Raw genomic sequence first — 56,865 nt, forward strand, 5'->3', positions numbered from 1 at the left:
GGTGACAAACCAGCAAGACATACCGATGCCAATGCCGCTAAACAGTACGGCCAGTACCGGGTGGCGACGCTGACGGCATTTCACATGGAAGGTGCTGGCAAAAAACATCATTACGGCGCTGAATAGCTCCCAACGCATCATCAGCATACTGGCTGTGAGGGTGCCCATGGTTCTCCTCGTTTGCGGACCTGACCGTTAATGTGGCCGCGCCGGGGCGTGCACAGCGCCCGGCGTGGCGTAAAAGTGTGATGCTCGTCACATTATATCACGATGGACGCCCCGGTGAACACGATTTACACCGGGCGTAATGCCCGCCGCTTCCCGTGAGTGGCGAGGCCACCGGGAGACAATTGAGAGCATGCCTGGCGGGGGATGTATTGTTGCCAGGCGCGTCGCGGATGATTATCCCCGGCTATTTTTATCGCCATCCACCTTCGGCTGGTGGTGGCGTTGCCGTGGGCGAACAGTGTGGCGTGCCCCCCGGTTATCCTCCGTAAGGAATAGTGTCCTGCCGCACAACGTGTGACTGGAGATCTGTCCATGAGGTTGCAACATCCTGATGCCGGTGTGGCCGCGGCGGCGGACGTACTCGAGCGCCCGACGCGGCGGCAGACGCTTAATCGTATTCATCTCATCATCATCGCGATCGCCTTTTTGCTGACCAGCGGCTCGCTTGCGCTGCTCTCACTGCTGGCGTTGAAGCAGTATGCTGCCAGTAACCTGCAGCTGGTGGCCGAGAGCCTGAGCGTCTCGGCGCGCAGCGAACTGCTGCGGCACGATGCCGGTTCGCTGCAGGAGCTGCTGGCCAGCCTCGGGCAGCGTGGTCTGTATGCTGAAGCGCGCATTTCCGCCGTGAATGGCGCGGTTATCGCGTGGCGAAAGCCGGTTACCGGGTCCAGCGGCCCGATCGAACGCTGCCTCAGCCACTGGCTGTTTCCCGCGCCGGTCACCGTGGCGGTGCGGCAGCACCAGCGCTGGCTGGGCGAAGTCTGGGTGCGGGGTGATGCCAGGGCAATTTGCGGCTATCTGTGGATCGCCGGCGTATGGCTGCTGGGCTGCCTGCTGATCGTGGGGGCGATCGCCGGCTGGCTGTCGGCACGGATGCACCGCGGCATCGTGCTGACCCTGCGGCACGTTGCCGCGGTGGCTCACGATGTTCGGGTTCGTCGCGCCTTCTCGCGGCGGATACCGTCGGCAAACATCGCCGAACTGCACAAGCTGAGCTGTGATTTCAACGGCCTGCTTGACGAGCTGCACGGCTGGCAGCAGCACTGGCAGCAGGAGAACGCCGCGCGCTCCTGGCAGGCCCGTCATGATGCCATGACCGGGCTGCCCAACCGCATCGCCTTTGAGCAGGCGCTGAATAAATGCTTTGTTCCGCCACGGCAGCTGGACCGGCTGGCGCTACTGTTTATTGATGTTGACCGCTTCAAGCGGATCAACGATACCTGGGGCCACGCCGCAGGCGATAGCGTGCTGGTCGAGACGGCGCGGCGTCTGCGCCAGGCGGTGGGGGGGCGCGGCAGCGTCGCGCGGCTCGGTGGCGACGAATTTGCCGTGTTACTGGAGGGGGAAGGAGGAGAGACGTTGATTGCCGACACCGCGCGCAGGATCCTGCGCGCGATGGCCGCCCCGATGCGGCTGCTAAACGGCGACGGTTACCCGCAGACCTTGAGTATTGGCGCTGCGCTGGCGCGGGATCACGCCTCGCCCGGCGCCCTGCTGATGCAGGCCGATGTGGCAATGTACCATATTAAAGAATTGGGTGGCGGATGGTACCTCTCCCCCGCGCTGTGGGAGCGCGCAGCCAGCGGCGCCTGCTAACGGATATGAGGACGGGTAACGACGCGCGCGCTGCCGGGTTCCCACGGACGCTGGCGCTGCAAATATTCCCGACGCATGGTTTGACGCCAGGCCGTGGGGGTTTTATCAAACTGGCGGCGGAACACCCGCGAGAAAGTTTGCTGAGAGTCGTAACCGTACTGCATGGCGATATCAAATACCGGGCGCTGGGTGGTGCAAAGCGCCTCTGCGGCCAGCGTCAGGCGCCGTTCGCGAATGTAGTTACCCAGCGTTTGCTGGGTGACGCTGCGGAACATGCGCTGCAGATGCCACTTCGAATAGCCCGATCGCGCGGCCACCTCATCAATGGACAGCGGCTTGTCCAGGTTGGCGTCAATCCACTCGGTCAGCGTATGAATGATCTCGTCATGCATCCTGTCTTTTCCTTATCAGCCAGGGTCGATACGGCGCTGTACGCCATCCGACGTGAACAAAGTGCGGGGCACGGCCCTCGCAGAACTGCTGGATGCTGAGTATAATTCCTCAAGTTAACTTGAGGTAAAGTGTGCAAATGAAAAAAGTTCGCAATAGCACCATGAAGAGCGTGCTGACGCCGGGAGAGGTGGCAAAGCGCAGCGGCGTAGCGGTATCAGCACTGCATTTTTATGAACAGAAGGGGTTAATCGCCAGCAGCCGCAATGAAGGCAATCAGCGGCGCTACGGGCGCGATGTGCTGCGGCGGGTAGCCATTATTAAAGTGGCGCAGCGCATCGGTATTCCCCTCGGTACGGTCGCCGAAAGCCTGCGCGATGTGCCGGTGGGCAAGCGCATTTCAGAAAAGGAGTGGGCCACGCTGACCGCACACTGGCGCGAGGAGCTCGACAAACGCATCGCGACCCTGGCGCGGCTGCGTAACGATCTGGATGGCTGCATCGGCTGCGGCTGCTTGTCTATGCGCGACTGCCCGCTGCGCAATCCCGGCGATAAGCTGGCCGAGCAGGGAACCGGTGCAATTTTGCTGGCCCCGCCGGAAACAGAAGAAGGGAAGTGACTATACTGTTGGCAGACCTGACCAATAAGGAAAGCGCATGATCACCGTGCATCATCTGGAAAAATCCCGATCCCATCGCATTCTATGGCTGCTGGAAGAGCTGGAGGTGCCGTACCAGCTGAAGGTGTATCAGCGTGAAGGATCGATGCTGGCGCCCGAGTCATTAAAAAAAATACACCCCCTCGGCAAATCTCCGGTAATAACCGATGACAATCGGGTGGTTGCCGAATCCGGAGCGATTCTGGAGTATCTGGCGCAGTACCATGACGCCGATGACCGGCTGACGCTTGCCGATCCCGATGCGCAGCTGCAGTGTCGCTACTGGCTGCACTACGCTGAAGGATCGCTGATGCCGCTGTTGGTGATGAAACTGGTGTTTAGTCGCCTGAGCAAGCCGCCGGTACCGCTGGTGATGCGGCCGATTGGCAAGCTGTTTGCAACCGGAATCAATAAAGGCTTCCTGCATAAGCAGCTGGCCACGCACCAGCGGTTCATCGAAGCACACCTTAGCCGCCATCCGTGGTTTGCCGGCGAGCACTTCAGTATTGCCGATGTGCAGATGAGTTTTCCGCTGCTGGCGCTGACGCAGCGCGGCCCGGCGGACAGCCTGCCGGCAATCCGCGCGTGGCTGAAGAAGGTCGAAGCGCGTCCGGCCTGGCAGCGGGCGCTGGATAAGGGCGGTCCGCCGCTGGCCGCCCTGGATTGATTCTCTCCCCCCACGCGCCGCGGGTTTCATCCGCGCGGCGCGCAATAAGAAAAAACGATGAGATCCCGTCTACCTTCAGCCTGTAGGCTGCTGTGGTCAGGGCGCTGCGCGTTATTCGCCATTATCTGAAAATTTTGCCGTGAACAGTGTTGAAACAGGCGGCATAAAGTGAGGATAATCGTTTGCTTTTTTGATTACGCCGTCTGGCTATTTTTTATACGTGGCAAAGTAAACGTTTGCTTTTTCCGGTGCGAATGTGACCGGAAAGTCGTTTCCAGGGATGCAGACGCTGAACGCACGTGCCGTTCACTTTATTGCGTAGACCCATAACAGAGAACACTTCGGGGAAGTATCACTATGTCAACTCCTGTAACGCAAGCCAGCGGCCTCGATCGCTGGTTTAAGATTTCTGCGCGCGGCAGCACTGTCCGTCAGGAAATGCTGGCCGGCCTGACCACGTTTCTGGCGATGGTCTATTCGGTCATTGTGGTGCCCGGTATGCTGGGTAAAGCCGGCTTTCCGCCGACGGCGGTGTTTGTTGCCACCTGCCTGGTGGCCGGTTTTGGCTCGATTCTGATGGGGCTGTGGGCCAATCTGCCGCTGGCGATCGGCTGCGCCATTTCCCTGACCGCCTTTACCGCGTTTAGCCTGGTGCTCGGCCAGCAGATCAGCGTGCCGGTGGCGCTGGGGGCGGTGTTCCTGATGGGCATACTGTTTACCTTGATTTCCGCGACCGGGATCCGGGCCTGGATTCTGCGTAATTTGCCGATGGGCGTCGCGCACGGCACCGGCGTCGGTATTGGCCTGTTTCTGCTGCTGATCGCCGCCGACGGCGTGGGGCTGGTGGTGAAGAATCCCGCGCCGGGTCTGCCGGTGGCGCTGGGGAATTTTACCTCCTTCCCGGTATTGATGTCGCTGGCCGGTCTGGCGGTGATCTTTGGCCTGGAGAAGCGCCGCCTGCCGGGTGGGATCTTGCTGACCATCATTGCGATTTCGGCGATCGGCCTGATTGTCGATCCGGCGGTCACCTGGCAGGGGCTGTTTGCCATGCCCAGCCTGAAGGATCCGGCGGGCCATTCGCTGGTATTCAGCCTGGATATTCTGGGGGCGCTGCAGCCGGTCGTGCTGCCGAGCGTGCTGGCGCTGGTCATGACCGCGGTGTTTGACGCGACCGGTACCATTCGCGCGGTGGCCGGCCAGGCTAATCTGCTCGACAAGAATCATCAGATCATTGACGGCGGTAAGGCACTGACCACCGACTCGGTCAGCTCGATCTTCTCTGGCCTGGTGGGCGCCTCTCCGGCGGCGGTGTACATTGAATCGGCCGCCGGTACGGCAGCGGGGGGCAAAACCGGCCTGACGGCGCTGGTGGTGGGCGTGCTGTTTCTGCTGATTCTGTTCCTGTCACCGCTGGCCTATCTGGTACCGGGCTACGCCACCGCCCCGGCGCTGATGTACGTTGGCCTGCTGATGCTGAGCAACGTGTCCAAAATTGACTTCGATGATTTTGTTGATGCGATGTCCGGACTGCTGACCGCGGTGTTTATTGTGCTGACCTGTAACATTGTGACCGGCATTATGCTCGGTTTCACGGCGCTGGTGATTGGCCGGCTGGTCGCCGGTGAGTGGCGTAAACTGAATGTGGGCACGCTGGTGATTGCCGCCGCGCTGCTGACGTTTTATCTCGGCGGCTGGGCTATCTGATCCGGCTGTTTTCCCGCCGGACCGCGCTGCAGGCGTTCGGCGGGGCGATTTTTTTCACACTTCTGATTTCGTCCCCCCGCTTTTTTCTGTTTTACTATTCAGGGTCTGCATGACGTTCGCCTGCGCGCTGCGGCGCGCACCGCGATCCGCTTGATTAACCTGTCACTATTGGAAAGGGCCTTCAGGGAACGCATGGAAATCTTCTTTACGATCTTAATTCTGACGCTGGTGGTGTCGCTCTCCGGCGTCCTCGCGCGGCTCATCCCGTTTCAAATTCCCCTGCCGCTGGTACAGATTGCACTGGGCGCGCTGCTGGCCTGGCCCACTTTTGGCCTGCACGTCGACTTTGATCCGGAGCTGTTTTTAGTGCTGTTTATTCCGCCGCTGCTGTTCGCCGACGGCTGGAAAACGCCAACCAGTGAGTTTCTCAATCACGGTCGGGAGATCATTGGCCTGGCGCTGGTGCTGGTGCTGATCACCGTGGTGGGGATAGGCTACCTGATTTACTGGCTGGTGCCGGGAATCCCGCTGATTCCGGCCTTTGCGCTGGCGGCCGTTCTGTCACCGACCGACGCCGTGGCGCTGTCGGGCATCGTGGGTGAAGGGCGCATCCCGAAAAAAATCATGTCGATTTTGCAGGGGGAGGCGCTGATGAACGACGCTTCCGGCCTGGTGTCGCTGAAGTTTGCCATCGCCGTGGCGATGGGCACGATGGTGTTTACCGTCAGTGGGGCATCGCTTGAGTTTGCGAAAGTGGCGATCGGCGGGCTGCTGGCCGGGATTGCGATTTGCTGGCTGTATGGCCGTTCGCTGCGGCTATTCAGCCGCCTGAGCGGTGACGATCCGGCCACCCAAACCGTGCTGCTGCTGCTGCTGCCCTTCGCCTCCTATCTGATTGCTGAGCATATTGGCGTGTCCGGTATTCTGGCGGCGGTGGCCGCCGGGATGACCATTACCCGCTCCGGCATCATTCGTCAGGCGCCGCTGGCCATGCGGCTGCGCGCCAACAGCGTCTGGCAGATGCTGGAGTTTATTTTCAACGGCATGGTGTTCCTGATGCTGGGCCTGCAGCTGCCGGGCATCATGGAAATTTCCGTGACGCAGGCGAATGCCGATCCGAACGTTGAGCTGTGGATGCTGTTTGCCGACGTCGTGTTGATTTACGCTGCGCTGCTGATTGTCCGCTTTGGCTGGCTGTGGGGGATGAAAAATATCAGCCTGCGCCTGCTGAAAAAGCGTCCGATGGAGTTCAGCGGCTATTCAACCCGCGAGCTGTTCATCGCCTCTTTTGCCGGCGTACGCGGCGCGATTACTCTGGCCGGTGTCCTCTCTATTCCGCTGTTTTTACCCAACGGTGACCCTTTCCCGGCGCGCTATGAGCTGGTATTTCTCGCTACCGGCGTGATTCTGTTTTCACTGTTTGTGGGCGTGATATTGCTGCCGCTGCTGCTGCGTGGATTTGACGGCGTAGACAAGGGGGGACATCGTCGGGAGATCCAGCAGGCGAGAGTGGTGATGGCGGGCGTGGCGATTGAGAGCCTGTACAAGATGGAAGAGCGGCTGATGAAGGATACGGAGGAGAACCTCGATCCGGAGATGCTAAAAGAGGTCAGTTCGCGGGTGATTGGCAATCTGCGCCGCCGGGTAGATGGCAAAGAGGATATGGAACGCGCGCTGGTGGCGGAAGATCTGGAGCGTCGCTTCCGCCTCAATGCGCTGCGCGCGGAGCGGGCCGAGGTGTACCACCTGCGGGCCACCAAGGCAATCAGCAACGAGACCACCCAGCGTTTGCTGCACGATCTCGATTTACTGGAAGCGTTACTGATAGAGAAAGAGGAGTAACGCAACAGGGCGCCCCGCGGGGCGCCCTGTTATCATTTCTGCGACGGTGAGCCTATCAGGAGGCCAGCGACAGCGCCGGTTTTTTCGCGTGTTTAGCCAGCCAGCTGGCAACGCGCTGCTGCTGCGGCTGATCCAGCCACATACCGAGCTTGGTCCGGCGCCAGATAGCATCGTCGCATTCACGCACCCACTCATGCTCCACCAGGTAACGCAGTTCTGCCTCGTAAAAGTGGTGGCCAAAACACTCGCCGAGATCGTCCAGTGACGTGGCACCCTGCAGAATCTGCTCGCTGTTGCTGCCGTAGGTGCGAGCATAGTGGCGCGCCATCCCTTCGCTGATAAAGCGATACTGGCGACGCAGATGCGCGGCGTAATCTTCGCTGCTGCCGCCAATCTGACCGCCGCTCAGCACCGCATTACGGGTCCACGCGCCTTTGGCGTGGGGATAGTATTTGCTCAGCTTCTCCATCGCGTGCTCAGCCAGTTTGCGGTAGGTGGTTAGCTTACCGCCAAACACCGACAGCAGCGGAGCCTGGCCATTATCGTCATGCACATCCAGCGTGTAATCGCGGGTGATAGCCTGCGGCGAGTCGGATTCGTCATCGCACAGCGGGCGCACGCCGGAGTAGGTCCAGACGATATCGTCGCGGCTCAGCGTCTTTTTAAAGTGCGCATTGTAGACCTTCAGCAGATAGTCGGTCTCATTGTCGTCAATGTGTACCGCTTTCGGATCGCCGTTGTACTCCACGTCGGTGGTGCCAATGATGGAAAACTCATCCATCCACGGGATAACAAAGACGATGCGGTTGTCTTCATTTTGCAGGATGTAGGCCTGTTTTTCAGGGTGCGCGCGCGGCACCACGATATGGCTGCCTTTGATCAGGCGAATACCGTACGGAGATTTCAGCTGCAGCCCGTCGTCGAAGAACTGCTTAACCCACGGTCCGGCGGCGTTGACCAGCCCTTTGGCACGCCAGGTGGTGGTGTCGCCGCTGTCGACGTCCTGCGCTTCCACCATCCACAGCCCGTCTTCGCGCCAGGCGCGGGTGACTTTGGTGCGGGTGCGTACTTCGCCGCCCTGTTTGACCACTTCCTGGGCATTCAGCACAACCAGGCGTGCGTCATCGACCCAGCAGTCGGAATATTCGAAACCGCGCACAATTTCAGGTTTTAATACCGAGTCCGCGCCAAAACGCAAGCCCTTACTGGCCGGCAGGCTGGTGCGTTTGCCGAGGTGGTCATAGAGGAACAGTCCGGCGCGGATCATCCATGCCGGACGCAGGTGCGGGCGGTGTGGCAGGCGAAAGCGCATGGGAAAGGCGATATGCGGCGCCATTTTTAATAACACTTCACGCTCGGCCAGCGCCTCTCCCACCAGACGAAACTCGTAGTGCTCAAGGTAGCGCAGGCCGCCGTGGATCAGTTTCGAGCTGGCGGAGGAGGTTGCGCAGGCCAGATCCTGTGCCTCCAGCATCAGCACCGACAGCCCACGACCCGCGGCGTCGGCCGCGATGCCTGCGCCGTTAATGCCACCGCCGATTACGATCAGATCTTTGGTTTCCACGTTGTCTCCTCCGATGTTCGGAATAGTTCAATAATGTTCGTTTTCGCTCATGATTGTAATCACAAAGCAACATTTCCGCCAGCAGTAACACAACAAAAACAACTTTGCGTGATGCAGATAACAGAATTGCGATGAGTAACCAATATGCCTTACATTCTTTCAGGTTATTGTTCGGCGCGAACGGGGTACAATACCGGCGATTTTCAGGCCCGGTGCCTGAGCGATAGTGTTTTCCGGGGAGCGTCATGGAACAGTTTGAGTGTATTGATGTACAGCAGGCCCAGCGGCTGCTGAATGAAAAGCAGGCGCGACTGGTGGATATTCGCGATCCGCAAAGTTTTGAGCAGGGTCATGCCTGCGGCGCGTTTCACCTGACTAACGGCACGCTGAATGCCTTTATGTCCGAAGCCGACTTTGATACGCCGGTGCTGGTGATGTGCTATCACGGTAACAGCAGCAAAGGCGCGGCTCAGTACCTGCTACAGCAGGGCTTCGAGGCGGTCTACAGCATTGACGGCGGCTTTGATGCCTGGCGCGCGGCCTGGCCGCAGTTGGTAGAGGCGGATGCCTCCTGAGAATGGGCGAAGGGCTTGCTCTTCGCTTTTGCTCACCTGAAACAGGATGACCCGATGCGCATAACCGAATTCTCCCACCCTCGCCTGGCCCAGGCGTTTGTCGATTATATGGCGACGCAGGGGATACGCCTGCGCCTGCAGGCGGAAGCGAGCAGGGTATCATTGTGGCTGGATGACGTCAGTCAGCAGTCGCGCGTTGAACAGGAGCTACAGCTTTTTGTGGCCAACCCGGATCACCCCCGCTATCAGGCGGCCAGCTGGCAATCGGGTACGACCCGCAGCGGCCTGCAGTATGCCGGTTCGGCGTCGATCCTCGCGAATCTGCGGGCCCGCGCCGGCGGACTGACCGTCAGCGTGATCGCGGCCTGCGTGCTGGTATTTATCTGGCAGCAGGTGGCCGGGGATGGCGCGGTGATGATGTGGCTGGCGTGGCCGGCCGATCCCGCACAGTACATGGAGGTCTGGCGCTGGTTTACGCCGGCGCTGCTGCATTTTTCCCTGCTGCATATTTTGTTCAACCTGCTGTGGTGGTGGTATCTCGGCGGCGCGGTGGAGAAGCGGCTCGGTAGCGGTAAGCTGCTGGTGATCGCGCTGATTTCTGCGCTGCTCAGCGGCTGGATGCAGGCCAAATTCAGCGGCATCAGCTTTGGCGGATTGTCCGGCGTGGTATATGCGCTGATGGGCTACTGCTGGCTGCGCGGCGAGCGCGATCCGCACAGCGGCGTTTTTCTGGAGCGGGGGCTGATGGCCTTTGCCCTTGTGTGGCTGGTGATTGGCTGGCTGGGCATGTTTGGCCTGTCGATTGCCAACGCGGCGCACCTTACCGGGCTGCTGGTAGGGCTGGCCATGGCGCTGGCGGATACCACGCGGCTGTCTGACAGGAGAAACAGGTGAAACAAACGCAACGGCACGACGCCATTATCGACCTGGTGCGTCGGCAAGGCTACGTCAGTACCGAAGAGCTGGTGGAGCATTTTGCCGTCAGCCCGCAAACCATCCGCCGCGATCTGAACGATCTGGCCGAGCAGAATAAGATCCACCGCCACCACGGCGGCGCGGCGCTGCCCTCCAGTTCGGAAAATACCGCCTGGCAGGATCGCAAAATGATGTGGTCGGTGGAGAAAGCGCGCATTGCCCAGCGGGTGGCCAGTCAGATCCCCGACGGGGCTACGCTGTTTATCGATATCGGTACCACGCCCGAAGCGGTGGCGCATGCGCTGATGAATCACAGTAACCTGCGGGTGGTGACCAATAACCTGAATGTCGCGACGCTGCTGATGTCGAAGCCTGACTTCCGGCTGATTCTCGCCGGGGGAGAAGTGCGCACGCGGGATGGCGGCATCATGGGAGAGGCGACGCTGGATTTTATCTCTCAGTTCCGCCTCGACTACGGCATCCTCGGCATCAGCGGTATCGATCTCGACGGCTCACTGCTGGAGTTTGACTACCACGAAGTGCGCACCAAGCGGGCAATCATTGAGAACTCGCGCAGCGTGATGCTGGTGTGTGACCACTCGAAATTTGGCCGTAACGCGATGGTCAATCTCGGCAGCATGCGTCTGGTGGACTACCTGTTTACCGACGCGCTGCCGCCGGCATCGGTGATGAAAGTGATCGAACAGCACGAGGTCCATCTCGAGCTGTGCTGAGTTGGCGGCGCGCGCCAGCGCGCGCCGCCAACTCAGTGAATCACCTGCGACAGAAATGCGCGGGTGCGTGCAGACTGCGGATGGGCAAAGAACGCCTGCGGCGGTGCTTCCTCGACGATTTCTCCGCGATCCATAAAAATCACCCGATCCGCCACGGTGCGGGCAAAGCCCATTTCGTGAGTCACGCAGAGCATGGTCATGCCATCCTCGGCCAGGCCAATCATCGTATCCAGCACCTCTTTCACCATCTCCGGATCCAGCGCGGACGTGGGCTCATCAAACAGCATGATTTTCGGCTTCATGCACAGCGAGCGGGCAATCGCCACCCGCTGCTGCTGACCGCCGGAGAGCTGACCGGGAAACTTGTGCGCGTGCTCGGCGATGCGCACGCGCTGCAGGTAGTGCATCGCCAGATCTTCCGCCTCTTTTCTGGCGGTCTTGCGCACCCACATCGGCGCCAGCGTGCAGTTCTGCAGCACGGTCAGGTGCGGGAACAGGTTAAAGTGCTGAAACACCATCCCCACCTCGGTACGCACCCGCTCAATATTGCGCACGTCGTGATTGAGGGGGATGCCGTCGACCACAATCCGCCCCTGCTGGTGCTCCTCCAGGTGGTTAATGCAGCGAATGGTGGTTGATTTTCCGGATCCTGAAGGGCCGCACAGCACGATGCGCTCGCGCGGTTTGACCTGCAAATTAATGTTCTTCAGCACGTGAAATTGCCCGTACCACTTGTTGACGTTTTCCAGTGTGATCATCATCGCGTCGGCGGCATGTCGTGGTATTGTCTTGGTCATGATCATCCTCAGTGCGGCGTACGCCCGGTGTGAAAACGCTTCTCCAGATGCTGGCTATAGCGCGACAGGCTAAAACAGAATATCCAGTAAACCAGTGCGGCAAAGACATAGCCTTCGGTCGACATGCCCAGCCAGGCGGGATCAACGGTCGCCTGCTGCACGCTGCTAAACAGATCGAACAGGCCAATAATGATCACCAGGCTGGTGTCTTTAAACAGCGCGATGATGGTGTTAACCAGTCCGGGGATGGTCAGCTTCAGCGCCTGCGGCAGAATCACCAGCAGCTGGGTTTTCCAGTAGCCCAGCGCCAGCGACTGCGCCGCCTCATACTGCCCTTTGGGCAGCGCCTGCAGGCCGCCGCGTACCACTTCGGCCACGTAGGCCGACTGGAACAAAATCACTCCGACCAGCGCGCGCACCAGCTTGTCAATGCTGGTGCCCTCGGCCATAAACAGCGGCAGCATTACCGAGGCCATAAACAGCACGGTTATCAGCGGCACGCCGCGCCAGAATTCGATAAATATCACGCACAATGAGCGCACGATGGGCAGGCTGGAGCGCCGCCCCAGCGCCAACAGGATCCCCAGCGGCAGGGCCCCGGCGATGCCCACCGCGGCGATGATCAGCGTCAGCGTCAGGCCGCCCCACTGGCGGGTTTCTACCCGCTCCAGTCCCAGATAGCCCCCGTACAGTAGCAGCCATACCAGCAGCGGACAGGCCAGCGCCCAACAGGCGATGTAGCGACCGCGGCGCGGCATTGCACGGAAAAACAGCGGTAGCAGGCTCAGCAGGGTAATCGCCAGCGCCAGATTAATCCGCCAGCGCTGTTCGTGCGGATAGAGGCCATACATAAACTGGCCAAACCGGGCGTGAATAAACACCCAGCAGGCGCCCTCTTTAGTGCAGTCAGCGCGGGTAGTCCCTACCCAGTTGGCCTGCACAATCAGCCAGTTTACCGCCGGGGGGATCAGCGTCCACATCAGCCACAGGCAGCCCAGCGTCAGCAGCGAGTTGCTCCAGCTGGAGAACAGATTTTTGCGTGCCCAGGCGGCTCCCTTACCCAGCGGCGTAGAGGGAATCGGCGGTGCGTCATGGGAGGTGATGGTCATGATTTTTCTCCGGTTACCGCTCGACCAGCGCGATTTTTCGGTTGTACAGGTTCATCAGCAGCGAAATGCTCAGGCTGATTAGCAGATAGACGCCCATGGTAATGGCGATGGTTTCAATCGCCTGGCCGGTCTGGTTGAGTACCGTACCGGCGAACAGCGACACCATATCGGGGTAGCCGATCGCCGCGGCCAGCGACGAGTTTTTGACGATATTCAGGTACTGGCTGGTCAGGGGCGGAATGATTACCCGCATCGCCTGCGGAATAATCACCTGACGCAGGGTGACCGGATGGGGCAGACCCAGCGATCGCGCCGCCTCGTGTTGGCCCAGCGGCACCGACTGAATACCCGAGCGGATCACTTCCGCGATAAACGCCGAGGTATAGATAGACAGCGCCAGGGTCAATGCTGCCAGCTCCGGAATCAGCACCAGACCGCCGCGGAAATTAAAACCGCGCAGCTGCGGGATGTCCCAGTGCAGACCGGCGCCAAACAGCAGCTGTGCCAGCAGCGGAAAGCCGATCAGCATCAGCAGCGCCCACGGCCAGCTGCGGCGGAACTGCCCGGTTTTCACCTGGCGGTTGCGGTGATAGCGCGCCAGCCCGATGCTACCGCCGATGGCCAGCGCCAACGCCAGCAGCAGCGGCAGGGTACCCGCCGCCCACAGCGGGGCGGGAATGTAGAGGCCGCGGTTACTGATAAAGCTCAGATCAAACGCGCTCAGCGCCTGGCGCGGACCCGGCAGGTTGCGCAGCACTGCGAAGTACCAGAAGAAGATCTGCAGCAGCGGTGGGATGTTGCGGAAGGTCTCGACCCAGATGTTGGCGATGTTGCGCAGCAGCCAGTTGTCTGACAGGCGCGCCAGACCAATGATCACGCCGAGCACGGAGGCCAAAACAATACAGAGCGCTGAGACCAGCAGGGTGTTGGTCAACCCCACCAGAAAGACGCGGGCATAGGTGTCCCCTTCGGTGTAATCAATCAGGTGCTGCACGATGCCGAAACCGGCACTGCGTTCCAGAAAGCCAAAGCCAGAGGTAATCCCGCGGTTGGCTAAATTAACTATCGTGTTGTGCATCAAATAGCCGGCCACCGCCAGCACGGCGAGGATCGCGGCTATCTGATAGACCCATGCGCGCACCGCTGGATTGGCAAAGGAGACATCCTTTTTCACGGTTGGGCGTTGAGACATAGTCACACCTCAGCAACGGAGAGTCCGGGAGCGGGCGCGATCGCGGATCGCGCCCGGGGGGCAGGGGATCAGCGCACCGGTGGGGCGTACTGAATACCGCCGTCTTTCCACAGGGCATTCTGACCGCGGGCAATCTTCAGTGCGCTGTCTTTGCCGACGTTGCGATCAAAGCTCTCCTGATAGTTCCCGACCTGCTTGATAATGTTAAAAGCCCACTTATTGTCGAGCTTCAGATCTTTGCCGAAATCCCCCTCAGAGCCGAGCAGGTGTGCCATATCCGGCGTGGCAGGTTTAGCGGCCATCTGCTCAACGTTTTTCGAGTTGATGCCCATCTCCTCTGCGTTGAGCATGGCGTTAAACGACCACTTCACGATAGTGAACCAGTCATCATCACCGCGGCGCACCAGCGGGCCCAGCGGCTCTTTCGAAATCACTTCGGGCAGCACGATAAATTCATCCGGTTTACCCAGCTTGATGCGCAGCGCATACAGCTGCGACTGGTCGGAGGCGAGGGTGTCGCAGCGACCGCTGTCCAGCGCTTTGGCGGATTCATCCGAGCGATCAAAGGTGACCGGAGTGTACTGCATCTTATTGGCTTTAAAGTAGTCCGCGACGTTCAGCTCGGTGTCGGTGCCGGCCTGAATACAGACGGTGGCGCCGTCCAGCTCTTTGGCGCTGGAGAGCCCGGCCTTTTTATGGGTCAGAAAGCCAATACCGTCGTAGTAGTTAACGCCGGCAAACATAAAGCCCATGCCGCCGTCGCGCGCCGAAGTCCAGGTGGTGTTGCGCGACAGAATATCGACCTCACCGGACTGCAGCGCGGTGAAACGCTCTTTCGCGGTGAGCGGGGTATATTTCACTTTGTTGGCGTCGCCAAAGATCGCCGCGGCGGTGGCCCGGCAAATGTCGACGTCCAGCCCGGTAAACGAGCCGCTGGCGTCGGCGTAGGAGAAACCGGGTAAGCCATCACTAATCCCGCACTGCACAAACCCTTTCTTTTTAATGGCATCCAGCGTCGCACCGGCATGAGCCTGATGGGCAACCGTAAACAGGCCGGCAGCAGCGACCAGGGTGGAGAGCATCATTTTATTCATAAAGCATCCTGTGTGGCGTGTGTGCATTATTTTCATTAGCGCATATCGCGATGCGTTTTACCTGTCTGTGGCGATCAGCCATTCACGACTTTGCAAGGGCGATGCCAACGTTGCAAAACCACGAATTCATTGGAAAGGATTATTAATACTCTGAGGCAGGCTGAAAGTTTCGTTAATATGACGCACTATGAAGAAGCAAAAAAAGACGGGGCGATCACAATTGGTGCATTTGGATTATCAGTTTTTTCGTAAAGTGAGGAAAGATGCATCCTATTGAAATAAAAAGAAGTTGTGGGGGAAATTATTGCTGATGTCACTATTAACATGAGAATAATCTGTAGTGTCTTTTACGGTACAGCTGGCGGGAAAGCGCCGTACCGTGATCAGAGCGGTGCAGAAAAAATAATTACATCAGCTCCCGTTGACGAATATGAGCGCAGTCTACCAAATCAAGTGGGTTATGCGAGGCCATATTGCGGCATTTTTCTGAGTCATTAGTCAATATTTCAATCAGATACATAATGCCGATATCCATCAGCAAAGCCGCAATCACCAACGCGACAATCCAGGTATATTTACGAATCATAGCATGACCTTTATTCGGTATTACCGAACCGGATAAAAAAAAAGCGCCTTGCCGGTGAGAGCAAAAGCGCTTTATTACGTCAGCATGAACGCTTAGTTCATGCCGTATTTTTTCAGTTTTTTACGCAGAGTACCGCGGTTGATGCCCATCATCAGGGCCGCACGGGTCTGGTTGCCACGGGTATACTGCATCACCATGTCCAACAGTGGCTGTTCAACTTCAGCCAGTACCAGCTCATACAGGTCGTTAACATCCTGACCGTTCAGTTGAGCAAAATAGTTCTTCAGTGCCTGTTTGACCGAATCACGAAGCGGCTTTTGAGTCACCTGATCCTGTGAGTTTACGGTGGAAACGGTTAGTACGTCAGAATTTACGCGTTGTTCGAACATAGTTCTGTCAGCTCTTTATTTCGTTTACGCAAGATTTTCGAAGTATGCCTCCAACGCCTCCAGCTGTTCGCTGGCATCCTCAATGGCGTTGAATGTGCGCCGAAACTGGTCGTTCGGGGCGTGCTCCTGGAGATACCAGGAGACGTGCTTTCGCGCAATACGGTATCCTTTGCCTGGACCATAAAAGTCGTGCAACTCACGTATGTGCGAGACTAGCAAGCGCTTGACCTCTGCCAGCGGCAGCGGGGCAAGCAGCTCCCCGGTGTCCAGATAATGCTGGATTTCCCGGAAGATCCACGGTCTTCCCTGAGCAGCGCGGCCTATCATCAGGGCATCGGCCCCCGTATAGTCAAGCACTGCTCTGGCTTTGTGCGGGTCAGTTATGTCGCCATTCGCGATAACCGGAATGGAAACACTCTGCTTAACTGTCCGAATGCTGTCGTACTCGGCTTCCCCGTTGAACAAACAGGCGCGCGTGCGTCCATGTATCGTCAGGGCCTGAATACCACTGCGTTCAGCCAATTGGGCAATCTCGACACAGTTCCGATGTTCTGGATCCCAGCCTGTGCGAATCTTCAGCGTGACCGGCACGTCCACTGCATTCACTACCGCAGAGAGGATGGATTGCACCAGCTCCGGGTACTGCAGCAGCGCCGAGCCTGCCATCTTCCGATTCACTTTTTTCGCCGGACACCCCATATTAATGTCGATCAGCTGTGCACCTGCCTCAACATTAACCCGGGCGGCCTGGGCCATATCATCGGGATCGCAACCGGCAATCTGCACGGCGCGAATGCCTGGCTCATCACTGTGCACCATGCGCAGGCGGGATTTGTCGCTGGCCCACACTTCCGGGTTCGACGACAGCATCTCCGAGACCGCCATGCCAGCGCCCATCTCATGACACAACGCCCGAAAAGGCCTGTCGGTAATACCGGCCATGGGGGCTGCAATCAGTCGATTTTTTAGCTGGTGGTGTCCAATACGCATGAAGTTGGGATGGCCATACTCTGTCTGCAAGGCGGCGTATATTACGCATTTTTTACCGAAGATGAAAGGCCAAACTTTGAACAATCCGCGGTAAAAGCACGCCGCGATCGGCGATAATCAGTACAGAGATATTTTTTCTTCTTTTATTACAGTGGGTTGAAAAAAAATACCCAGCGGTTGAGCAAAAATTTTTCTTTAATGTGAGCCAGTTAACACTATAAAAAACGTCACAAGGCGCTTTCGGCGCTACATGTGACGTCCTTTGTGGCGGCTAAACGGGTGAGATTTTCGCCAGTTTAGCCGCCGGCGCGGCGCGATCAGGCCCGCTTCACGCCGGTGATGCGCACCCACTCCTCTTTCACCGCGACCGGATCCAGCGCAAAGTCGTTGCCATAGGCTTCGCATACGCCCTCCGCCTGACTCTCCAGCACGCCGGAGAGGCCCAAATGACCGCCGGCCTTCGGCAATACGCTAATCAGCGGCGCCAGTTCCCGCAGCGGGCCGGCGAGGATGTTAGCCACCACCACATCGGCCTGCAGCCCTTCCGGCTGCTGATGCGGCAGAAACAGCGTCAGGCGGTCGGCGACACCGTTACGGGTGGCGTTGTCGCGGCTGGCCTGAATCGCCTGCGGATCGATATCAATGCCGATCGCCTGCGCGGCGCCCAGCTTCAGCGCGGCGATGGCCAGAATGCCGGACCCGCAGCCAAAATCGATCACCGTCTTACCCTGTAAATCCAGCCCGTCGAGCCAGGCAAGGCACAGCGCGGTGGTCGGGTGTGTACCGGTGCCAAACGCCAGACCGGGGTCGAGCATCACGTTAACCGCCTCCGGGTCCGGTACGTCGCGCCAGCTCGGACAGATCCACAGCCGCTCCCCAAAGCGCATCGGGTGGAAGTTGGCCATCCACTCGCGCTCCCAGTCTTTGTCTTCCAGCTGCTCAATTTTGTGGTGGAAATCCGGTCCCGGTATTGGCTGCCCGGCCAGCATCGCCACCACGGCCGCCATGTCGGTTTCCGCATCAAACAGGCCGATCACGTCGGTGTCGCCCCACAGGCGCGTTTCGCCCGGCAGCGGCTCAAATACCGGCGTATCGTGGGTATCTTCGAAGGTGACGGAGACGGCGTCGCACGCCATCAGCGCATCACCCAGCGCTTCGGCGAGGGCGCCGGTGGTATTAATCTTCAGTTGAATCCAGGGCATAGCGAGTCTCTTTATTTCACCGTTCCGGCCGCCGCGCGGTCGGTCGGTTGACCAAACGGGTTGCCGATTATAAAGGCCAGCAGGCTGAGCGCCAGCGCCGGTACAATCGGATGAAAGCCCCACGGCTGTAAACCGAGGGCCGCAAGCGAGGTATAGACGCCGGCGCCGATCACCATGGCGCTGAGCGCGCCGTGCGCATTGGCCTGCTGCCAGTAGAGTCCGAGCAGCAGCGGCCACAGGAACACTGCTTCCAGGCCACCAAACGCCAGCAGATTAAGCCAGATAATCATCTCCGGCGGTCGCCACGCCGCCAGCAGCAGCAGCAGGCCGAGCAGCAGGGTGACCAGCCCGGAGAGGCGTTTTAACCGGCGCTCGTTGTGGATCTGCTGCGGGCGAACGCGCAGGTAGAGATCTTTTACCAGCGTGGCGGACGACTGCAGCAGTTGGGCATTGATGGTCGACATGATGGCGGCCATGGGCGCCGCGAGGAAGATCCCGGCGGCAAAAGGGGGCAGCACGGTGATCATCAGTGAAGGGATCACCTGATCAGGTACCGCCAGGTCCGGCAACACCGCGCGTCCCAGCACGCCGGCCAGATGCATCCCCAGCATCAGCACCGTGACGACCACGGTGCCGATCAGGATACCACGGTGGACCGCCTTGCTGTCTTTGTAGGAGATACAGCGCACCGCGGTGTGCGGCAGCCCTACTACGCCAAAGCAGACCAGCACGGAAAACGAAGCCAGAAAGGTCGGGGTAATGATGCCGTCCACGCCGGAGACGCTCAGCAGGCGTGGATCGATAGCCTCCAGCCTGGCGACCGCACTGTGCATTCCCCCGGCCGCATGGATCACCGCGAACAGCAGCAAAAAGGTACCCGCCAGCATCACCAGCCCCTGCATCGCATCGTTCAGCACGCTGGCGCGAAAGCCGCCGAAGGCGGTATAGAGCGCGATCGTGGCGCCAAAAATAAGCAGTCCGGTGTCATACGGGATGCCCGCGGCGGTTTCCAGCAGGCGGGCGCCGCCGATAAACTGTACGGTCATTGCGCCGATAAAGGCGACCAGCAGGCTGAGGCTGGCCAGCCAGACCAGCAGTGCGCTGCCGTAGCGGGCGTAGAGCATATCGTTAAGGGTAACCGCCTGATAGCGGCGGGCGAGAATGGCGAATTTTTTTCCCAGCAGGCCGAGCGACAGCCACACCGCCGGCACCTGAATCATCGCCAGCAACACCCAGCCGAGGCCATATTTATAGGCCGCGCCGGGGCCGCCAATGAACGAGCTGGCGCTGATGTAGGTGGTGGTCAGCGTCATCGCCAGCACGAAGCCGCCCATCGAGCGACTGCCGAGGAAGTATTCGCTAAGAAAGTTGCCGACGCGCCGCTGGCGCATGGCATACAGCGACAGCCCGGCGACCAGCAGCAGATAGCCGAGCAGCGGCAGAATAATGGCCAGTTGTGCACTCACTGCGGCGGATCCTCCAGCGACATCGCCTGGAAGATCCGGCGGACCATCAGCGCACACAGGCCGATAAACAGCAGCGGTACCAGCAGGCAGGCCATCTCAAACCAGTGCGGCAGGCCGGTTATGCCCGGGGTATCGGTACCCAGCCAGGCGGCGAGCGCCCAGAGCAGCAGATAAGCGACGGCCAGCCCCAGTGACCAGCGGGCTTCGCGGTGCGCCTGAATAAAGCGGGGATCCATCGGACATCCTCGTGATCAAAGAGGCGAATTGTACGGGAGCGGCGGGGGGAACAAAAGCCCCGGCCGTCAGCGGCGATGTGCGATAAAAAAAGGGCCGGATGATCCGGCCCTCTGACTGGCGTGCGCGATGCGCCGTTACTTCTCGTTCAGACCGAGTTTTTTCTCCAGATAGTGGATATTGGTGCCACCGTGCTGGAAGTTTTCATCGGACATGATCGACATTTGCAGCTCAACGTTGGTTTTGATGCCGTCGATGATCAGCTCTGCCAGCGCATTCTTCATGCGGGCGATCGCCACATCGCGGTTCTCACCGTAGGTGATCAGTTTACCGATCATCGAGTCGTAGTACGGCGGGACCGCGTAGCCGGCATAAATGTGCGATTCCCAGCGCACGCCAAAACCGCCCGGCGCGTGGAAACGGGTAATTTTACCCGGGCTTGGCAGGAAGGTGCGCGGATCTTCGGCATTGATACGGCACTCGACCGCGTGACCGCGAATCACTACCTCTTCCTGCTTGATGGACAGCGGCTGACCGGCCGCGATGCGCAGCTGCTCTTTAATCAAATCCACGCCGGTGATCATTTCGGTCACCGGATGCTCCACCTGAATACGGGTGTTCATCTCGATAAAGTAGAACTCACCGTTTTCATACAGGAACTCGAAGGTGCCTGCGCCGCGATAGCCGATTTCGATACAGGCGCGGGTGCAGCGCTCGCCGATGTAGCGGCGCATCTCTTCGGTGATGCCCGGTGCCGGCGCTTCTTCTACCACTTTCTGGTGGCGGCGCTGCATAGAGCAGTCGCGCTCGGCCAGATAGATGGCGTTGCCCTGACCGTCGGCCAGTACCTGAATTTCGATGTGGCGCGGGTTCTCGAGGTACTTCTCCATGTACACCATGTCGTTATTGAAAGCCGCTTTGGCTTCCGCTTTCGTCATGTTGATGGACTGCTCGAGCTCTTTATCGCTGCGCACGACGCGCATACCGCGTCCGCCGCCGCCGCCGGAGGCCTTGATTATCACCGGATAGCCGATGCGCTTGGCAAAGGCCCGGTTTTTCTCCATGTCGTCCGTCAGCGGGCCGTCAGAGCCCGGCACGGTCGGTACGCCGGCTTTTTTCATCGCGGTGATAGCGGACACTTTGTCCCCCATCAAACGGATGGTATCCGCTTTCGGGCCAATGAAGATAAAGCCGGAGCGCTCAACCTGCTCGGCAAAGTCGGCGTTTTCCGACAGGAAGCCGTACCCCGGGTGGATAGCGACCGCGCCGGTGATTTCGGCGGCAGAGATCAGCGCCGGAATGTTCAGGTAGCTTTTGACCGACTGGGCCGGGCCGATGCAGACGGTTTCATCCGCCAGCAGCACGTGTTTAAGGTCGCGATCGGCGGTGGAGTGCACCGCCACGGTTTTGATGCCTAACTCTTTGCAGGCGCGCAGAATGCGCAGGGCAATCTCGCCGCGGTTAGCAATGACAATTTTATCCAGCATGGTCCGCCTCGTTATTCGATGACAACCAGCGGCTCGTCAAATTCAACCGGCTGACCGCTTTCGACCAGAATCGCTTTCACTACGCCGGACTTGTCGGCTTCGATCTGGTTCATCATTTTCATCGCTTCGACGATGCACAGGGTATCGCCGGCGTTCACTTTCTGACCCACTTCAATAAACGGCTTCGCATCCGGGCTCGGCGTGCGATAGAAGGTGCCAACCATCGGGGAGCGGACGACGTGGCCGCTCAGCTCGGGCGCCGGGGCTTCAGCGGCCGCCGGAGCCGGGGCTGCGGCCGGTGCCGCTGCCGGGGCCTGCATCATCGGTGCAGCGTAGTGCTGCATCATCGGGTAGCCAGCGTTTGCAGGTGAACGACTGATGCGAACGGACTCCTCGCCTTCAGAGATTTCCAGTTCGGCGATGCCTGATTCTTCAACCAGTTCGATCAGTTTCTTGATTTTACGAATATCCATGAGTGTGATTCCGTACTCTTGTTTAATTGGAGTGTGACAGGCGTTTGATGGCCGTCTGTAATGCCCAGGCATACCCATCGGCACCCAGCCCGCAGATCACTCCGGCGGAAATATCCGAGAGATAGGAGTGATGGCGAAACGGTTCGCGCGCATGCACGTTAGAGAGGTGCACTTCGATGAACGGAATGCTCACCGCTAACAGCGCATCGCGCAGCGCCACGCTGGTGTGGGTGAATGCCGCCGGGTTGATGATGATGTAGTCAATCTGACCACGCGCCGCGTGAATGCGGTCAATCAGCTGATATTCCGCATTCGATTGCAGGTGGCTCAGTTTCACATCCTGCGCCTGCGCCTGTTGCGTCAGGTCATGCACGATGGTCGCTAACGTGGTACTGCCGTACTTCTCCGGCTCGCGGGTACCGAGCAGGTTCAGGTTAGGACCGTTCAAGAGCAGTATGTGAAATTGTTCAGCCATTGTGCGGCTATCTCCTGCAATCGTTAAGGCATCGCACAAAATACCTTGCGAGCATCGATTTGTCACCATCTGCCGTGTAAAAATGGGCGCGGCAGACGGGTAAAGTTCGGCATTATAACGATTTCAGCGATATTCACAGCTAAATACTGGTCTTATCAGCGAAGATTTCCCGGCAGCCAGCGGCGAAATTTTTTCAGGCGCAGGGCCAGCAGGGCCGCGGCCAGTAGCGCATAGACCAGCGGCTGCGGGGAGAGGATCTTCACCGACCACAGGTAGTGTATCGGTGCGAGCACCGCCACCAGATAGACCAAATTGTGCAGCGTCTGCCATTTGGCTCCCAGCGCCCGCTGGGCTTTCTGCCACGAGGTGACCGCCAGGGCCAGCAGCACCACCCAGCAGAGAATGCCCAGCGTCAGATAGGGGCGCGCAATCAGCTCGCGGCCCAGCAGCGCCAGATTGTTGACGCCCAGTTCGAGGAACGTGTAGCTGAGCAGATGCAGAGTGGCCCAGGCAAAGGTCCACAGTCCCAGCAGGCGGCGGGTGCGGATTAACAGCGGCTGCCTGGCGTAGCGCGCCAGCGGGCTGACCAGCAGCGTGGCCAGCAACAGCTTCAGCGCCATCCGTCCGGTAAAATGCTGAATATCCTTTGCCGGGTCGGCGCTCAGTCCGCCGTGGTTAATGGCCCAGAACAGCCAGAGCAGCGGCAGAAAGGCCGCCAGGTGCAGCAGCACTTTCAGCCAGATGATATGGTTGGGGGTGAGGCGACGCACTTAAAAGTTCTCCCGCAGGTCCATACCGCGATACAGCGACGCTACCTGCTCACCGTAGCCGTTAAACAGCAGGGTCGGCTGGCGCTTCACATCCAGGATGCCGCCGCTGCCAATCACGCGTTCGGTGGCTTGTGACCAGCGCGGGTGATCCACCTGCGGGTTCACGTTGGCGTAAAAACCATACTCATTACTCGCCGCCTGGTTCCACGTGGTCGGCGGGCGTTCGCGCACCAGCTTGATGCTCACGATAGACTTGATGTTTTTGAAGCCGTATTTCCACGGCACCGTCAGGCGAATTGGCGCGCCGTTTTGTGGCGGCAGCGACTTGCCATAGACGCCGGTGGTCAGCAGCGTCAGCGGGTTCATGGCCTCATCGATCCGTAGCCCTTCGACGTAGGGGTAGTCGAGGCCGCCGCCGATAAAGCGATCTTTTTGGCCGGGCATTTGATCGGGTGCGTACAGCGTCTGGAAGGCCACATAGCGCGCATGGCTGTTCGGCTCGACGGCTTTCAGCAGTGCCGCCAGCGGAAAGCCAATCCACGGTACGACCATCGACCAGGCTTCCACGCAGCGCAGGCGATAAATCCGCTGCTCCATCGGAAACTGTTTGAACAGCGCATCCATATCGAAGGTCATGGGCCTGGCCACTTCGCCCTCGACGCGCAGCGTCCAGTTATCGGTTTTCAGGCGGCCGGCGTTGGCCGCCGGATCGGCTTTATCGAGACCAAACTCATAAAAGTTGTTGTAGCCCGTCACCTTATCTTCCGGCGTCAGCGGCAGGTTGGCCTGCCACGCTTCGGGTTTGCTGAAGGTGAGCGGCCGACCGGCCGGCGCCGGCGACTCCTGCTTACCGGTGATCCAGGAGAGCAGATCGGCCCGCGCGGCGCTTGGCACCGCGAGCGCCGCGGCGCTGATGCCGAGGGCCTGCAGGACCTGACGACGACGCAGGCTGAATACGGCCTCCGGGGTCACATCCGCTTCGGTCAGTTTGTTGACGGGTTTCATCATTATCGTACCTTCACAAGGGTTCGGCCCTGAATCTCGTTAGCCAGCAATTGGCTGGCAGCCAGTATGACATCCGACAGGGGGATTTCGCTGCTCACGTTTTTATAAAAAGAGTGTGGCAAAATTTTTATAATTTGCCTCCAGGCTGACAAGCGACGAGCGGCAGGAGCGCGCACCGAGTCAATCCCCTGCAGACGCACGTTGCGCAAAATAAACGGCATTACGCTGCCGGGCAGGTCAGCTCCGCCGGCGAGGCCGCAGGTCGCCACCACGCCGCCGTAGCGGCTCTGCGCCAGCACGTTAGCCAGCAGCTGGCCACCGACGGTGTCGACGGCGCCGGCCCACCGCTGTTTTTCCAGCGGGCGGCCCGGCGCGCTCAGTTCGGCGCGGGACAGGATCTCGCTGGCCCCCAACTGCCGCAGATAATCATACGTTTGTGGGCGCCCGCTAACTGCAGTCACCGCATAGCCGAGCGCGTGGAGCAGCGCCACGGCGGTACTGCCGACGCCGCCGCTGGCGCCGCTCACCAGCACCGGACCGGCCTCCGGCGTCACGCCGCCCTCCTGAAGCGCCATGACGCAGAGCATGGCGGTCAGGCCAGCGGTACCGATAATCATCGCCCGGCGGGCATCAAGCCCCTCTGGCAGCGGTACCAACCAGTCTCCCGTGACCCGGGCCTGCTCTGCCATCCCGCCCCAGTGCATTTCGCCGACGCCCCAGCCGGTCAGTATCACCGCCTGACCGACGTGGAAGCGTGGATCTTCACTGTGGTGAACGCGGCCGGCAAAGTCGATGCCGGGCACCATCGGGAAGGCGCGGACGATTTTACCCCGGCCGGTGATCGCCAGCGCGTCCTTATAGTTCAGCCCTGACCAGTCGATATCCACGGTGACGTTTCCGGGGGGCAAACGGGCGGGATCCACCGATTGAAGGGCCGCATGGGTTTGACCATTATGCTGTTCAAGTACGACTGCCTGCATGGAAAACTCCTGGAATGTGCGTGAAGGGGGGCTGCCGGTGGGCCGGCAGCTATACTGATGTCTTGGGCAACATTCTGATAATACGCAAGTCAATGGCCGGTCATTTATGCTATTTTTTTGCGCGCAGCGAGTTCAGACATTTCGGTCGTCGCCCTCTGCACCGCCTCCGGCGGTGGGCAGAGGGGACGGTTCTTATCACCGCAGTGACACAGGCACAGGGATGCGATTAACCACTAAATTGTCCGCGTTTATATCACTACTCAGTTTGCTGACCATGACCCTTATGGTAGTTGGCAGCGCGCTGAGTTTCCTCTGGTTTACGAATCAGCACCTCGGCCAGCGCGTTGAGGCGGTTGCCGCCCAGGTTGACCGCGCCTGGCAGCAGCAGTCACCGGCGGAGATGGCGGTCTGGCTGCGGCAGACGATGGGGCCGCTGCAGATTGAGCGCATTGAGCTGTTCGAGCAGGGGCAGCGGCGTTTAAGTATACAGCAGCATCAGGATGCGCTGCTGGCCCATGAGAAAAATCATTTCAACGATACCCGGCTGCCGCTGCCGTCCCATCCCGGCGGCGAACTGCGGATGCTCTGGCTGGATCCGGCGGATACCCTGTTCAGCTCGCAGCTCGGCCTCTCGCTGCTGGCGGCCCTGGCGGTGGTTCTGGCCCTGATGGTACTGATCCTGCTGCTCTCTCACCGCTGGTTGCGCCAGCAGTTGACCGGGATGGAGCGGCTGGAGGCGCGGGCCGAGGCGCTGCTGAAAGGACAGCGCAGCGGCATTGCGCGCGGTGATGTCCACGAATGGCCGCCGAAAGCCAGCAGCGCGATCGACGTGTTGCTCGGCGAGCTGCGCGATGCGCAGGAGCAGCACACCCGGCTGGATACCCTGATCCGCAGCTTTGCCGCCCAGGATGTCAGTACTGGCCTGAATAACCGGCTGTTTTTTGATAACCAGCTGACTACGCTGCTGGAGGATTCGGAAAACGTCGGGACCCGCGGCGTGGTGATGATGATTCGCCTGCCGGACTTCGATACCCTGACGGACACCTGGGGCGATGCGGCAGTGCGTGAGTACCAGTTTGCGCTGGTCAATATGTTCTCGACCTTTGTGATGCGCTATCCCGCCGCGCTGCTGGCGCGCTATTTTCACAGTGATTTTACCGTCCTGCTTCCCCACCGCAGCCTGAAAGATGCCGGCAGTATCGCGACCCAGCTGATCAACGCCGTGGATTCGCTGCCGCCCACGCCGATGGTGGATCGTCAGGACATGATTCACATCGGCATCAGCGCGTTTCGCAGCGGACAAACCACCCAGCAGGTGATGGAGAGCGTCGAGCTGGCCACCCGCGATGCCGCCCTGACCGGCGGCAACACCTGGTCGGTGGGCAGCGGGCTGCCGGAAGAGGGGCGGGTCATGGGCAGCGTGAAGTGGCGCACCCTGCTGGAGAATACCCTGCAGCGCGGCGGGCCGCGGCTCTATCAGAAACCCGCCGTGACCGACAGTGGTCAGGTCCACCACCGCGAAATGATGACGCGCATCTGGGACGGTGACCAGGAGCTGCTGGCGGCGGAGTACATGCCGCTGGTGCAGCAGATGGGGCTGGCGGAAAGCTTTGATCGTCAGCTGGTGACGCGCATCCTGGCGCTGGCGGCCCTCTGGCCGCAGGAGACGCTGGCGATGCCGATTACCATCGATTCGCTGCTGCAGCACTCCTTTATGCGCTGGCTGCGCGATGCGCTGCTGCACCATACGCAGGCGCAGCGGCAGCGGATTTTAATTGAACTTGCCGAGGCCGAAGTGAGTCAACACTTAAGTCGTCTGCAGCCGGTACTGCGCTTTTTACGCGGTTTTGGCTGCCGCATCGCGGTTAACCAGGCGGGACTGGCGGTAGTGAGCACGGCTTATGTTCGCCACGCCAGTATTGAGATCATTAAGCTGCACCCGGGGTTGGTGCGAAATATTGATAAACGTACCGAAAATCAGCTGTTCGTCAAGAGCCTGGTGGAGGCGTGCAGCCTGACGCCAACCCGGGTGTTCGCCGCCGGCGTGAAGTCGCGAGCGGAGTGGCAAACGCTGGCAGAACTGGGGGTTGCCGGTGGGCAGGGGGATTATTTCTCCCCCTCCGAGCCGGTCAGCAGCAGCGTGAAAAAATATTCCCGGCGATATCGAGTTTAGCCTGCCGCTGACGCGATTTTCACGTAGAATGTCCGCGCGGTGGTGTTACCGACAAGGGTCGTTGGTCAGCCGAAGTGAATGACAAAAATGTTAGATTTTATGAATGTTATGTCCGCTTGCCCGCTCACGATAATGCCGACAGTGCTGCCGTATGGCCTGTGAGAAGCGCGTTTTTTTAGCGGTGGAATCGCTGAACTGTAAAAGTGCGTATTTTGGCCAGTTTAGAGCGTTTTTGCGCCTTGTCGCTGTTACGTGTGGTTGGTACAGTAAGCGGATTTTATTTTCCGCCCCCAGCTTGCAGGATTATCCTTTAGTATGTTTAAAAAATTTCGTGGCATGTTTTCCAACGACTTGTCCATCGACCTGGGTACCGCCAATACCCTCATCTATGTAAAAGGGCAGGGCATTGTCCTGAATGAACCGTCAGTGGTCGCTATCCGTCAGGACAGGGCCGGTTCGCCGAAAAGCGTCGCGGCCGTGGGTCACGAAGCTAAACAGATGCTGGGGCGTACGCCGGGTAATATCGCGGCGATTCGTCCGATGAAAGACGGCGTGATTGCCGACTTCTTCGTCACAGAGAAGATGCTGCAGCACTTCATCAAACAGGTACACAGCAACAGTTTTATGCGCCCCAGCCCGCGCGTGCTGGTGTGTGTACCGGTCGGAGCCACCCAGGTAGAGCGTCGCGCCATCCGTGAATCCGCCCAGGGTGCGGGCGCGCGTGAAGTCTTCCTGATCGAAGAGCCGATGGCTGCCGCCATCGGTGCCGGCCTGCCGGTATCTGAAGCCACCGGTTCCATGGTGGTGGATATCGGCGGGGGCACCACGGAAGTGGCGGTGATCTCCCTGAACGGCGTGGTCTACTCCTCCTCTGTGCGCATCGGCGGTGATCGCTTCGACGAAGCGATCATCAATTACGTGCGTCGTAACTACGGTTCACTGATTGGTGAAGCGACCGCTGAGCGAATCAAGCATGAAATCGGTTCTGCCTATCCCGGGGACGAAGTGCGCGAAATCGAGGTGCGCGGGCGTAACCTGGCCGAGGGCGTGCCACGCGGCTTTACGCTGAATTCTAACGAGATTCTCGAAGCACTGCAGGAACCGCTGACCGGCATCGTCAGCGCGGTGATGGTGGCGCTGGAGCAGTGCCCACCGGAGCTGGCCTCTGATATTTCCGAGCGCGGTATGGTGCTGACCGGAGGGGGGGCGCTGCTGCGTAACCTGGACCGCCTGCTGATGGAAGAGACCGGTATTCCGGTGGTCGTGGCCGAAGATCCGCTAACCTGTGTGGCTCGCGGTGGCGGCAAGGCGCTGGAAATGATCGACATGCACGGCGGCGATTTGTTCAGCGAAGAGTAATCCATCCGCTGAGAGGGAGCGAGTTATCGCTCCCTTCTGACTGTTGTCGAGGAAAGCGCCAAATCTATGAAGCCTATTTTTAGCAGGGGCCCTTCCCTGCAACTGCGCCTTTTTTTGGCGGTACTGGTTGCCATCGGCGTGATCATTGCCGACAGCCGCATCGGTACGTTTACCCAAATCCGTAGCTATCTGGATACGGCCGTCAGTCCTTTCTATTTTCTGGCCAACGGGCCGCGTCAAATTCTGGACAATGTGGCAGACACGCTGGCTTCCCGTCAGCAGCTGGCGCTGGAAAACCGCGCCCTGCATCGTGAACTGATCCTGAAAAACAGCGAGCTGCTGATGCTTGGCCAGTATAAGCAGGAAAACGCGCGTCTGCGTGAACTGCTTGGTTCACCGCTGCGTCAGGACGAGCACAAGATGGTGACGCAGGTGATCTCGACCGGCGCCGATCCCTACACCGATCAGGTAGTGATAGATAAAGGCAGCGTCAACGGTGTGTATGAAGGTCAGCCGGTCATCAGTGATAAAGGCGTCGTCGGTCAGGTGATCGCGGTTGGCAAAGTGACCAGCCGCGTGCTGCTGATCTGCGATGCGTCCAGCGCGCTGCCGATTCAGGTTCTGCGTAATGATATTCGCGTGATTGCCGCCGGTAACGGCTGCAGTGACGATTTGCAGCTGGAGCACCTGCCCGGCAATACCGACATTCGCGTCGGCGATGTGCTGGTGACCTCCGGTCTGGGCGGCCGCTTCCCGGAAGGGTATCCGGTTGGCGTTGTCTCCTCGGTAAAAGTGGATACCCAGCGTGCTTACACGGTGATTTCGGCCCGTCCGACGGCGGGCCTGCAGCGCCTGCGTTATCTGCTGCTGATGTGGGGCGGCGATCCGACCGGTACCTCACCGCTGCCGCCGGATGAAGTGCATCGCGTGGCGAATGAGCGACTGATGCAAATGCTGCCGCAGGTGCTGCCGGCGCCGAGCCAGATGATGGGGCCGCCGGCACCGCCGCGCGCGGCCTTTGTCGGTCCGCCGGCGCCGACCGCCGGCCAGCACGCCTCGGGGGCGCGTCCTTGAGCGGCTACCGTAGCCAGGGACGCTGGGTCATCTGGTTGTCATTTCTGGCCGCTCTGGTGCTGCAGATCATGCCCTGGCCGGAATCGCTAACAATGCTGCGTCCCTCGTGGCTGCTGCTGATTCTGCTGTACTGGATACTGGCGCTGCCGCACCGGGTCAACGTCGGTACCGGTTTTTTGCTGGGTGCAATCATGGATCTGATTGCCGGCTCCACGCTCGGCGTGCGGGCGTTGGCGCTCAGCATTATCGCCTATCTGGTGGCCTTTAAGTTTCAGCTGTTTCGCAATCTGGCGCTGTGGCAACAGGCGCTGATGGTGATGGTGCTGTCACTGGCGATGGACGTAATTGTGTTCTGGGCGGAATTTCTGGTGATTAACATCGCTTTCCGCCCGGAGATTTTCTGGAGCAGCATCGTTGACGGCCTGCTCTGGCCGTGGATTTTTTTGTTGATGCGCAAAGTCAGGCACCGCTTTGCGGTGCAATAATAAGGATAATTATGCTCTCCCTCTACCTTGCCTCTGGCTCTCCCCGCCGCCGCGAGCTGCTCAACCAGCTCGGGGTAGATTTTGCCCGTCTGGCCACCTCGGTAGAGGAGCAGCGTCGGGCTGACGAAGCGCCGGCGGACTACGTGTTGCGGCTGGCCTGCGAAAAAGCCCGGGCGGGCGTTGCCGTTGCCGAGCGTGATTTACCGGTGCTGGGCGCCGACACCATTGTGGTGCTGGGCGATCGGGTGCTGGAGAAACCGCGCGATGCCGCCGAGGCCGCCGGGATGTTGCGCAGCCTCTCCGGCCAGACCCACCGGGTTCTGACCGCCGTGGCGCTGGCCGATCGCACGCGCCTGAAGTCCTGCCTGGTGGAGACGGCAGTGACCTTCCGCACGCTGAGCGAGGCGGATATTACCGCTTACGTGGCCAGCGGTGAGCCGATGGACAAAGCCGGCGCCTACGGTATTCAGGGGCTGGGCGGCGCGTTTGTGCGGAAGATTGATGGCAGCTATCCGGCTGTGGTTGGCCTCCCGCTGGTTGAAACTCTGGAGCTACTCAATGACTTTAGCGCGCAACGCCAGGAGCGAAAATAATATGACGGCCGAATTGCTGGTGAATATTACGCCGGCAGAAACCCGCGTCGCTTATATCGACGGCGGGATCCTGCAAGAGATCCACATCGAGCGCGAAGCGCGGCGCGGTATCGTCGGCAATATTTATAAGGGGCGGGTGAGTCGGGTGCTGCCGGGGATGCAGGCCGCTTTTGTAGATATCGGTCTGGAAAAGGCGGCGTTTTTGCACGCCTCGGACATCGTTCCGCACACCGAATGCGTGGCGGGGGAAGAGCAGAAAAATTTTAACGTGCGCGATATCGCCGAGCTGGTGCGTCAGGGCCAGGATCTGGTGGTGCAGGTGGTAAAAGACCCGCTCGGCACCAAGGGCGCACGCCTGACCACCGATATCACCTTGCCGTCACGCTATCTGGTGTTTATGCCCGGTGCGTCGCACGTGGGCGTTTCGCAGCGCATTGAAAGCGAAGCGGAGCGCGAGCGGCTGAAAAAGGTGGTGGCCCCGTGGTGTGACGATCAGGGTGGCTTTATTATCCGCACCGCTGCCGAAGGGGTGCGCGAGGAGGAGCTGGCGCAGGACGCCGCGTTTCTGAAGCGGCTGTGGAACAAGGTCATGGAGCGTAAAAAACGTAACCAGACCCGTATCCGCCTGTACGGTGAGGTGGCGCTGTCGCAGCGTATCCTGCGTGATTTTGCCGGAGCGGCCCTCGATCGGATCCGCGTGGATTCCCGCCTGACGTATGAGATGCTGCTGGAATTTACTGCCGAATACATTCCGGAAATGACCGCCAGGCTGGAGCACTACGCTGGCAAACAGCCGATATTTGATCTGTACGACGTGGAAAATGAGATTCAGCGCTCGCTGGATCGCAAGGTAGAGCTGAAGTCGGGCGGCTACCTGATCATCGATCAGACCGAAGCGATGACCACCATTGATATCAATACCGGCGCCTTCGTAGGGCATCGCAATCTCGATGAAACCATCTTCAATACCAATGTTGAAGCCACCCAGGCGATTGCCCGTCAGCTGCGGCTGCGCAACCTCGGCGGCATCATCATTATCGATTTTATCGACATGAGTAATGAAGAACACCGCCGCCGCGTGCTGCACTCGCTGGAGCAGGCGCTGAGCAAAGATCGGGTGAAAACCAGCATCAGCGGTTTTTCCCAGCTAGGGCTGGTAGAGATGACCCGCAAGCGGACCCGCGAAAGCATCGAGCACGTGCTGTGTCACGACTGCCCGGTGTGTAAAGGGCGCGGCACGCTGAAAACCGTCGAAACCGTGTGTTATGAAATCATGCGTGAAATTGTGCGCGTGCATCACGCTTACGATGCCGATCGCTTCCTGGTCTATGCGTCACCGGCGGTGGGGGAGGCGCTGAAAAGCGAAGAGTCACACGCGCTGGCCGAGGTGGAGATCTTTGTCGGTAAGCAGGTAAACGTTCAGATTGAACCGCTCTATACTCAGGAGCAGTTTGATGTGGTGATGATGTAGCGGTCGATGGCTCTCAGGGAGGCGTGAGTGAAGCAACTGCCGAGGATCTTGTTACTGACAGGGGCAATCGCGATCGTGGTCGTGGCCCTGCTGGTCAGCGGCCTGCGGCTGTTTCTGCCGCACCTGGATCACTATCGCCAGCCGATCCTGCAGATGCTCTCTTCGCTCAGCGGCAGCACACTCCAGGCGGATCGGCTCGATGCCCGCTGGGAAAACTTTGGTCCGGTGTTGGAGGTACAGAACCTGCGCGCCGCACTGCCAAAGGAGACTTCGCTGCAGGTTAACCGCATCACGCTGGCGCTGGATGTCTGGCAATCGCTGCTTCACGCCCGCTGGCAGTTTCGCGATCTGACCTTCTGGCAGCTGCACCTGGACACCCCGCAGCCGCTGTTTGAGGGCGACAGCAGCCAGCCCGCGCGGCTGCAGCCCAATCAGCTGACGGATCTGTTTCTGCGCCAGTTTGACCATTTTGACCTGCGCGACAGCACGTTCCGCTTTATGACCCCCTCCGGTCAGCAGGCCGAGCTAAGCATGCCGCGCCTCACCTGGCTGAATGAGCCGCAGCGCCACCGCGCAGAGGGGGAAGTGAGCCTTGCATCACTGACCGGTCAGCACGGCGTGGTGCAGCTGCGCCTCGATTTGCGCGATCAGCAGGGGCTGCTGGACAGCGGCCGGATCTGGCTGCAGGCGGACGATATTGATGTGAAGCCCTGGCTGGGGCAGTGGATGCGGGATAACACCTCTCTGACCAGTGCCCGCTTCAGCCTGTCGGCGTGGGTCAGCCTTGAACAGGGAACGGTGGCCGCGGGCGATCTGCTGCTGCATCACGGCGGCGCACGCTGGCAAGGCGACGGGCAGAGGCACTCGCTGGCGGTCAATAATCTCACCGCGCACCTGTCGCGCGCCGGCCGCGGCTGGGCGCTCAACATCCCCAATACGCATATGCAAACCGATGGCCAGGCCTGGCCTGATGGGCACGTAGGGCTGCTTTGGCTGCCGGCGAAGTCGCCCGGCGGCGGCGAGATGCGCCTGCGCGCGACCCGGCTGGATCTGGCACGGGTGGATCCGCTGCTGCCGCTGCTGTCCGGACTCTCGCCGGCGCTGCTGGACACCTGGCGGGCCATGCAGCCGCGCGGCCAGCTGGATGCGCTGGCGCTGGATATTCCACTGGCAGAGCCGGAAAGTACCCGCTTTCAGGCGCGCTGGCGTAATCTGAGCTGGCAGCCGTGGAAGCTGGTGCCCGGCATGCAGCATGTTGCCGGCAGCCTGAGCGGCAGCGTCAACGATGGCCGGGTGGTTCTGGACGTGCAGCAGGCGACCGTGCCTTATGACGCGATGTTCCACGCGCCGCTGGCGATCCAGCGGGCCAGCGGTAGCCTGAGCTGGCAGTACAACGCCGACGGTGTCGCCCTGCAGGGGCGCGATCTCGATGTGCGTGCGACCTCGCTGTGGGCAACGGGCGATTTTCGCTGGTCGCAGCCGAAGTCGGGTGCGCCGCGGCTGGATATTCTGGCCGGGATTAACCTGAGCGACGCCGCCGAAGCCTGGCGTTACTTTCCGGAGCCGCTCATGGGACAGGATCTCGTCGACTACCTGAGCGGCGCACTGAAGGGCGGCCACGTCAACAACGCAACGCTGCTGTTTGCCGGCGATCCGTCGCGTTTTCCGTTCCGTCACCACGACGGGCAGTTTCAGGTTTCGGTGCCGCTGCGCGATGCCAGCTTTGCCTTTCAGCCTGGCTGGCCGGCGCTGTCGCCACTCGATGCCGATCTTGATTTCCGCAATGATGGGCTGTGGATCCGCGCGCCGTCGGTTGCGCTGGGCAAGGTCGACGGAAACGCAATCAGCGCGGTGATCCCCGACTACCTGAAAGAAACGCTGATCATTGACGGCGAGGTGCGCGGCACCGGACAGGCGGTCGGTGACTATTTTCAGCAGACCCCGCTGCGGGATTCGCTGGGGGCGGCGCTGGAGGCGTTACAGATAGGCGGTAGCGTCGGCGGCCACCTGCATCTGACCATTCCGCTCAACGGCGAGGAGGTAGAGGCGCGCGGTAATGTGGATCTGCGCGACAACAGTCTGCTGATTAAGCCGCTGGAGACGACCCTCACCGATCTGTCCGGCCAGTTCCGCTACCGAAACGGCGATCTGGAGAGCGATACCCTCAGCGCCCGCTGGTTTGGACAGCCGACCCGGATCCGCTTTACGACCAATGAACAGCCGGAGGCGTTTCACGTCGGAGTGACTCTGCAGGGCGACTGGGCGCTAAACCGGCTGGTGGGCATCCCGCACGCCGTGGCGCAGCGCTTGCAGGGCAGCGTGCCCTGGCAGGGTGATGTGGCCCTGACCTTGCCCCCGCGCGGCGGGGCTCGCTACGACGTGCAGGTCAACGGTAATTTACAGGGCGTCGCCAGTACGCTGCCGGCTCCGCTGGCAAAAGCCCGCGGGGAGTCGCTGCCGGTGAAGCTGGTGGCGCAGGGCGATCTGAAGCACTTTACGCTTAGCGGCAACATCGGCCCGCAGCAGCGTTTTAACAGCCGCTGGCTGCTGGGAGAGACCCTGCGGTTGGATCGCGGTGTGCTGGTGAACGACGCCAGACGCACGCCGCCGCTGCCGGCGACGCCGGGAATGACGCTCAATCTGCCTCCGCTGGACGGTGAGGCCTGGGCCACGCTGCTGGCCGCCGGAGAGTCTGGAAACCGTGCGGCCAGCGCCGCGCTGCCGGGAAATATCATGCTGTTAACGCCGCGCGTGGCGCTGGGCGGCCAGGACTGGCACGATGTCTCAACCACGCTCTCGCCGCTGGCGGGAGGCGGTACGCAGCTCGCCGTGCGCAGCCGCGAGCTGAACGGGGGCCTGACGATGCCTGCGGCGGGCCGCTGGCAGGCGAATATCCGCTATCTCTATTACAATCCGGGCCGCTTCCCCGGTGCGGAAGGCGGTGCCAGCGCGTCGCCCGCCCCGCGCGTCGATTTCAGCGACTGGCCTGCGCTAAACCTGCACTGCGAGGATTGCTGGGTGCGCGGGCAAAAGCTGGGGCGGGTGAGTGCCGATCTGACGCCGCGTCGCGATGTGCTGACGCTGAGCAACGGCCTGATCGATACCGGCACCGCGCGGCTGACCGCCAGTGGGGAGTGGGTTAACCGACCCGGTGCGGCACGCACATCGCTGAAGGGAACGCTGAGCGGTAAGAAAATTAACGCGGCGATAAACTGGTTCGGTCTCAATTCGCCGCTGCAGGATGCCCCGTTCAAGCTGGACTACGATTTGCACTGGCGCGCCGCGCCGTGGCAGCCTTCGCCGGAAACCCTGAGCGGCGTGCTGAAGTCCTCTCTGGGTGCCGGACACATCGCCGATGTGAACACCGGGCGCGCCGGCCAGCTGCTGCGGCTGTTTAGCTTCGATGCCCTGCTGCGTAAGCTGCGGCTGGACTTCAGCGATACTTTTAGTCAGGGCTTTTACTTTGATTCAATCACCGGCACGGCCTGGATCAAAGACGGTGTGATGCGTACTGAAAATCTGCTGATCGACGGGCTGGAAGCGGACATTGCCATGCAGGGCGATATCGATCTCGTGCGGCGGCGTATTAATATGGAAGCGGTGGTCGCACCGGAGATCTCGGCCTCGGTCGGGGTGGCGGCGGCGTTTGCTGTGAACCCGATTGTCGGCGCGGCGGTGTTTGCCGCCAGCAAGGTTCTGGCACCGCTGTGGAATAAAATCTCGCTACTGCGCTATCACATCAGCGGACCGATTGATAAACCGGAAATTAACGAGGTGCTGCGCAAACCCCGTAACGACCGTTCACGCTGAGTTTGACGCGCCGCGGGAATTGCCGCAGTCTGTCTTTCTGTTTCTTTGCTTCCTCCGGCTGCCGGGGGATGACTACGAGTAAAAATCATGAGCCTGAATTTCGTCACCGAGCAGTTACTGACTGCTAACCATCTCTCCCGGCAAGATTTGTTCACTATGCTGGGCATGCTCTCCGAGCGGCGGCTCGACTACGGTGATCTCTATTTCCAGTCCAGCTACCACGAATCCTGGGTGCTGGAGGACGGCATCATCAAGGACGGCTCCTGGAACATTGACCAGGGCGTCGGCGTGCGGGCGGTCAGCGGTGAGAAAACCGGTTTTGCCTACGCCGACCAGATTACCCTGATGGCGCTTGAGCAGAGCGCCCGGGCGGCCCGCAGTATCGTGCAGGAGCAGGGCAACGGCCAGACGCAGGCGCTGCATGCGGTGCAGCACCGCGCACGGTATCCGGCGATAGATCCCCTGGGCAGCCTGACCCGCGAAGAGAAAGTGGCGCTGCTGCACCGCGTCGATCGCGCGGCGCGCGCGGCGGATAGCCGGGTGCAGGAGGTGACCGCCAGCCTGACCGGCGTGTACGAAACCGTGCTGGTGGCGGCCACCGACGGGACGCTGGCTGCCGATGTGCGCCCGCTGGTGCGCCTGTCGGTCAGCGTGCTGGTGGAGGAGGACGGCAAGCGCGAGCGCGGCAGCAGCGGCGGCGGCGGACGCAGCGGTTATCCCTTTTTTCTGGCCGATGAGAACGGCGAAGTGCGCGCCGAAGCCTGGGCGCGCGAGGCGGTGCGGATGGCACTGGTGAATCTGCATGCGGTAGCGGCACCGGCCGGTGCATTTCCGGTGGTGCTGGGCGCGGGCTGGCCGGGCGTGCTGCTGCATGAAGCAGTTGGGCACGGGCTGGAGGGCGACTTTAATCGCCGCGGTACCTCCATGTTCAGCGGTCAGATGGGGCAGCAGGTGGCCTCTCCGCTCTGTACCGTGGTGGATGACGGCACGCCGGAAGGGCTGCGCGGCTCGCTGGCGATCGACGACGAAGGGGTGCCGGGGCAGTATAATGTGCTGATTGAGAACGGTATCCTGAAGGGGCATATTCAGGATAAGCTGAACGCCCGCCTGATGGGGGTTGCGCCGACCGGAAACGGGCGGCGTGAATCCTATGCTCACCTGCCGATGCCGCGAATGACCAACACCTACATGCTGGCGGGGCACTCGACCCCGCAGGAGATTATTGAGAGCGTGGATTACGGCCTGTATGCCCCCAACTTTGGCGGTGGCCAGGTGGACATCACCTCCGGGAAGTTTGTCTTCTCCACCTCGGAGGCCTATCTGATTGAGAAGGGCAAAATCACCCGGCCGGTTAAGGGCGCGACGCTGATTGGCTCCGGCATTGAGGCGATGCAGCAGATCTCGATGGTCGGTAACGATCTGGCGCTGGATAAAGGCGTTGGCGTGTGCGGTAAAGAGGGGCAAAGCGTGCCGGTTGGCGTCGGACAGCCGACGCTGAAGCTGGATAAAATGACCATCGGCGGTACGGCCTGACGATCTGCCACGCGCCGCCTGGCGTCGCGGCCGCCGCCGCCCGCTAGCGCGCGTGCGGATCGAGATAGTGCCAGGCTACCTGGCGGAAGTCGTCGGTCAGATAATTTATGCAGACCTGCACCTTCAGCGGCAGCTTATCCTTTTCGGTGTAGAGCGCGCACACCGGCCGCGCGCCGCCTGGCGTCGCGGCAGCCGCCCGCTAGCGCGCGTGCGGATCGAGATAGTGCCGGGCTACCTGGCGGAAGTAGTCGGTCAGATAATTTATACAGACCTGCACCTTCAGCGGCAGCTTATCCTTTTCGGTGTAGAGCGCGTACACCGGCCGCGGCGCCGACTGGTAGCGGCTGAACAGGATCTCCAGTTCGCCGGCCTTGATCTCATCAATTACCCACATCAGCGGCACAAACGCGACGCCGGCCCCGGTTTTTAGCCAGCGGTTCAGGGTTTGCGGATCGTTCGTCGTAAAGCGCCCACTGGGCGTGATGCGGGTTACCACCCCCTCCGGTGAAACCAGCTCAAAAGCGTTGTCCGGCCGTACGCTGTACTCCAGCCAGTGGGTGTCGGCAATGTCGGCCGGCTTATCCGGCACGCCCTGCTCCAGCAGCCAGCTTTTGGCCGCGCAGACCACCATCGGCATCGAGCCCAGGCGGCGGGAAAACAAACTGGAGTCGCGCAGTTCACCCACGCGGATCACCAGGTCCAGCCCGTCGGCTATCAGGTCCGGCGCCGGGATCCCCGACACCAGATGAACGTTCAATCCCGGATAGGCCTTCAGCATTTCCGCCGTCATCGTCGCCAGGACGTTTTGCGCCATGGTCGAGGAGCTGCCAAGGCGCAGCGTCCCAATCGGCGTATTGTTGAACGCGTACAGCTGTTCGTGTACCGCCTGCGCTTCAGACAGCATCCGGCGGCAGCCTTGATAATAAATTCGACCGGCTTCGGTCAGGCCAAGGCTGCGGGTGCTGCGATTCAGTAGCTTGATATGTAATTCATCTTCCAGTTTTGCCACAGTCTGGCTGACTGAGGAGACACTCATCTGCAGCTGGCGAGCCGCCGCGGTAAATGACCCCATTTCAACCACTTTAGCGAAAACTGACATACCGCGTAGTCTTTCCATTTTTCACTCTGGCTTAAAAGTGATTTAGATCACATTCAGTAGATCGCACATAGTCAGCCGCGTTACTATACGGCGTCGCTCCCTCGTCAGGTTTACTGCTTCCTGGTTTACTGTGCTTCCACTACGCTTAACGGAGTGGCGGTGGCGTATTGGCAGGCCGGGCGAAACACCGACACTGAACTTTACAGGATAATGTATGAGCGTGCTTCCGGTTATGGTGCTGTTTGGGCTCTCTTTTCCGCCCATCTTCTTTGAAATCATCGTTTCACTGCTGCTGTTTTGGCTGGTGCAGAAACTGCTGGTTCCCACCGGGATCTATGGCCTGGTCTGGCATCCGGCGCTGTTCAATACCGCACTCTTTTGTTGCCTGTTCTGGCTGGTCTCTGCTCTGTTTGTCTGAGGTTCGTTTGTGAAAACATTTATAAAAAAGATTACTCGCTATGCTATCACCTGCCTGTTGGTCATCATCGCAGCCATCGTGATTTTCCGCACCTGGGTGTTTTATACCGAGTCGCCGTGGACGCGGGACGCGAAGTTTTCCGCCGACGTAATCGCGATTGCCCCGGACGTCACCGGGCTGATTACCGAGGTGCGCGTGCGCGACAATCAGCTGGTGAAGAAAGGGGACGTCCTGTTTGTCATCGATCGCCCACGCTTTGAAAAAGCGCTGGCGGAAGCCGAAGCCGACGTCGCTTACTACCAGTCGCTGGTCAGTGAAAAACGCCGCGAGGCCGGCCGGCGCAACACGCTGGGCGTGCAGGCCATGTCGCGCGAGCAGATTGAGCAGTCCAACAGCGATTTGCAAACTACCGAGCATCAGCTGGCGAAAGCTCAGGCGACCCGGGATCTGGCTAAACTGGACCTCGCCCGCACGGTCATTAGCGCACCGGCCGATGGCTGGGTAACTAACCTCAACGTCTATCCGGGGGAGTTTATTACCCGCGGGTCGACGGCGGTGGCGCTGGTTCAGCAGCATAGCTTTTACGTGCAGGCGTATATGGAAGAGACCAAGCTGGAGCACATCCGTCCGGGCTATCGGGTTGAGATAACCCCGCTGGGCAGCAATCGCGTGCTGCACGGCACGGTGGACAGCGTGGCGGCAGGGGTGACCAACAGCAGTAGCTCTCGCGACAGCAAAGGGATGGCAACGGTGGATTCGAATCTGGAGTGGGTCCGGCTGGCGCAGCGTGTGCCGGTACGCATTCGCCTCGATCGGCAGTATGGCGATCTCTATCCGGCGGGCACCACCGCGACGGTGGTGATTACCGGTCAAACCGATCGCGCCGGAGAAGAGACGTCGCCGGTGATGAAACTGCTGCATCGCCTGCGTGAATTTGGCTGACGGGCGTACGCCTCCCCGGTCGCCGCCGCCCGAACGGGCGGCGGCGTGATGCCCCTGTTAAGAGACACTCGCTGCTATGCCCGAACTTCTTTCCTATCGTATTCGCTTTCCCCTGAAGCTCACGCTGGCGGTCCTGCTGGCGCTGCTGCTTGGTTTTGAGTTTAATCTGGAAACGCCGCGCTGGGCGGTGATGACCGCGGCGATCGTCGCCGGCGGCACCGCGTTTGTGGCCGGTGGCGATCCCTACTCCGGCGCGCTGCGCTACCGCGGCCTGCTGCGCATCATCGGCACCTTTATCGGCTGCATTGCCGCGCTGACGATCATGATTGCCACCGCGCGCGCACCGGCCATCATGCTGCTGCTGTGCTGCCTGTGGGCCGGTTTTTCGGTGTGGATCTCGTCACTGATTAAAGTCGAAAACTCCTACGCCATGGGGTTGGCGGGCTATACGGCGCTGATCATTGTGGTGACGGTGAATGCCAATGGTTCGCTGCTGCTGGCGCCACAGTTTGCCGTGGAGCGCTGCAGCGAAATCGTTATCGGTATCGTCTGTGCGGTGCTGGCGGACCTGGTATTTACGCCGCGATCGGTAAAAAAAGATATCGATCGCGAGATTGAACAGCTGCTGCTTGATCACTATAAGCTGCTGCAGAGCTGTATTGCCCATGAGGATAAAGAGGATGTGGACCGCCAGTGGGCCAGCCTGGTGCGACGCACTACCGCGCTGGGCGGCATGCGGAGCAACCTGATGATGGAGTCCGCTCACTGGCGTAATACCAGCCGCCGGCTGAAGTCGCTGCATACGCTGTCGCTGATGTTGATAACTCAGGCCTGTGAAACCTTTTTGATTCTCAATACGCGGCCGGCCTATCTGCCCGCGCAGTATCGACTGTTTTTTGCCCGGCCGGTGAACAGCGTGCAGGATGTGCATCGCCGGGTAAAAGTGATGCGCCGGGTGGCGGCCAGCAACAAAAGCAATATTCCGGCGACGCTGAGCCACTGGGTCTCCGCGGCCTCTCGCTACATGATGCTGATGAAAGGCATTAAATCCAATGTGCGGATTGGTCGACGGGAGGAGGACGTGCTGGTGAACGACGTAGTGATAAAGGCGCCGCCGGCAGAAACCCACCACGCGATGATTAACGGCGTACGCACGTTTGTGGCCACCGGACTGGGTGCCCTGTTCTGGCTCTGGACCGGCTGGACTTCCGGCAGCGGCTGTATTGTGATGCTGGGGGTGATTACCGCGCTGGCGATGCGCACGCCAAATCCGCTGATGATGGCGAAGGACTTCCTGTACGGGATGATCGTAGCCTTTCCTCTGGGGGCGCTGTGGTTCATGTTTGTGATGCCGGCGACCCAGCAGAGTATCGTGCTGTTGGCGATTGCGATTGGGTTACTGGCGTTTGTCGCCGGTATTTTTATCCAGCGGCGTCAGATCGGTACGCTGGGGGCGTTCGTCGGCACGCTGAATATTCTGGTGCTGGATAACCCGATGCACTTCGAAACCTCGCTGTTTATCGACAGCGCACTGGGGCAGATGATAGGCGCCGCGCTGGCGACGATGGTGATCCTGCTGATTCGCGACAATTCGAAGGCCCGCACCGGGCGTAAAATCCTCAACCGGCTGATGTCGGCGGCGGTCTCGGCGATGACCACCAACCGGGCTCGCCGGCGCGAGAATCATCTGCCGGCGCTGTACCAGCAGCTGTTTCTGCTGCTCAATACCTTCCCCGGGGATATTGATAAGTTTCGCCTGGCGCTGACGCTGATCATTGGTCATCAGCGGCTGCGCAGCGCCGAGGTGCCAATCAATGACGATCTCTCCGCCTTTCACCGCCGCCTGCGTCACACCGCTGACCGGGTGGTCGCCGCCAGCAGCGACAGCGCCCGCCAGCGTCATTTTCAGCAGCTGCTCAGCGAGCTGAATACCTATCAGCAAAAGCTGGTGACGTATGACGCCCCGGTCAGCGTGACGGAACCGGTGGGGCGGCTGGTGGATGTCCTGCATCGCTATCAGCATACGCTGATTCAAATCTAGCCGCCGGGCGCCGGAGACGGCGCTTCTGATGATAGGGTTTACCGCCGCTACTCACACTCTCCCGCCCGTGTCTGCCGCAGAGGCGGGACGGGCGGGGCGGCCTTTCCTCACGGTGTGCCGCTGTCCGCGCGATGGCAACGGACGACAGAAAGCGGACCCGCTTTGCCGCGCGTGCGGCACGGCAGGCGGCGCGACCGTGCGGGCATCGCCGGGCGGGATTACCCCGGTGACATGATCGTCTGGGGACGGGAACAGGATAAAGCAGTGGGAGCAGGAGGGGGACACGGCCCCCGGGCGGTTGCCGGGCTCGGTATCAGCGGCGGACGTCAACGACGTCACGGGCGCGCCGGCGGACCCTGTGGGTTGTTAAAGCGGTAAGGTTACGTCGTAGAGCGGGCGTGCCACGCCGCGGTCGGTCCGCTCGCCGCCGGATGGGGGAAATCTGGCGGGCAAAGGCGGCGCGCTCCGGCCCGGCCGGCGGGAGAAAGCCGGCAGGAGAAAAAAGGTGTTCAGCTTTCAGGGAAAGGGTTCGCCTTATTTATAGATTTCTGCGGTGGCGTGATAGCGACCGCTGTCCATCGCCTCGATGATGCGATATTTGCTGGCCCCCTGGCTCTCCGCCTTTTGCGACAGCGCGTCGCGAATGGTCATCGGTGAACCATCAATACCGGCGACGGAAATGGTGCCGACGGATTGCAGATTTTGCGCCTGGGCTTCCTGGCTGGTAACCAGGCTGGCGGCGCTGGCGCCAACGCTAAACAGGGCGGCGAAGGTCAGTGCGGTAACGGTAAAGGTGGTTTTCATGCTGGGTCACTCCCGTTCAGGGACAGCGGGGCGCAAGGCGTTAACCACCGCGGCGCGGGCTGCCCGATTGATGTAATAAAAAGGATAATGTGTGCGTGCGGCAGATTGGCCGCGTCGTTATTTGTACAGCTCTGCGGTGGCGTGCCAGGTATCGCCCTGGCGAGCTTCAATCACGCGCCATGCGGTGGCTCCCTGCGCCTGCGCTTTTTGCTCCAGCGCAGCGCGCATGTCCATGGGGGACGATGCCACGCCGCTAACGCTGACCGTACCGATCGGCTGCAGGTTTTGCGCGTCAGCACGGCTTACAGAATCGGCGGCAAAGGCGCCAAATGAGAGTACGGAAAGCAGGCTTAACGTTGTTACGGCGGATTTGATGTTCATCTTCGTCTCCTCGTCATCATTTTTATCTTTTTATAAAGTGTGATTCACATCACGAAAATAAGTGTACACCTAATGACGGGGAAAATTAATAGCAAGCTAATAATGTTTTTGAGTGATACTCAATGCGGAAAGGTTTTTTTATACCATTGAGTTATAAAAAACGTAGCTTTTTTCACCTGTTTAGCGTAAAGCTTAGGCAAATCAACTGGCTGGGTGTTTTTAACGATTTGTGCTCTGAGCTGGCCGATCCCACCGCCATAATGCGATGAGACGGAAGGCTCATCCGTCTTTGCGAAGACTTGCAGAGGAATGTGCTGGTATTACGGCCAGTGGGAGCAGAAGAGGGTGGCGAAGCGTGCGTCGGTCCTCGCCACGGGCGTTACAGTTCCTGTTCAAACAGCACCAGAATGGCGTCGTACAGCTGTCGGACGGAAAAGCTGCTGGCCGGCGTGATGAAGATGGTGTCATCTCCGGCAATGGTGCCAAGGATGCCTTCGGCCTTGCCCAGAGAGTCGAGCAGGCGGGCAATCAGCTGTGCCGCGCCGGGGCTGGTATGAATGACCACCAGCGCCTCGTTGTAGTCGATATCCAGCACCAGATTCTTCAGCGGGCTGGTGGTGGTCGGCACGCCCAGCTCTGCCGGCAGGCAGTAGACCATTTCCATTTTGGCATTGCGGGTGCGCACCGCGCCAAACTTGGTCAGCATCCGTGAGACCTTCGACTGGTTGATATTATCGAAGCCCTCTTCCTGCAGGGCCTGCACGATTTCACCCTGTGAACTGAATTTCTCTTCTTTAAGCAGGGCCTTAAAGGCTTTGATCAGATCTTCTTGCTTGGATGGTTGTCGCATAAGCTGCCGTTTCCAGGAATAAATAAAAGGAGTGCCAGGGGATGGCGATAAATTATTATTGCATTTAACTGAATTTTTATGCAAATCAATTGCGGTCACCTGCCCGGCGGATCGCCGATGCGGGCGCGCATTCTAGCAAACTTCGCTCGCGATGAGAATTTTGTGCGGAGGGCGATTTGTGCGGCATGAAGTGAACAAGATGTTATAAAAATGATGTTGTTCTGCCACTCCGTGAGGGTGTAAGGTAAGCGCCGGATATGGTGCCTGCATATTGCTACGATCGGTTCTGTGACGCCGCGTAATGCTGACAAAATCACCACTTGCATCACGCTTCCCTGCGCGAGTGCGCAAATTGATGAGCTGGGTCTCGTTATTACCCGTCACATGAAGTAGGGTCGCAGCTGGATTTCGGCACTTTTATGCTCACGATAATAAGGAGTTTCGGATGAAAGTCGCAGTTCTCGGTGCGGCCGGTGGTATCGGTCAGGCGCTTGCCCTTCTGCTGAAAACCCAGCTTCCTGCGGGTTCAGAACTCTCTCTGTACGACATTGCCCCGGTGACCCCCGGCGTGGCGGTGGATCTCAGCCACATCCCGACGGCGGTAAAAATCGACGGTTTCAGCGGTGAAGATGCGAAACCTGCGCTGAAAGGCGCCGATGTGGTACTGATTTCAGCGGGCGTGGCGCGTAAACCGGGTATGGATCGTTCTGACCTGTTTAACGTTAACGCCGGTATTGTACGTAATCTGATTCAACAGGTTGCAGAAACCTGCCCGACCGCGCTGATCGGCATCATCACTAACCCGGTCAACACCACCGTGGCCATTGCCGCAGAAGTGCTGAAGAAAGCCGGCGTCTACGATAAAAATCGCCTGTTTGGCGTCACTACGCTGGATATTATTCGCTCTAACACCTTCGTGGCCGAGCTCAAGGGTAAAAATCCGGCGGAGCTGGACGTTCCGGTCGTGGGTGGCCACTCTGGCGTCACTATTCTGCCGCTGCTGTCACAGGTGCCGGGCGTTTCTTTTACCGAGCAGGAAGTGGCTGACCTGACCAAGCGTATTCAGAATGCCGGCACCGAAGTGGTGGAAGCCAAGGCCGGTGGCGGATCGGCAACCCTGTCCATGGGCCAGGCCGCGGCGCGCTTTGGTCTGTCGCTGGTGCGCGCCCTGCAGGGGGAAAGCAACGTAGTAGAGTGTGCGTATGTGGAAGGGGACGGCCAGCACGCGCGCTTCTTCTCGCAGCCGCTGCTGCTGGGTAAAAACGGCATCGCCGAGCGTAAAGCCATCGGTACGCTGAGCGCGTTTGAACAGCAGGCGCTGGACGGCATGCTGGACACGCTGAAAAAAGATATCGTACTGGGCGAAGAGTTTGTGAAATAAGTCCGGCGACGTAACGGATGACGGGAGGGACGCGGTGATGCGTCCCTCTTTTTTTGGGCTAATTTTGCGGGTATTCCTCAATGGTCACCGGCAGAGTCAGCCGCTTATCGTCGCGCATAACCACCACGTCAATCACCGAGCCGGGACGAATTTCTGCCACCTGATCCATGGTTTCCTGGGCTGAGACGGCCGGTTTGCCATTAACGCTCACAATGACGTCATTGACCTGAATGCCGGCTTTAGCCGCCGGGCCGCCCGGATTCACCTCACTTATAACGATCCCCTGCAGGCGGTCAACGCTGGCGTTTGGCCCATGCAGGCGCGGTATCTCTCGCCCGGTAATACCGAAGTAGCCGCGAATCACCCGGCCGTCGCGGATCAGCTTATCCATGATTTTCACCGCCAGCGCGGTAGGGATGGCAAAGCCGATCCCCTCGGGGGTCTCACCGTCGTTACTTTTGTCAAAAGAGAGGGTGTTGATCCCCATCAGCTCGCCCAGGGAGTTGATCAGCGCGCCGCCGGAATTACCGTGATTGATCGATGCGTCGGTCTGCAGAAAGTTCTGCCGCCCGGAGGGGCTAAGGCCCACCCGCCCGGTGGCGCTGATAATGCCCTGGGTGACGGTCTGGCCAATATTGTAGGGGTTACCGATGGCCATCACGACGTCGCCGACGTGGGCCTGACGCTTCGGATTCATCGGGATGACCGGCAGATTGCTGGCGGAAATTTTTAATACCGCCAGATCGGTCAGGCTATCGGAACCCACGATCATGGCCTCGAAAATACGGCCATCCTGCAGCGCGATAATGATCTGCTCGGCGTCGTTAATCACGTGTTTGTTCGTCAGGATATAGCCGCGACTGTTCATGATAACCCCCGACCCCAGGGTGTTGCTGGCGCTATTGGCGCTGCGGTTATACACATTGACCACGGCGGGCACGGCGCGCCGCACGCCGGGGTTGTAACTGGCGGGGGTCTCATTGCTGCTGTCATCTACCGCGGTAAACAGCGCGGCGCCGATGCGCAGCTGCGGCAGCAGCAGCAGCAGCAGGCCGGCAACGATCAGTCCGAGCAGGGCCGCCCGCAAAATTTTTGCAATCATGGCGTTAACTTGGTTGGAAAAGAACGCTGGCAGAATAGCATGTGTTGCGGAAGAGGGCAGCAGTCGATCGCCAGAAGCGCGCAGCCGCTCAACGCCGCCGCGTGCGGGGAGCAATCCCCCGTGCGCGGCGGCGACAGCGATCAGGGCAACAGCAGATAGAGGCGCTCGCCGCCGCGCAGGATATTCAGCGCCATCACCGGCGGGCGGGCGGCCAGCACCTTGCGCAGTTCGGCCAGATTTTGTACGCGGTCGCGATTGACGGCGACAATCACATCGTCTTTATGCAGCCCGACCTGCTGAGCCGGTGTGCCTTTATCGACGCTCTCGACGCGGATGCCCTGACTGCCGCCTTTCAGCTTCACGTCGCTGAGGGTCGCGCCCTGCAGCGCCGGGTGCAGCTCCGCGGCACTGGCGGCGGCCTGCGCGCTACGGTCAAGCGTGACGCTGAGCGTTAACAGCTTTCCGCCGCGCAGTACGCCAACCTGGACGGCTTTACCCGGTGCAGTGGTACCAATGCGCGCGCGCAGTTCAGCAAAACTGTTAATCTGTCTTCCGTCGACGGAGGTGATGATATCGCCGGACCGGATGCCGGCTTTGGCCGCCGCGGAGCCGGGCAGTACCTCACTGACGAAGGCGCCACGCTGCGCCGTGACGCCGAAGGCGTTGGCCATATCGGCGGTCATTTCGGTTCCCTTGATGCCCAGCTGACCGCGTTTGACTTCGCCAAATTCAGCCAGCTGCTGTGCCAGCGAGATGGCCATGTTGGCCGGAATGGCAAAGCCAATCCCGAGATTACCGCCGCTGGAGGAGAGGATCGCGGTATTGATACCAATCAGCTCACCGTTCAGATTCACCAGCGCACCGCCGGAATTTCCGCGGTTAATCGCCGCGTCGGTCTGGATAAAGTTTTCCAGCCCCTCAAGATTCAGGCCGCTGCGTCCGAGCGCAGAGATGATACCGGAAGTGGCGGTCTGGCCGAGGCCAAACGGGTTACCGATCGCCACGGCAAAATCCCCCACTTTCAGCTTTTCGGAGTCGGCGACGCGGATCTGTACCAGATTTTTGGCTGCGTTCAGCTGCAGCAGCGCGATATCGGTCTGCGCGTCTTTGCCGACCAGCCGGGCGTCGTATTCGCGACCATCGGCCAGCTGTACCCGGATAGTGTCGGCACCGTCGACGACGTGATTGTTGGTCAGCACGTAGCCTTTGGCGGCGTTGATGATCACGCCGGACCCCAAGCCTTCAAACGGCTGCTCAGGCGCGTCACCTTCGGGGCTGTCATCTCCAAAAAAGCGTTTAAACGGCTCCGGCAGGGTACGGGTGGGCGCGGCCTGCGTGCCTTCTACCTGTACGCTGACCACGGCGGGCAGCACATTTTCTAACATCGGCGCCAGGCTGGGCAGCGGCTGACCGTTAATCTGCGTCGGCAGCGCTGCCTGAGCCGGCACCATGCTGGCGAACGACAGCCCCAGACTCAGGCTAAGAACGCTTAACGTGAAGAGCGATTTTTTCATGGTGGTCGATTCTCATAGTCCGGGGCGGAAAATCGGCAAGATGGCGAAGAGCAGGCGCGGCGGGCGCGCCTGCGTAGGGCGGTTAGCTGTTTTTCGGGCGTTCACCGCGCAGCAGGCCAGACGCCCCTTCAGAATAGTCACGCGGCATCTCTACCGGCATCTGGTCGTTATCGGCTTCTGCTTCCGTTAGCTGCCAGGCAAAGGGATTTTTCTCCCCGGGCAGATTCGGCAGCAGATCGTTCGATCCTTTAGCCATATGCTGATAAAGCTGGCGATAGTCGCGCGCCATGTTATCCAGCAGTTCGGCACTGCGGGCAAAGTGGCTGGTCAGCTCTTCGCGATAGTCCGCCAGCTCAGATTTGGTTTTTTCCAGTTCATACTGCATGGAGTGCTGCTGACGCAGTTTGCTGTTGCCAAAACGCATTGCCACCGCGCCAATAATGATGCCGACGACTAATCCAATAAGCGCGTATTCCCAGGTCATAATGACTCCCGTATTGTCTTCGTTGTTCCGTAGGGTCCTGCAACGTGTAACCACTATAACCGCTAATGTTGTTGAAGTGGAATCCTGCGGCGGCATCGCTTAGTGTAGAACGGCCTTTTTTTCGTCAGCGGGCGCCGGGACGTCCGCCTTCAACAGGGATTCAATACGGATTATGCAATCTTCTTCTCCACTGGCGCGCTATGAGGCGGCGCTGGCTCAGGGTGATTACCAGCCAGACAGCGTGCAGCATACGGCAATTACCCGACTGGATGCCATCTGGCAAGGCCTGCAGCGCGCCGCGGCGGTGCCGGCACCGGCGCCAAAAGGCGTGCTGGCGCGGCTGTTTGGCCCGCGGGCCCCGGCGGCAACGCCTCCGCTACGCGGCCTGTACATGTGGGGCGGGGTGGGGCGCGGTAAAACCTGGCTGATGGACCTGTTTTTTCAGTCCATTCCTGGCGATCGCAAGCTGCGTCTGCACTTTCACCGCTTTATGCTGCGGGTGCACGAGGAGCTGACGGCGCTGCAGGGCCAGCAAGATCCGCTGAAGGTGGTGGCCGACCGCTTCAAGGCCGAAGCCGACGTGCTTTGCTTTGATGAGTTCTTCGTGTCAGATATTACCGACGCCATGCTACTGGGGACGCTAATGGAAGCGCTGTTTGCCCGGGGCATCACGCTGGTGGCCACGTCGAATATTCCGCCGGACGAGCTGTACCGTAATGGTCTGCAGCGCGCGCGCTTCCTGCCGGCGATTGCCGCCATCAAGGCGAACTGCGAGGTGATGAACGTCGATGCGGGCATTGACTATCGGCTTCGGACGCTGACCTCCGCCCACCTGTGGCTCTCCCCGCTATCGGCGGCGGCCAGCGACGAAATGGACCGCATGTTCACGGCGCTGGCCGGCGGCCCGCGCGATCGGCAGCCGGTACTGGACATTAACCACCGCGCGCTGCCGACGCTCGGCGTGCGTGAGGGCGTGCTGGCGATTGATTTTGCGACCCTGTGCGGCAGCGGACGCAGCCAGCATGATTATATTGCGCTGTCGCGCCGCTTCCACAGCGTGCTGCTGTATCGGGTGCCGGTGATGATTTATAAGACCGAGGACCAGGCGCGGCGTTTTTTGGCGCTGGTGGATGAGTTTTATGAGCGCCACGTCAAGCTGGTGGTCAGCGCGGAGGCATCGCTGTATGAGATCTATCAGGGTAGCCACCTGACATTTGAATATCAGCGCTGCGTCTCCCGTCTGCAGGAGATGCAAAGCGAGGAGTATCTGCGCCTGCCGCATCTGCCGTAACGGCAGCCCCGGGTGTAAAAAAGGTTCGATCTTTGCAGGTGACTTCTCTATAATCTTGCCACCCCACGTTACGGCAGAGGTTTTTTTCCCAAAATCTCTGTGTTCCAGTAACTCTATCCGAAGGGGTGGGCTTGCTGGTCAAGATGGTCGTGTGAGCCTCAACCGTTTATTCAAGCGTTTGGGATTTCACCAACGTGTAACTTAATTTGGGTAAGCTTTTTGATGAAAACTTTTACAGCTAAGCCAGAAACCGTCCAGCGTGACTGGTATGTTGTTGACGCAACAGGCAAAACTTTAGGTCGTTTAGCGACTGAACTGGCGCGCCGTCTGCGTGGTAAGCATAAAGCGGAATACACTCCGCACGTAGATACCGGTGATTACATCATCGTTCTGAACGCTGACAAAGTTGCCGTAACCGGTAACAAACGTAGCGATAAGATCTACTATCACCACACCGGTCACATCGGTGGTATCAAGCAGGCGACCTTCGAAGAGATGATTGCCCGCCGTCCTGAGCGTGTGATTGAAATCGCGGTTAAAGGCATGCTGCCAAAAGGCCCGCTGGGTCGTGCTATGTACCGTAAACTGAAAGTTTACGCAGGTAACGAGCACAACCATGCGGCACAGCAACCGCAAGTTCTTGACATTTAATCGGGATTACAGGCAATGGCTGAAACTCAAAACTACGGCACTGGTCGCCGCAAAAGCTCTACCGCTCGCGTGTTCATTAAGCCGGGCAGCGGTAACATCGTTATCAACCAGCGTTCACTGGAGCAGTACTTCGGTCGCGAAACGGCACGTATGGTCGTTCGTCAGCCGCTGGAGCTGCTGGACATGGTTGGTAAATTCGATCTGTACATCACTGTTAAAGGTGGTGGTATCTCCGGTCAGGCTGGTGCGATCCGTCACGGTATCACCCGCGCGCTGATGGAGTATGACGAGTCTCTGCGTGGCGAACTGCGTAAAGCTGGCTTCGTTACGCGTGATGCGCGTCAGGTTGAACGTAAGAAAGTCGGTCTGCGTAAAGCACGCCGTCGTCCGCAGTTCTCCAAACGTTAATCTGCTCTGCCTCTGGCAGCAGATTGTCGGAAAAAACCCGGTGCGCGCACCGGGTTTTTTTATGCCCGCCTGTTAAAAAGGCAGCTGCCGCGCGCCGTTACCGTCAAATCCGCAATCCCGTCGCCACAAGCTGGTTAAAATCTGGTAGACTACGTGGAACTTTGCGCCCGCAAAGCGGGGCTTTTGCGCATAATTATCCTGAGTGGATGCTGGCGTTGCGCACGCCCGGCTATGCGATCGCCCATGTGCAGGTGAGTCGCCGCGTGGTTGGCTATTCGCAGTAATTTTCTGGATAAACTTGGAGGTTTACATGGCTGTCGCTGCCAACAAACGTTCGGTAATGACGCTGTTTTCTGGTCCCACTGACATTTTCAGCCACCAGGTCCGTATTGTCCTGGCGGAGAAGGGCGTCAGCGTTGAGATCGAACAGGTAGAAAGGGATAATCTGCCCGCGGATCTGATAGACCTTAACCCCTACCGTACGGTACCCACGCTGGTTGACCGCGAACTGACGCTGTGGGAATCCCGCATCATCATGGAGTACCTTGATGAGCGTTTTCCCCATCCTCCGCTGATGCCGGTATACCCGGTGGCGCGCGGAGAGAGCCGCCTGATGATGCACCGGATTGAAAACGACTGGTACAGCCTGATGCGCAAGGTCGAGAGCGGCACGCCGCAGGAAGCTGACAGCGCACGCAAACAGCTGCGCGAAGAGCTGCTGGCGATCGCCCCGCTGTTCGGTCGCGCCCCGTTCTTTATGAGCGAAGAGTTCAGCCTGGTGGATTGCTATCTGGCACCGCTGCTGTGGCGTCTACCGCAGCTGGGTATCGAGCTGAGCGGCACCGGATCGAAAGATCTGAAAAACTACATGACCCGCGTGTTTGAACGCGATTCATTCCTCGCCTCTCTGACCGAAGCGGAGCGTGAAATGCGCCTGCAAACGCGGGGCTGAGCCGGATGGAGATGTCGCAACTTACCGCACGTCGTCCCTATTTGCTGCGGGCATTCTATGAGTGGCTGCTGGATAACCAGCTGACGCCGCACCTGGTGGTGGATATTCATCAAGCCGGCGTGATGGTGCCGCTGGAGTACGCCCGCGATGGCCAGATTGTATTGAATATCGCGCCGCGCGCGGTGGGCAATCTGGAGCTGGGCAACGATGAGGTCCGCTTTAACGCGCGCTTTGGCGGCGTGCCGCGCCAGGTAATTGTTCCGGTGATGGCGGTGATGGCGATCTATGCCCGCGAAAACGGTGCCGGTACCCTGTTTGAGCCGGAAGCAGCCTACGAACAGGCGCTCCCGCAGGACGCCGCGGATGAGACCCCGACGGCAGAGAGCCATATGTCGGTTATCGATGGCGATCGCCCCGATCGCGCGGAATCGGACGACGACGATCCCGATGAGACGCCGCCGCCGCGCGGCGGTCGTCCCGCCCTGCGCGTGGTGAAGTAAAAAATAAAGGGGAGGCCGGTGCCTCCCCTTCTGCCGTCGACGGCCCGGCGCTTATACGTCCAGATAATCCAGAATGCCTTCCGCCGCTTTGCGGCCTTCGGCAATCGCGGTCACCACCAGATCGGAGCCGCGCACGATATCGCCACCGGCAAAGATCTTCGGGTTGCTGGTCTGGAATGCGTTATCGCTGTGCTCAGGGGCAATGATCCGGCCCTGTTTATCCAGCTCGACGCTGAAATCGCTCAGCCAGGACAGCGTATGGGGACGGAAGCCAAATGCCATCACCACCGCATCGGCCGCCAGCACGTGCTCTGATCCGGCGATAATTTCCGCCTGACGTCTGCCGTTAGCATCCGCCGCGCCCATTTGCGTGCGTACGACCTTCACGCCGCTCACGCGTCCGTTGGCATTGATTTCGATCGCCAGCGGCTGCAGGTTGAACTGAAACTCCACCCCCTCTTCGCGCGCATTTTTCACTTCGCGGCGTGAGCCAGGCATGTTCTCTTCGTCGCGGCGATAGGCGCAGGTGACGTGGCTGGCCCCCTGACGAATGGAGGTGCGTACGCAGTCCATCGCGGTGTCGCCACCGCCGAGCACCACCACGCGCTTGCCTTCCATGGTGATATACGGGGCGGCATTGTCGTCGTTGAAGCCCATGATTTTCCGCGTGTTGGCAATCAGGAACGGCAGCGCATCAAACACGCCGTCGGCTTCTTCGTTGTCGAGGCCGCCGCGCATTGACTGGTAGGTGCCGACGCCGAGGAACACCGCGTCAAAATCGCTCAGCAGATCGCTGAACTGAACGTCACGGCCCACTTCGGTGTTGAGGTGGAAGTCGATCCCCATCTCGCTGAAGATTTCACGGCGCTTGGTCATCACCTCTTTTTCCAGCTTGAAGGCCGGAATACCAAAGGTCAGCAAACCGCCGATCTCCGGGTGACGATCGTAGACCACGGCCTTAACGCCGTTGCGAGTCAGCACGTCTGCACAGGCCAGGCCGGCCGGGCCGGCACCGATAATAGCCACGCGCTTGCCGGTCGGCTTCACCTCGCCGAGGCTTGGCTTCCATCCCATCTCAATCGCTTTATCGTTGATATAGCGCTCGATGTTGCCGATGGTGACCGCGCCAAATTCGTCATTCAGCGTACAGGAGCCTTCACACAGGCGATCCTGTGGACAGACCCGCCCACACACTTCGGGCAGGCTGTTCGTCTGGTGCGATAGCTCCGCGGCCTCAATGATCCGCCCCTCGTTAGCCAGCTTCAGCCAGTCCGGAATGTAGTTGTGCACCGGGCACTTCCATTCACAATAAGGGTTGCCGCAAGAGAGGCAGCGATCGGCCTGCGCCTGGGCCTGACTCTCGGAAAAAGGCTCATAAATCTCTACAAACTCAATTTTACGGATCTTGAGCGGTTTTTTCGGCGGATCAACGCGCTGCAAGTCGATAAATTGGTATACGTTCTGGCTCATCTTTACCTCTTATCCCTGCTTACTGCGCCTGCACCCGCAGCTCGGCTGCGGAACGACTGCGGTGACCCAACAACGCTTTTACATCGCTGGACTTCGGTTTAACCAGAGCGAATTTAGCCGACCACGCCGGCCAGTTCGCCAGAATCTCTTCTCCCCGGCCGGAGCCGGTGTGCTGGACGTGCTCGGTGATCAGACCGCGCAGATGCTCTTCGTGAATCGCCAGGTCATCGACATTCAGCACCTCCACCAGCTCGGCATTGACGCGCTTGCGGAATTCGCCATCCTCATCCAGCACGTAGGCGAAGCCGCCGGTCATGCCTGCGCCAAAGTTGACGCCGGTGCGGCCGAGCACGCAGACGATACCGCCGGTCATGTACTCACAGCCGTTATCGCCGATGCCTTCGACCACGGTAATGGCACCAGAGTTACGTACCGCGAAGCGCTCACCCGCGCGGCCGGCCGCAAACAGCTTACCGCCGGTGGCGCCGTACAGGCAGGTGTTGCCGACAATGGTCGCTTCGTGGCTGCGGAATGCCGAGCCAACCGGCGGTCGCACCGCCAGCATCCCGCCCGCCATCCCTTTACCGACGTAGTCGTTGGCATCGCCGGTCAGAATCAGCTCAACGCCGCCGGCATTCCAGACGCCAAAGCTCTGGCCGGCAGTGCCGTTGAAGTGGGCGCGGATCGGATCCGCCGCCAGCCCCTGGTCACCGTGCAGCGCGGCAATCGCCCCGGAGAGCGTAGCGCCCACCGAACGATCGGTGTTGCGAATATCAAACCAGAACGTTTTGCTCTGCTTCGCCTCAACATAGGGCATCGCCTGCTCCAGCAGCGCTTTATTCAGCAGCCCCTGATCAAACGGCGGGTTGCTTTCGGCACACCACAGTGTTTTACCCGGCATAGGCTGCGCCGTTTTCAACAGCGCAGAGAGATCGAGATTTTGCTGCTTGGCGGTAAAACCGTCCAGCTCCTCCAACAGCTCGGTACGACCAATCAGGTCCACCAACCGCTTCACGCCGAGCTGCGCCAGAATTTCCCGCGTTTCCTGCGCAATAAACTGGAAGTAATTGGTCACTTTAAACGGCAGCCCGTGATAGTGATTTTTGCGCAGCTTCTCATCCTGCGTAGCGACACCGGTCGCGCAGTTGTTCAGATGACAGATCCGCAGGTATTTACAGCCCAGCGCGACCATCGGGCCGGTGCCAAAGCCGAAGCTCTCCGCGCCGAGGATCGCGGCTTTAATGATGTCGCTACCGGTTTTCAGACCGCCGTCCACCTGCAGACGGATCTTGTGGCGCAGGCCGTTGGCCACCAGCGCCTGCTGGGTTTCCACCAGCCCGAGCTCCCACGGACATCCGGCATATTTCACCGACGTCAGCGGGCTGGCGCCGGTGCCGCCGTCGTAGCCGGCGATGGTGATCAGGTCGGCGTAGGCCTTGGCCACGCCGGTGGCGATAGTCCCGACGCCGGGCTCGGAGACCAGTTTGACCGAGATCATCGCGGTCGGGTTGACCTGTTTCAGATCGAAGATCAGCTGGGCCAGATCTTCAATCGAGTAGATATCGTGATGCGGCGGCGGCGAAATCAGCGTCACACCGGGAACGGAATAGCGCAGTTTAGCAATGTATGGGGTGACTTTATCCCCCGGCAGCTGTCCGCCTTCGCCCGGCTTGGCGCCCTGTGCCACCTTAATCTGAATCACATCGGCATTCACCAGGTAGGCCGGGGTCACGCCGAAGCGGCCGGAGGCGACCTGCTTGATACGCGACACCTTATTGGTGCCGTAGCGCGCCGGATCTTCACCGCCTTCGCCGGAGTTGGAGAAGCCGCCGATACTGTTCATCGCCTCGGCCAGCGACTCATGCGCTTCCGGGCTGAGTGCACCGATCGACATGGCCGCGGTATCGAAACGTTTATACAGCTCGCTGGCCGGTTCGACCTCGTCGAGCGCAATGCCGGCACCGTTGCTCTTGATCGCTAACAGGTCGCGCAGCGCGGCAACCGGACGTTCATTCACCAGCCGGGCGTACTGCTGATAATCGCTGTATTCGCCGCTATTGACCGCACGCTGCAGCGTAGCGACCACGTCCGGGTTGTAGGCGTGATACTCGCCGCCGTGGACATACTTCAGCAGGCCACCCTGCTCCAGCGGTTTGCGCGGCAGCCAGGCGCGTTTTGCCAGGTTGACCAGGTCCTGCTGAAATTCGGCAAAATTGGCGCCGCTGATGCGGCTGACCACGCCCTGGAAGCACAGTGTGGCCACGTCTGCATGCAGCCCCACGGCTTCAAACAGCTGCGAACAGCGGTAGGAGGCAATGGTGGAAATGCCCATTTTGGACATGATCTTGTACAGCCCTTTGTTGATGCCGTTACGGTAGTTGAGCATCAGGGTGCGATAATCTTTTTCAATCACGCCGCTGTCGGCCATTTTTGCCAGCGATTCATAGGCAAGCCACGGGTAGATCGCGGTGGCGCCAAAGCCCAGCAGCACGGCGAAGTGGTGCGGATCGCGGGCGCTGGCGGTCTCCACAATGATGTTGGCGTCGCAGCGCAGATTGTGCTCCACCAGGCGGCGCTGTACCGCCCCGACGATCATCGGCGCCGGTACCGGCAGGCGCGTTTCGGCGATTTGGCGATCGGAAAGCACCAGCAAAACGGTGCCGTTTTCCACCATCTGCTGTGCGGTGTCGCACAGCGCGTGCACCGCCTGCTCCAGCGTCTGCTCTTCAGGGTTGAAAGTGCAGTCCAGCGTGTCGGCGCGGTAGTACTCTCCCTCCATCGTAGTCAGCTGGCGGAAGTCGGAATAGAGCAGTATCGGCGATTTGAAACTGACGCGGTGCGCCTGACCTTCCGCTTCGCAGAAGACGTTCATTTCGCGGCCAATACTGGTGGCCAGCGACATCACGTGATTCTCACGCAGCGGATCGATTGGCGGGTTAGTGACCTGAGCGAACTGC

53 protein-coding genes and 1 pseudogene (2 of these 54 running past the window's edge) are annotated in these 56,865 nt (G+C 59.9%); 25 read left to right on the forward strand and 29 right to left on the reverse strand.

The genetic code is table 11. The features are described from left to right. On the reverse strand, positions 1–168 hold the 5' portion of the coding sequence (locus BS626_RS13510; RefSeq protein WP_075182918.1) for a YjcB family protein. The gene continues 114 nt to the left of window position 1, outside the view; only the first 168 of its 282 coding nucleotides appear in the window; its start codon is at positions 166–168; the stop codon falls past the left edge of the window. A gap of 372 nt (positions 169–540) precedes the next feature. Here BS626_RS13510 and BS626_RS13515 point away from each other — a divergent pair, with 372 nt between their 5' ends. After that, positions 541–1,824, forward strand: a complete 1,284-nt coding sequence (locus BS626_RS13515; protein ID WP_075182919.1) for a diguanylate cyclase domain-containing protein — start codon at positions 541–543, stop codon at positions 1,822–1,824. On the opposite strand, the gene soxS is transcribed toward BS626_RS13515, so the two are convergent. Beyond that, positions 1,821–2,216, reverse strand: a complete 396-nt coding sequence (gene soxS / locus BS626_RS13520) for a superoxide response transcriptional regulator SoxS (RefSeq protein WP_075182920.1) — start codon at positions 2,214–2,216, stop codon at positions 1,821–1,823. The two genes, BS626_RS13515 and soxS, sit on opposite strands and share 4 nt — an antisense overlap. Positions 2,217–2,353: 137 nt before the next feature. Between soxS and soxR the strand changes: the two genes are divergently transcribed. From soxR to BS626_RS13540, 4 genes are all read left to right on the forward strand, one after another. Then, positions 2,354–2,833 carry a redox-sensitive transcriptional activator SoxR gene (gene soxR, locus BS626_RS13525; RefSeq protein ID WP_075182921.1) on the forward strand — a complete coding sequence of 160 codons (480 nt, stop codon included), beginning with the start codon at positions 2,354–2,356 and terminating at the stop codon, positions 2,831–2,833. A 37-nt stretch (positions 2,834–2,870) separates the two neighbouring features. Then, complete coding sequence (locus BS626_RS13530) at positions 2,871–3,539, forward strand: glutathione S-transferase family protein (protein WP_075182922.1); 669 nt, start codon at positions 2,871–2,873, stop codon at positions 3,537–3,539. Between the two features lie 357 nt (positions 3,540–3,896). Continuing rightward, a complete protein-coding gene (locus tag BS626_RS13535; protein WP_075182923.1) occupies positions 3,897–5,243 on the forward strand; it encodes an NCS2 family permease in 1,347 nt (448 codons plus the stop codon). A gap of 192 nt (positions 5,244–5,435) precedes the next feature. Beyond that, positions 5,436–7,085 (forward strand): Na+/H+ antiporter, encoded by a 1,650-nt coding sequence (locus tag BS626_RS13540; protein WP_075182924.1) that lies wholly within the window; start codon positions 5,436–5,438, stop codon positions 7,083–7,085. Between the two features lie 55 nt (positions 7,086–7,140). On the opposite strand, the gene glpD is transcribed toward BS626_RS13540, so the two are convergent. After that, positions 7,141–8,649: a glycerol-3-phosphate dehydrogenase gene (glpD, locus tag BS626_RS13545; RefSeq protein ID WP_075182925.1), complete on the reverse strand. Its 1,509-nt coding sequence runs from the start codon at positions 8,647–8,649 to the stop codon at positions 7,141–7,143. 245 nt (positions 8,650–8,894) lie between these two features. On the opposite strand from glpD, the gene glpE reads away from it, so the two are divergent. From glpE to BS626_RS13560, 3 genes are read left to right on the forward strand one after another with little or no spacing between them, the layout of a single operon-like run. Then, entirely contained in the window at positions 8,895–9,224 is a 330-nt protein-coding gene (gene glpE, locus BS626_RS13550) for a thiosulfate sulfurtransferase GlpE (RefSeq protein ID WP_075182926.1), read from the forward strand. 54 nt (positions 9,225–9,278) lie between these two features. Further along, the gene (glpG, locus tag BS626_RS13555) at positions 9,279–10,118 is read left to right on the forward strand and encodes a rhomboid family intramembrane serine protease GlpG (protein ID WP_075182927.1); all 840 of its coding nucleotides are present in this window, start codon (positions 9,279–9,281) and stop codon (positions 10,116–10,118) included. Further along, positions 10,115–10,873 (forward strand): DeoR/GlpR family transcriptional regulator, encoded by a 759-nt coding sequence (locus BS626_RS13560; protein ID WP_075182928.1) that lies wholly within the window; start codon positions 10,115–10,117, stop codon positions 10,871–10,873. Before glpG ends, BS626_RS13560 begins: the two co-directional genes overlap by 4 nt. Positions 10,874–10,905: 32 nt before the next feature. Here BS626_RS13560 and BS626_RS13565 read toward each other — a convergent pair whose 3' ends face one another. The 16 genes from BS626_RS13565 to BS626_RS13640 all read right to left on the reverse strand — a co-directional run bounded on the left by BS626_RS13565 (position 10,906) and on the right by BS626_RS13640 (position 25,122). Further along, a complete protein-coding gene (locus BS626_RS13565) occupies positions 10,906–11,670 on the reverse strand; it encodes an amino acid ABC transporter ATP-binding protein (protein ID WP_075183035.1) in 765 nt (254 codons plus the stop codon). Between the two features lie 8 nt (positions 11,671–11,678). Beyond that, positions 11,679–12,779, reverse strand: a complete 1,101-nt coding sequence (locus BS626_RS13570) for an amino acid ABC transporter permease (RefSeq protein WP_075182929.1) — start codon at positions 12,777–12,779, stop codon at positions 11,679–11,681. Between the two features lie 13 nt (positions 12,780–12,792). Beyond that, a complete protein-coding gene (locus BS626_RS13575; protein WP_075182930.1) occupies positions 12,793–13,971 on the reverse strand; it encodes an amino acid ABC transporter permease in 1,179 nt (392 codons plus the stop codon). 68 nt (positions 13,972–14,039) lie between these two features. After that, entirely contained in the window at positions 14,040–15,065 is a 1,026-nt protein-coding gene (locus tag BS626_RS13580; protein ID WP_075182931.1) for an amino acid ABC transporter substrate-binding protein, read from the reverse strand. A gap of 406 nt (positions 15,066–15,471) precedes the next feature. Continuing rightward, positions 15,472–15,651 carry a DUF2556 family protein gene (locus BS626_RS13585; protein WP_075182932.1) on the reverse strand — a complete coding sequence of 60 codons (180 nt, stop codon included), beginning with the start codon at positions 15,649–15,651 and terminating at the stop codon, positions 15,472–15,474. Between the two features lie 92 nt (positions 15,652–15,743). Then, positions 15,744–16,040, reverse strand: a complete 297-nt coding sequence (gene fis / locus BS626_RS13590) for a DNA-binding transcriptional regulator Fis (protein ID WP_000462905.1) — start codon at positions 16,038–16,040, stop codon at positions 15,744–15,746. Positions 16,041–16,064: 24 nt separating this feature from the next. Further along, a complete protein-coding gene (gene dusB / locus BS626_RS13595) occupies positions 16,065–17,030 on the reverse strand; it encodes a tRNA dihydrouridine synthase DusB (RefSeq protein WP_075182933.1) in 966 nt (321 codons plus the stop codon). A 317-nt stretch (positions 17,031–17,347) separates the two neighbouring features. Beyond that, on the reverse strand, positions 17,348–18,232 hold the full coding sequence (gene prmA / locus BS626_RS13600; RefSeq protein WP_075182934.1) for a 50S ribosomal protein L11 methyltransferase: 885 nt from the start codon (positions 18,230–18,232) through the stop codon (positions 17,348–17,350). Between the two features lie 11 nt (positions 18,233–18,243). After that, positions 18,244–19,698, reverse strand: a complete 1,455-nt coding sequence (gene panF / locus BS626_RS13605) for a sodium/pantothenate symporter (RefSeq protein WP_075182935.1) — start codon at positions 19,696–19,698, stop codon at positions 18,244–18,246. Continuing rightward, a complete protein-coding gene (locus BS626_RS13610; RefSeq protein WP_075182936.1) occupies positions 19,695–19,934 on the reverse strand; it encodes a DUF997 family protein in 240 nt (79 codons plus the stop codon). The genes panF and BS626_RS13610 overlap by 4 nt, the downstream gene beginning before the upstream one ends. Positions 19,935–20,069: 135 nt before the next feature. Next, positions 20,070–21,419 (reverse strand): acetyl-CoA carboxylase biotin carboxylase subunit, encoded by a 1,350-nt coding sequence (accC, locus tag BS626_RS13615; RefSeq protein ID WP_075182937.1) that lies wholly within the window; start codon positions 21,417–21,419, stop codon positions 20,070–20,072. 11 nt (positions 21,420–21,430) lie between these two features. Continuing rightward, on the reverse strand, positions 21,431–21,892 hold the full coding sequence (accB, locus tag BS626_RS13620) for an acetyl-CoA carboxylase biotin carboxyl carrier protein (protein ID WP_075182938.1): 462 nt from the start codon (positions 21,890–21,892) through the stop codon (positions 21,431–21,433). Positions 21,893–21,914: 22 nt separating this feature from the next. Continuing rightward, positions 21,915–22,367 carry a type II 3-dehydroquinate dehydratase gene (gene aroQ, locus BS626_RS13625; protein ID WP_075182939.1) on the reverse strand — a complete coding sequence of 151 codons (453 nt, stop codon included), beginning with the start codon at positions 22,365–22,367 and terminating at the stop codon, positions 21,915–21,917. A 155-nt stretch (positions 22,368–22,522) separates the two neighbouring features. After that, a complete protein-coding gene (gene msrQ, locus BS626_RS13630) occupies positions 22,523–23,137 on the reverse strand; it encodes a protein-methionine-sulfoxide reductase heme-binding subunit MsrQ (RefSeq protein WP_075182940.1) in 615 nt (204 codons plus the stop codon). Beyond that, positions 23,138–24,142, reverse strand: coding sequence for a protein-methionine-sulfoxide reductase catalytic subunit MsrP (gene msrP / locus BS626_RS13635; protein ID WP_075183036.1), 1,005 nt, complete (start codon positions 24,140–24,142; stop codon positions 23,138–23,140). A 2-nt stretch (positions 24,143–24,144) separates the two neighbouring features. Continuing rightward, positions 24,145–25,122: an MDR family oxidoreductase gene (locus BS626_RS13640; protein ID WP_075182941.1), complete on the reverse strand. Its 978-nt coding sequence runs from the start codon at positions 25,120–25,122 to the stop codon at positions 24,145–24,147. A gap of 220 nt (positions 25,123–25,342) precedes the next feature. Between BS626_RS13640 and csrD the strand changes: the two genes are divergently transcribed. The 8 genes from csrD to tldD all read left to right on the forward strand — a co-directional run bounded on the left by csrD (position 25,343) and on the right by tldD (position 37,620). Next, positions 25,343–27,295, forward strand: coding sequence for an RNase E specificity factor CsrD (gene csrD / locus BS626_RS13645; protein ID WP_075182942.1), 1,953 nt, complete (start codon positions 25,343–25,345; stop codon positions 27,293–27,295). Between the two features lie 315 nt (positions 27,296–27,610). Next, positions 27,611–28,654 carry a rod shape-determining protein MreB gene (gene mreB / locus BS626_RS13655; RefSeq protein ID WP_004385136.1) on the forward strand — a complete coding sequence of 348 codons (1,044 nt, stop codon included), beginning with the start codon at positions 27,611–27,613 and terminating at the stop codon, positions 28,652–28,654. A 66-nt stretch (positions 28,655–28,720) separates the two neighbouring features. After that, the gene (mreC, locus tag BS626_RS13660) at positions 28,721–29,728 is read left to right on the forward strand and encodes a rod shape-determining protein MreC (protein ID WP_075182943.1); all 1,008 of its coding nucleotides are present in this window, start codon (positions 28,721–28,723) and stop codon (positions 29,726–29,728) included. Continuing rightward, entirely contained in the window at positions 29,725–30,213 is a 489-nt protein-coding gene (gene mreD / locus BS626_RS13665; protein WP_075182944.1) for a rod shape-determining protein MreD, read from the forward strand. Before mreC ends, mreD begins: the two co-directional genes overlap by 4 nt. Before the next feature lie 11 nt (positions 30,214–30,224). After that, positions 30,225–30,806 (forward strand): nucleoside triphosphate pyrophosphatase, encoded by a 582-nt coding sequence (locus BS626_RS13670; protein WP_075182945.1) that lies wholly within the window; start codon positions 30,225–30,227, stop codon positions 30,804–30,806. A 1-nt stretch (position 30,807) separates the two neighbouring features. Beyond that, positions 30,808–32,277, forward strand: coding sequence for a ribonuclease G (rng, locus tag BS626_RS13675; RefSeq protein WP_075182946.1), 1,470 nt, complete (start codon positions 30,808–30,810; stop codon positions 32,275–32,277). A gap of 27 nt (positions 32,278–32,304) precedes the next feature. After that, complete coding sequence (gene yhdP, locus BS626_RS13680) at positions 32,305–36,087, forward strand: AsmA2 domain-containing protein YhdP (RefSeq protein WP_075182947.1); 3,783 nt, start codon at positions 32,305–32,307, stop codon at positions 36,085–36,087. A gap of 87 nt (positions 36,088–36,174) precedes the next feature. Further along, positions 36,175–37,620 carry a metalloprotease TldD gene (tldD, locus tag BS626_RS13685; RefSeq protein WP_075182948.1) on the forward strand — a complete coding sequence of 482 codons (1,446 nt, stop codon included), beginning with the start codon at positions 36,175–36,177 and terminating at the stop codon, positions 37,618–37,620. 43 nt (positions 37,621–37,663) lie between these two features. On the opposite strand, the pseudogene BS626_RS18395 reads toward tldD, so the two are convergent. Together BS626_RS18395 and aaeR are read right to left on the reverse strand one after the other, a co-directional pair. After that, positions 37,664–37,777: pseudogene (locus BS626_RS18395) on the reverse strand (transcriptional regulator); the annotation flags it as partial. 42 nt (positions 37,778–37,819) lie between these two features. Next, entirely contained in the window at positions 37,820–38,737 is a 918-nt protein-coding gene (gene aaeR, locus BS626_RS13690) for an HTH-type transcriptional activator AaeR (protein WP_075182949.1), read from the reverse strand. A gap of 196 nt (positions 38,738–38,933) precedes the next feature. On the opposite strand from aaeR, the gene aaeX reads away from it, so the two are divergent. The 3 genes from aaeX to aaeB all read left to right on the forward strand — a co-directional run bounded on the left by aaeX (position 38,934) and on the right by aaeB (position 42,120). Further along, positions 38,934–39,137 (forward strand): p-hydroxybenzoic acid efflux pump operon protein AaeX, encoded by a 204-nt coding sequence (gene aaeX / locus BS626_RS13695; RefSeq protein WP_075182950.1) that lies wholly within the window; start codon positions 38,934–38,936, stop codon positions 39,135–39,137. Between the two features lie 9 nt (positions 39,138–39,146). Then, on the forward strand, positions 39,147–40,079 hold the full coding sequence (gene aaeA / locus BS626_RS13700) for a p-hydroxybenzoic acid efflux pump subunit AaeA (protein ID WP_075182951.1): 933 nt from the start codon (positions 39,147–39,149) through the stop codon (positions 40,077–40,079). Between the two features lie 76 nt (positions 40,080–40,155). Continuing rightward, complete coding sequence (gene aaeB, locus BS626_RS13705; protein ID WP_075182952.1) at positions 40,156–42,120, forward strand: p-hydroxybenzoic acid efflux pump subunit AaeB; 1,965 nt, start codon at positions 40,156–40,158, stop codon at positions 42,118–42,120. A 534-nt stretch (positions 42,121–42,654) separates the two neighbouring features. Here the strand turns inward: aaeB and BS626_RS13710 are convergent. The 3 genes from BS626_RS13710 to argR all read right to left on the reverse strand — a co-directional run bounded on the left by BS626_RS13710 (position 42,655) and on the right by argR (position 44,155). After that, entirely contained in the window at positions 42,655–42,924 is a 270-nt protein-coding gene (locus BS626_RS13710) for a YdgH/BhsA/McbA-like domain containing protein (protein WP_075182953.1), read from the reverse strand. Between the two features lie 117 nt (positions 42,925–43,041). Then, on the reverse strand, positions 43,042–43,305 hold the full coding sequence (gene yhcN, locus BS626_RS13715; protein ID WP_075182954.1) for a peroxide/acid stress response protein YhcN: 264 nt from the start codon (positions 43,303–43,305) through the stop codon (positions 43,042–43,044). A gap of 379 nt (positions 43,306–43,684) precedes the next feature. After that, positions 43,685–44,155, reverse strand: coding sequence for a transcriptional regulator ArgR (argR, locus tag BS626_RS13720; protein WP_075182955.1), 471 nt, complete (start codon positions 44,153–44,155; stop codon positions 43,685–43,687). A 445-nt stretch (positions 44,156–44,600) separates the two neighbouring features. On the opposite strand from argR, the gene mdh reads away from it, so the two are divergent. Next, positions 44,601–45,536, forward strand: coding sequence for a malate dehydrogenase (gene mdh, locus BS626_RS13725; protein ID WP_075182956.1), 936 nt, complete (start codon positions 44,601–44,603; stop codon positions 45,534–45,536). A gap of 58 nt (positions 45,537–45,594) precedes the next feature. Here mdh and degS read toward each other — a convergent pair whose 3' ends face one another. The 3 genes from degS to zapG form a co-directional block, all read right to left on the reverse strand. Next, positions 45,595–46,638: an outer membrane-stress sensor serine endopeptidase DegS gene (degS, locus tag BS626_RS13730; RefSeq protein ID WP_075182957.1), complete on the reverse strand. Its 1,044-nt coding sequence runs from the start codon at positions 46,636–46,638 to the stop codon at positions 45,595–45,597. A gap of 140 nt (positions 46,639–46,778) precedes the next feature. Next, positions 46,779–48,152 carry a serine endoprotease DegQ gene (gene degQ, locus BS626_RS13735; protein ID WP_075182958.1) on the reverse strand — a complete coding sequence of 458 codons (1,374 nt, stop codon included), beginning with the start codon at positions 48,150–48,152 and terminating at the stop codon, positions 46,779–46,781. 82 nt (positions 48,153–48,234) lie between these two features. Continuing rightward, positions 48,235–48,636, reverse strand: coding sequence for a Z-ring associated protein ZapG (gene zapG / locus BS626_RS13740; protein WP_075182959.1), 402 nt, complete (start codon positions 48,634–48,636; stop codon positions 48,235–48,237). 172 nt (positions 48,637–48,808) lie between these two features. On the opposite strand from zapG, the gene zapE reads away from it, so the two are divergent. The 5 genes from zapE (at position 48,809) to sspB (ending at position 52,438) form a co-directional block, all read left to right on the forward strand. Beyond that, on the forward strand, positions 48,809–49,927 hold the full coding sequence (gene zapE / locus BS626_RS13745) for a cell division protein ZapE (protein WP_075182960.1): 1,119 nt from the start codon (positions 48,809–48,811) through the stop codon (positions 49,925–49,927). A 222-nt stretch (positions 49,928–50,149) separates the two neighbouring features. After that, complete coding sequence (gene rplM, locus BS626_RS13750) at positions 50,150–50,578, forward strand: 50S ribosomal protein L13 (RefSeq protein ID WP_038016830.1); 429 nt, start codon at positions 50,150–50,152, stop codon at positions 50,576–50,578. Positions 50,579–50,593: 15 nt separating this feature from the next. Further along, positions 50,594–50,986 (forward strand): 30S ribosomal protein S9, encoded by a 393-nt coding sequence (gene rpsI / locus BS626_RS13755; RefSeq protein WP_075182961.1) that lies wholly within the window; start codon positions 50,594–50,596, stop codon positions 50,984–50,986. Between the two features lie 310 nt (positions 50,987–51,296). Beyond that, a complete protein-coding gene (gene sspA, locus BS626_RS13760) occupies positions 51,297–51,938 on the forward strand; it encodes a stringent starvation protein SspA (RefSeq protein WP_075182962.1) in 642 nt (213 codons plus the stop codon). Positions 51,939–51,943: 5 nt separating this feature from the next. Then, positions 51,944–52,438, forward strand: coding sequence for a ClpXP protease specificity-enhancing factor (gene sspB / locus BS626_RS13765; RefSeq protein WP_075182963.1), 495 nt, complete (start codon positions 51,944–51,946; stop codon positions 52,436–52,438). Positions 52,439–52,489: 51 nt separating this feature from the next. Here sspB and BS626_RS13770 read toward each other — a convergent pair whose 3' ends face one another. Then, positions 52,490–53,908, reverse strand: coding sequence for a glutamate synthase small subunit (locus tag BS626_RS13770; RefSeq protein ID WP_075182964.1), 1,419 nt, complete (start codon positions 53,906–53,908; stop codon positions 52,490–52,492). A gap of 19 nt (positions 53,909–53,927) precedes the next feature. Then, a protein-coding gene (gene gltB, locus BS626_RS13775; protein ID WP_075182965.1) for a glutamate synthase large subunit crosses the window boundary here: on the reverse strand, positions 53,928–56,865 show its 3' portion. 1,520 nt of this gene lie beyond the right edge of the window; only the last 2,938 of its 4,458 coding nucleotides appear in the window; its start codon lies off the right edge, out of view; it ends in the stop codon at positions 53,928–53,930.

Source organism: Pantoea sp. 1.19 (assembly GCF_001922585.1).
GTDB lineage: Bacteria > Pseudomonadota > Gammaproteobacteria > Enterobacterales > Enterobacteriaceae > 1-19.

What these genes read in the sequence shown, in the direction of transcription:
- BS626_RS13515 (WP_075182919.1), top strand. Translation starts at nt 541, where the DNA reads ATGAGGTTGCAACATCCTGATGCCGGTGTGGCCGCGGCGGCGGACGTA.
- soxS (WP_075182920.1), bottom strand. Translation starts at nt 2,216, where the DNA reads ATGCATGACGAGATCATTCATACGCTGACCGAGTGGATTGACGCCAAC.
- soxR (WP_075182921.1), top strand. Translation starts at nt 2,354, where the DNA reads ATGAAAAAAGTTCGCAATAGCACCATGAAGAGCGTGCTGACGCCGGGA.
- BS626_RS13530 (WP_075182922.1), top strand. Translation starts at nt 2,871, where the DNA reads ATGATCACCGTGCATCATCTGGAAAAATCCCGATCCCATCGCATTCTA.
- BS626_RS13535 (WP_075182923.1), top strand. Translation starts at nt 3,897, where the DNA reads ATGTCAACTCCTGTAACGCAAGCCAGCGGCCTCGATCGCTGGTTTAAG.
- BS626_RS13540 (WP_075182924.1), top strand. Translation starts at nt 5,436, where the DNA reads ATGGAAATCTTCTTTACGATCTTAATTCTGACGCTGGTGGTGTCGCTC.
- glpE (WP_075182926.1), top strand. Translation starts at nt 8,895, where the DNA reads ATGGAACAGTTTGAGTGTATTGATGTACAGCAGGCCCAGCGGCTGCTG.
- glpG (WP_075182927.1), top strand. Translation starts at nt 9,279, where the DNA reads ATGCGCATAACCGAATTCTCCCACCCTCGCCTGGCCCAGGCGTTTGTC.
- BS626_RS13565 (WP_075183035.1), bottom strand. Translation starts at nt 11,670, where the DNA reads ATGACCAAGACAATACCACGACATGCCGCCGACGCGATGATGATCACA.
- BS626_RS13570 (WP_075182929.1), bottom strand. Translation starts at nt 12,779, where the DNA reads ATGACCATCACCTCCCATGACGCACCGCCGATTCCCTCTACGCCGCTG.
- BS626_RS13575 (WP_075182930.1), bottom strand. Translation starts at nt 13,971, where the DNA reads ATGTCTCAACGCCCAACCGTGAAAAAGGATGTCTCCTTTGCCAATCCA.
- BS626_RS13580 (WP_075182931.1), bottom strand. Translation starts at nt 15,065, where the DNA reads ATGAATAAAATGATGCTCTCCACCCTGGTCGCTGCTGCCGGCCTGTTT.
- BS626_RS13585 (WP_075182932.1), bottom strand. Translation starts at nt 15,651, where the DNA reads ATGATTCGTAAATATACCTGGATTGTCGCGTTGGTGATTGCGGCTTTG.
- fis (WP_000462905.1), bottom strand. Translation starts at nt 16,040, where the DNA reads ATGTTCGAACAACGCGTAAATTCTGACGTACTAACCGTTTCCACCGTA.
- dusB (WP_075182933.1), bottom strand. Translation starts at nt 17,030, where the DNA reads ATGCGTATTGGACACCACCAGCTAAAAAATCGACTGATTGCAGCCCCC.
- prmA (WP_075182934.1), bottom strand. Translation starts at nt 18,232, where the DNA reads ATGCCCTGGATTCAACTGAAGATTAATACCACCGGCGCCCTCGCCGAA.
- BS626_RS13610 (WP_075182936.1), bottom strand. Translation starts at nt 19,934, where the DNA reads ATGGATCCCCGCTTTATTCAGGCGCACCGCGAAGCCCGCTGGTCACTG.
- accC (WP_075182937.1), bottom strand. Translation starts at nt 21,419, where the DNA reads ATGCTGGATAAAATTGTCATTGCTAACCGCGGCGAGATTGCCCTGCGC.
- accB (WP_075182938.1), bottom strand. Translation starts at nt 21,892, where the DNA reads ATGGATATTCGTAAAATCAAGAAACTGATCGAACTGGTTGAAGAATCA.
- aroQ (WP_075182939.1), bottom strand. Translation starts at nt 22,367, where the DNA reads ATGGCTGAACAATTTCACATACTGCTCTTGAACGGTCCTAACCTGAAC.
- msrP (WP_075183036.1), bottom strand. Translation starts at nt 24,142, where the DNA reads ATGAAACCCGTCAACAAACTGACCGAAGCGGATGTGACCCCGGAGGCC.
- BS626_RS13640 (WP_075182941.1), bottom strand. Translation starts at nt 25,122, where the DNA reads ATGCAGGCAGTCGTACTTGAACAGCATAATGGTCAAACCCATGCGGCC.
- csrD (WP_075182942.1), top strand. Translation starts at nt 25,343, where the DNA reads ATGCGATTAACCACTAAATTGTCCGCGTTTATATCACTACTCAGTTTG.
- mreB (WP_004385136.1), top strand. Translation starts at nt 27,611, where the DNA reads ATGTTTAAAAAATTTCGTGGCATGTTTTCCAACGACTTGTCCATCGAC.
- mreC (WP_075182943.1), top strand. Translation starts at nt 28,721, where the DNA reads ATGAAGCCTATTTTTAGCAGGGGCCCTTCCCTGCAACTGCGCCTTTTT.
- BS626_RS13670 (WP_075182945.1), top strand. Translation starts at nt 30,225, where the DNA reads ATGCTCTCCCTCTACCTTGCCTCTGGCTCTCCCCGCCGCCGCGAGCTG.
- rng (WP_075182946.1), top strand. Translation starts at nt 30,808, where the DNA reads ATGACGGCCGAATTGCTGGTGAATATTACGCCGGCAGAAACCCGCGTC.
- tldD (WP_075182948.1), top strand. Translation starts at nt 36,175, where the DNA reads ATGAGCCTGAATTTCGTCACCGAGCAGTTACTGACTGCTAACCATCTC.
- aaeR (WP_075182949.1), bottom strand. Translation starts at nt 38,737, where the DNA reads ATGGAAAGACTACGCGGTATGTCAGTTTTCGCTAAAGTGGTTGAAATG.
- aaeX (WP_075182950.1), top strand. Translation starts at nt 38,934, where the DNA reads ATGAGCGTGCTTCCGGTTATGGTGCTGTTTGGGCTCTCTTTTCCGCCC.
- aaeB (WP_075182952.1), top strand. Translation starts at nt 40,156, where the DNA reads ATGCCCGAACTTCTTTCCTATCGTATTCGCTTTCCCCTGAAGCTCACG.
- BS626_RS13710 (WP_075182953.1), bottom strand. Translation starts at nt 42,924, where the DNA reads ATGAAAACCACCTTTACCGTTACCGCACTGACCTTCGCCGCCCTGTTT.
- yhcN (WP_075182954.1), bottom strand. Translation starts at nt 43,305, where the DNA reads ATGAACATCAAATCCGCCGTAACAACGTTAAGCCTGCTTTCCGTACTC.
- argR (WP_075182955.1), bottom strand. Translation starts at nt 44,155, where the DNA reads ATGCGACAACCATCCAAGCAAGAAGATCTGATCAAAGCCTTTAAGGCC.
- mdh (WP_075182956.1), top strand. Translation starts at nt 44,601, where the DNA reads ATGAAAGTCGCAGTTCTCGGTGCGGCCGGTGGTATCGGTCAGGCGCTT.
- degS (WP_075182957.1), bottom strand. Translation starts at nt 46,638, where the DNA reads ATGATTGCAAAAATTTTGCGGGCGGCCCTGCTCGGACTGATCGTTGCC.
- degQ (WP_075182958.1), bottom strand. Translation starts at nt 48,152, where the DNA reads ATGAAAAAATCGCTCTTCACGTTAAGCGTTCTTAGCCTGAGTCTGGGG.
- zapG (WP_075182959.1), bottom strand. Translation starts at nt 48,636, where the DNA reads ATGACCTGGGAATACGCGCTTATTGGATTAGTCGTCGGCATCATTATT.
- zapE (WP_075182960.1), top strand. Translation starts at nt 48,809, where the DNA reads ATGCAATCTTCTTCTCCACTGGCGCGCTATGAGGCGGCGCTGGCTCAG.
- rplM (WP_038016830.1), top strand. Translation starts at nt 50,150, where the DNA reads ATGAAAACTTTTACAGCTAAGCCAGAAACCGTCCAGCGTGACTGGTAT.
- rpsI (WP_075182961.1), top strand. Translation starts at nt 50,594, where the DNA reads ATGGCTGAAACTCAAAACTACGGCACTGGTCGCCGCAAAAGCTCTACC.
- sspA (WP_075182962.1), top strand. Translation starts at nt 51,297, where the DNA reads ATGGCTGTCGCTGCCAACAAACGTTCGGTAATGACGCTGTTTTCTGGT.
- sspB (WP_075182963.1), top strand. Translation starts at nt 51,944, where the DNA reads ATGGAGATGTCGCAACTTACCGCACGTCGTCCCTATTTGCTGCGGGCA.
- BS626_RS13770 (WP_075182964.1), bottom strand. Translation starts at nt 53,908, where the DNA reads ATGAGCCAGAACGTATACCAATTTATCGACTTGCAGCGCGTTGATCCG.